At 69.8% G+C, this 41,825-nt stretch carries 31 protein-coding genes; 11 read left to right on the top strand and 20 right to left on the bottom strand.

The features are described from left to right. Positions 1–1,334 precede the first annotated feature (1,334 nt). Positions 1,335–1,538, top strand: a complete 204-nt coding sequence (locus RIV12_RS11545; RefSeq protein ID WP_003781441.1) for a DUF3073 domain-containing protein — start codon at positions 1,335–1,337, stop codon at positions 1,536–1,538. 318 nt (positions 1,539–1,856) lie between these two features. On the opposite strand, the gene purM is transcribed toward RIV12_RS11545, so the two are convergent. From purM to RIV12_RS11530, 3 genes are all read right to left on the bottom strand, one after another. Further along, entirely contained in the window at positions 1,857–3,002 is a 1,146-nt protein-coding gene (gene purM, locus RIV12_RS11540; RefSeq protein ID WP_309324016.1) for a phosphoribosylformylglycinamidine cyclo-ligase, read from the bottom strand. 120 nt (positions 3,003–3,122) lie between these two features. Then, positions 3,123–4,814, bottom strand: a complete 1,692-nt coding sequence (gene purF / locus RIV12_RS11535; RefSeq protein WP_428978938.1) for an amidophosphoribosyltransferase — start codon at positions 4,812–4,814, stop codon at positions 3,123–3,125. A gap of 216 nt (positions 4,815–5,030) precedes the next feature. Next, positions 5,031–5,879, bottom strand: coding sequence for an EamA family transporter (locus tag RIV12_RS11530; RefSeq protein WP_309324012.1), 849 nt, complete (start codon positions 5,877–5,879; stop codon positions 5,031–5,033). Between the two features lie 54 nt (positions 5,880–5,933). Here RIV12_RS11530 and RIV12_RS11525 point away from each other — a divergent pair, with 54 nt between their 5' ends. After that, a complete protein-coding gene (locus tag RIV12_RS11525; protein WP_309324010.1) occupies positions 5,934–6,452 on the top strand; it encodes a TetR/AcrR family transcriptional regulator in 519 nt (172 codons plus the stop codon). Positions 6,453–6,465: 13 nt separating this feature from the next. Here the strand turns inward: RIV12_RS11525 and RIV12_RS11520 are convergent, their stop codons facing one another. The 9 genes from RIV12_RS11520 to gdhA all read right to left on the bottom strand — a co-directional run bounded on the left by RIV12_RS11520 (position 6,466) and on the right by gdhA (position 23,383). Next, on the bottom strand, positions 6,466–8,109 hold the full coding sequence (locus tag RIV12_RS11520) for an RNB domain-containing ribonuclease (RefSeq protein ID WP_309324008.1): 1,644 nt from the start codon (positions 8,107–8,109) through the stop codon (positions 6,466–6,468). A gap of 139 nt (positions 8,110–8,248) precedes the next feature. Then, entirely contained in the window at positions 8,249–8,692 is a 444-nt protein-coding gene (locus RIV12_RS11515) for a sterol carrier family protein (RefSeq protein WP_309324006.1), read from the bottom strand. Positions 8,693–9,366: 674 nt separating this feature from the next. Further along, a complete protein-coding gene (locus RIV12_RS11510; RefSeq protein ID WP_309324004.1) occupies positions 9,367–11,529 on the bottom strand; it encodes a PTS fructose transporter subunit IIABC in 2,163 nt (720 codons plus the stop codon). Positions 11,530–11,764: 235 nt separating this feature from the next. Then, positions 11,765–12,775 carry a 1-phosphofructokinase family hexose kinase gene (locus RIV12_RS11505; RefSeq protein ID WP_309324002.1) on the bottom strand — a complete coding sequence of 337 codons (1,011 nt, stop codon included), beginning with the start codon at positions 12,773–12,775 and terminating at the stop codon, positions 11,765–11,767. Further along, complete coding sequence (locus tag RIV12_RS11500; protein ID WP_075418381.1) at positions 12,772–13,536, bottom strand: DeoR/GlpR family DNA-binding transcription regulator; 765 nt, start codon at positions 13,534–13,536, stop codon at positions 12,772–12,774. The genes RIV12_RS11505 and RIV12_RS11500 overlap by 4 nt, the downstream gene beginning before the upstream one ends. A gap of 357 nt (positions 13,537–13,893) precedes the next feature. Continuing rightward, positions 13,894–16,302 (bottom strand): bifunctional metallophosphatase/5'-nucleotidase, encoded by a 2,409-nt coding sequence (locus tag RIV12_RS11495; RefSeq protein ID WP_309324001.1) that lies wholly within the window; start codon positions 16,300–16,302, stop codon positions 13,894–13,896. 218 nt (positions 16,303–16,520) lie between these two features. Then, on the bottom strand, positions 16,521–18,680 hold the full coding sequence (locus tag RIV12_RS11490; protein WP_309323999.1) for a 5'-nucleotidase C-terminal domain-containing protein: 2,160 nt from the start codon (positions 18,678–18,680) through the stop codon (positions 16,521–16,523). A gap of 501 nt (positions 18,681–19,181) precedes the next feature. Further along, positions 19,182–21,617: a bifunctional metallophosphatase/5'-nucleotidase gene (locus RIV12_RS11485; protein ID WP_309323997.1), complete on the bottom strand. Its 2,436-nt coding sequence runs from the start codon at positions 21,615–21,617 to the stop codon at positions 19,182–19,184. A 428-nt stretch (positions 21,618–22,045) separates the two neighbouring features. After that, positions 22,046–23,383, bottom strand: a complete 1,338-nt coding sequence (gene gdhA / locus RIV12_RS11480; RefSeq protein ID WP_309323995.1) for an NADP-specific glutamate dehydrogenase — start codon at positions 23,381–23,383, stop codon at positions 22,046–22,048. A gap of 185 nt (positions 23,384–23,568) precedes the next feature. Between gdhA and RIV12_RS11475 the strand changes: the two genes are divergently transcribed. Further along, on the top strand, positions 23,569–24,402 hold the full coding sequence (locus RIV12_RS11475; protein WP_309323993.1) for a class I SAM-dependent methyltransferase: 834 nt from the start codon (positions 23,569–23,571) through the stop codon (positions 24,400–24,402). 39 nt (positions 24,403–24,441) lie between these two features. On the opposite strand, the gene RIV12_RS11470 is transcribed toward RIV12_RS11475, so the two are convergent. Then, positions 24,442–25,455, bottom strand: coding sequence for a TIGR01777 family oxidoreductase (locus RIV12_RS11470; protein ID WP_309323991.1), 1,014 nt, complete (start codon positions 25,453–25,455; stop codon positions 24,442–24,444). A gap of 152 nt (positions 25,456–25,607) precedes the next feature. Between RIV12_RS11470 and RIV12_RS11465 the strand changes: the two genes are divergently transcribed. After that, positions 25,608–26,609, top strand: a complete 1,002-nt coding sequence (locus RIV12_RS11465) for a hypothetical protein (RefSeq protein ID WP_309323989.1) — start codon at positions 25,608–25,610, stop codon at positions 26,607–26,609. Here RIV12_RS11465 and RIV12_RS11460 read toward each other — a convergent pair. Beyond that, a complete protein-coding gene (locus tag RIV12_RS11460) occupies positions 26,606–27,343 on the bottom strand; it encodes a CDP-alcohol phosphatidyltransferase family protein (protein ID WP_075418322.1) in 738 nt (245 codons plus the stop codon). The genes RIV12_RS11465 and RIV12_RS11460 overlap by 4 nt on opposite strands. A gap of 196 nt (positions 27,344–27,539) precedes the next feature. After that, positions 27,540–31,439 (bottom strand): WD40 domain-containing protein, encoded by a 3,900-nt coding sequence (locus RIV12_RS11455; RefSeq protein WP_309323987.1) that lies wholly within the window; start codon positions 31,437–31,439, stop codon positions 27,540–27,542. A gap of 642 nt (positions 31,440–32,081) precedes the next feature. Here RIV12_RS11455 and RIV12_RS11450 point away from each other — a divergent pair. Beyond that, positions 32,082–32,276: a hypothetical protein gene (locus RIV12_RS11450; protein WP_075418320.1), complete on the top strand. Its 195-nt coding sequence runs from the start codon at positions 32,082–32,084 to the stop codon at positions 32,274–32,276. Positions 32,277–32,536: 260 nt separating this feature from the next. Here RIV12_RS11450 and RIV12_RS11445 read toward each other — a convergent pair whose 3' ends face one another. Next, on the bottom strand, positions 32,537–32,929 hold the full coding sequence (locus RIV12_RS11445) for a VOC family protein (protein WP_309323985.1): 393 nt from the start codon (positions 32,927–32,929) through the stop codon (positions 32,537–32,539). Positions 32,930–32,984: 55 nt separating this feature from the next. Here RIV12_RS11445 and RIV12_RS11440 point away from each other — a divergent pair, with 55 nt between their 5' ends. Beyond that, positions 32,985–33,509, top strand: a complete 525-nt coding sequence (locus RIV12_RS11440; protein ID WP_309323983.1) for a hypothetical protein — start codon at positions 32,985–32,987, stop codon at positions 33,507–33,509. A 169-nt stretch (positions 33,510–33,678) separates the two neighbouring features. On the opposite strand, the gene purL is transcribed toward RIV12_RS11440, so the two are convergent. After that, positions 33,679–36,039: a phosphoribosylformylglycinamidine synthase subunit PurL gene (gene purL / locus RIV12_RS11435; RefSeq protein ID WP_309323981.1), complete on the bottom strand. Its 2,361-nt coding sequence runs from the start codon at positions 36,037–36,039 to the stop codon at positions 33,679–33,681. Between the two features lie 210 nt (positions 36,040–36,249). On the opposite strand from purL, the gene RIV12_RS11430 reads away from it, so the two are divergent. From RIV12_RS11430 to RIV12_RS11410, 5 genes are all read left to right on the top strand, one after another. Next, positions 36,250–37,662, top strand: a complete 1,413-nt coding sequence (locus RIV12_RS11430) for a glycosyltransferase (RefSeq protein WP_309323979.1) — start codon at positions 36,250–36,252, stop codon at positions 37,660–37,662. Positions 37,663–38,077: 415 nt separating this feature from the next. Then, entirely contained in the window at positions 38,078–38,413 is a 336-nt protein-coding gene (locus RIV12_RS11425) for an ArsR/SmtB family transcription factor (RefSeq protein WP_309323977.1), read from the top strand. Further along, entirely contained in the window at positions 38,406–38,840 is a 435-nt protein-coding gene (locus RIV12_RS11420; protein WP_075418315.1) for an SRPBCC family protein, read from the top strand. Before RIV12_RS11425 ends, RIV12_RS11420 begins: the two co-directional genes overlap by 8 nt. A 26-nt stretch (positions 38,841–38,866) precedes the next feature. Then, entirely contained in the window at positions 38,867–39,238 is a 372-nt protein-coding gene (locus RIV12_RS11415) for a TfoX/Sxy family protein (protein ID WP_309323975.1), read from the top strand. Beyond that, positions 39,235–39,894 (top strand): DUF2461 domain-containing protein, encoded by a 660-nt coding sequence (locus tag RIV12_RS11410; RefSeq protein ID WP_309323973.1) that lies wholly within the window; start codon positions 39,235–39,237, stop codon positions 39,892–39,894. Before RIV12_RS11415 ends, RIV12_RS11410 begins: the two co-directional genes overlap by 4 nt. Before the next feature lie 506 nt (positions 39,895–40,400). Here the strand turns inward: RIV12_RS11410 and purQ are convergent. The 3 genes from purQ to RIV12_RS11395 all read right to left on the bottom strand — a co-directional run. Further along, positions 40,401–41,123, bottom strand: a complete 723-nt coding sequence (purQ, locus tag RIV12_RS11405; RefSeq protein WP_309323972.1) for a phosphoribosylformylglycinamidine synthase subunit PurQ — start codon at positions 41,121–41,123, stop codon at positions 40,401–40,403. A 3-nt stretch (positions 41,124–41,126) separates the two neighbouring features. After that, positions 41,127–41,381 (bottom strand): phosphoribosylformylglycinamidine synthase subunit PurS, encoded by a 255-nt coding sequence (gene purS, locus RIV12_RS11400; protein WP_003787688.1) that lies wholly within the window; start codon positions 41,379–41,381, stop codon positions 41,127–41,129. 90 nt (positions 41,382–41,471) lie between these two features. Further along, positions 41,472–41,825, bottom strand: a 354-nt coding sequence (locus RIV12_RS11395; RefSeq protein ID WP_309323970.1) for a hypothetical protein, incomplete at its 5' end; no start/stop codon positions are given.

Below are 41,825 nucleotides of genomic sequence, written 5' to 3'. Positions count from 1 at the left end.
TCCACGCTCGCCAAGGCGGCCGCCGTCGCCGGCGCCGTGGTGACCGCCGGCGTCGTCCTGACCCGCCTCGCCCGCCGCTGACGCCAGCGCACCGGCGCCTGAGTTCTCCGAGCGGCGCTCCGAGAACCGGGCCTCGCCCGCCGAGGTCGCACGCCTCCCCGGCGACCACACCACCCACCTGTCGAGGACGCTCCCCCTCCCTGCGACCACGCCTCTACTCACCGAGGACGCACCATCGGGCTCGCGGACTGCACCCCCAGGGGACAGTCCTCCGCCCCCATGGTGCGTCCTCGCATCTTGTGCACCCTCACACCCCAGCAGCGCCGCGGCACTGCCCATCCCCTTGGGGATGGTGTTTTCGGCTGCGTGATGGTTGCTGGAATCGTGCGAGGTCAGGTGGCACGAATCCACCTGAGATCAACGATCTGGACCTCTGCCACCGCAACCGAGCCCGCGTTGACCAGGGCTCAATCCGTGCCAGCTCAGATAGCCAGATGCCAGCAACCGTCACGCAGCCACAACGACACATCCGCACCCTGCCCATGAAGACCACGGTGCCCCGCCGTACTCCAGCACCAGGAGCCAATCGCTCCGCATCGAGGACTGCGATTTCCTCCCAGGACTTACTTCTCCCCCAGATGACTGCGCTCAAACCCCAGCGATCTGTAGGAAAACGCAGTCCTCGATCAACAAGTACGTCCCCGTCACCAAGCGCAGTCCCCAGCCCCAGGAACCGGGCCGGCTCACGTCGAGAAACCCCCACTGGGGGCCAGCCACCAAGGAGACAGGCCCTTCGAACACGCCGAGCAACAGGCCCGGCACGTCGAGGACGCACCATCGGGCTCGCGGACTGCACCCCCAGGGGACAGTCCTCCGCCCCCATGGTGCGTCCTCACGGTTCAGTCGGTCTGGGCCACCATCTGCGCACCCGTGCGCCCATCAGGGCCGCCACCTGCGCACACGTCAGGCCCCCCGCGTACGCCCCCGGCGAAGTGCCGACACCTACTCACCAGGCAGTCCCCCCCACCCCCTTGTCAGGAATCCTCGGGACGGCAGCCCCGCCCCCTGAGGCTCCCGGCCTCTCTGGAGGAACTTCGGGTCGACATTGGGCAACATCCGCAGGCTCACTGCGGGTCTACCGAAGGCTTGCTGGGCAATGTCTATGGGACTCTTGAACCCCTCGTCCAACATGTGGGGTGTGCGTCACCACGCCTCTCCCCCGGTGTCCGAATGGTGTTCGTGACCATTGACGTTGTACGGTTGCCCCACGACATATTTGACCAGGAAGAGCGCGCCCACGTGCGCGCCGTGACACGTTGGAGGGGGTCGAGCCTATGGGGCGCGGCCGTCAGAAGGCCAAGGCAACCAAGGTTGCCCGTAAGCTCAAGTACTTCAGCCCGGAGACTGATTACAAGGCTCTGGAGCGGGAGCTCGTCTCAGCATCCTCGGGATCTGAGCCTGACGACGAGATCGACTACGAGGAGCTGGCCGCCAAGTATGCCGTCGACGATGACGACTGGGACGAGGGCGGCAAGTAGCCCACCCAGTTGAGGAGGGCCGGAGGAACGCACCTGCCGGCCCTTCCGCGCGCCTACGAGCGCGTGAGTCGAGGCCATCGGGCAGCCATCCGTGTCACTCCCGGCGACTTTTCACTCCCGACCCGAACCACCTGTGTCGCATCGACCCAGGTCAGGGTGATGCCGCCCTGATCCACTGCTGCAGAACCGGCCCGGTAAGGCTTGACTAGTCGCCACACGTGACACCTCACGGTGCGAGGCCCCGGTTGGATACCGCATCCAATCGGGGCCTCGTCGTTGTCGTCGCCCGCTGTTCGTGCCAGCGGCGGCCTCGGCCGCTCAGGCGGTCCGGTAGGTACCGTGAATGTCGACCGCTCCCCCGTCGACGCCCTTCGTACCGGAGACCACCCGGTCCCGGGCCTCGTACTTCCCGGCCTCATGCACCTCGCCCAGCACCCAGGCGGGGATGTCGGAGCCCTCGGCGACCCGCAGGACGGCGTCGACCACGCCCGGGTCGACAACGGCAACCATCCCCACACCCAGGTTGAGGGTGCCCTCGAGGTCCTCCCACGGCACCGAGCCGAGCTCGCGCACGGTGGAGAAGACCGGCGGCACCGTCCAGGAGGAACGGTCGGCGTCGGCGATGAGCCCGGCCGGCAGGACCCGGGCGACGTTGGCGGCCAGTCCCCCGCCGGTGATGTGGGACAGGGCATGGACCGGCCCCGGGGCGGCCGGCGACGACAGGGTCTCCAGCATGGCCAGGCACACGCGGGTGTACAGGCGCGTGGGCTCGAGCAGCTCCTGGCCCAGGGTGCGGCCGAACTCGGGGACCTCGCGCTCCAGGCCCCAGCCGGCGTGCTCGATGACGCGGCGCACCAGGGAGTAGCCGTTGGAGTGCAGGCCGGAGGAGCCCAGGGCGACCAGGACGTCGCCGGCACGCACCTTCTCGGCACCGAGGACGCGATCGGCCTCGACGACGCCGGTGGCGGCACCGGCGACGTCGTACTCGTCGGGGGCCATGAGGCCGGGGTGCTCGGCGGTCTCACCGCCCAGCAGCGGGGTGCCGATAGCGGCGCAGGCCTGGGCGATGCCGCGCACGATGTCGGCGATCCGCTCAGGGACGACGTGCCCGCAGGCGATGTAGTCGGTCATGAGCAGGGGCCGGGCCCCGACCACGACGATGTCGTCGACGACCATGCCCACCAGGTCCTGGCCGATGGTGTCGTGGATGTCGAGGGCCTGGGCAATGGCGACCTTGGTGCCCACGCCGTCGGTAGAGGTGGCCAGCAGGGGGCGGCGGTAGTCACGCAGGGCGGAGACGTCCACGAGCCCGGCGAAGCCCCCGACGCCGCCGACGACGGCCGGGGTCATGGTGGAGGCCACGGCGTCCTTCATGAGCGCGACGGCCCGGTCCCCGGCGGCGGTGTCCACGCCGGAGCCGGCGTAGGTGATGGCGGAGGTGGGCTGCTCGGGCTGCTGGGTCATGTGGGGGCTCCTTGTGGACTCGGGTCGAAGGTGCGGTGGTGAGCGGAAGGGGCGAGGGCGGAGCAGGTGGCCGGCGACTGACCGGGGTCGGCCAGTCAGCGCACGGCCGGCCGCCCAGGGCTACGACGTCGTCGAGCCCAGGGGGCTGCCGGAGGCCAGGTCCGGGCGGGTGATGCTGCCCGGCGGCACGGTGCGCTCGGCGTCGTCGGCCTCGGCGCGGCGCCGTCCGCGGTAGGCGGTCGGGACGCGGCGCACAGGGATGGCGGCCGACTTCAGGCTGCGCACGGGCGGCGGGATCGGGTAGTCGCCGGTGAAGCAGGCCAGGCACAGGTCGTCGGCCTTCTGGCCGCTGGCGGCCACCATGCCCTCGACGGACAGGAAGCCCAAAGAGTCGGCGCCGATGGACTCGCCGATCTCCTCCACGCTCATGCCGGTGGCGATGAGCTCGGCGCGGGTAGCGAAGTCGATGCCGTAGAAGCAGGGCCACATGACCGGCGGGGAGGAGATGCGCACGTGGACCTCGGCGGCGCCGGCCTCGCGCAGCATCCGCACCAGGGCCCGCTGGGTGTTGCCGCGCACGATGGAGTCGTCGACGACGACGAGGCGCTTGCCCTCGATGACCTCGCGCAGAGGGTTGAGCTTGAGGCGGATGCCGAGCTGACGCAGGGTCTGGGTGGGCTGGATGAAGGTGCGCCCCACGTAGGCGTTCTTCACCAGACCCTGACCGTAGGGGATACCGGAGGCCTGCGCGTAGCCGATGGCGGCCGGGGTGCCCGACTCGGGCGTGGCGATGACGAGGTCGGCCTCCACCGGGTGCTCTCGGGCCAGGGCGGCCCCCATCTCGTTGCGCGAGGTGATGACGCTGCGCCCGGCGATGCGGGTGTCGGGGCGGGCCAGATAGACGTACTCGAAGACGCAGCCGGCCCGGCGGGCGGTGGCGAAGCGCGAGGAGCGCACACCGTCCTCGTCGATCTCGATGAGCTCGCCGGGCTCGATCTCGCGCACGAAGGCGGCACCGACGATGTCCAGGGCGGCGGTCTCGGAGGCCACGGCCCACCCGTTGCCCAGGCGTCCCAGTACCAGGGGGCGCACCCCGTGGGGGTCGCGGGCGGCGTAGAGGGTGCGCTCATCCATGAAGACCAGGGAGAAGGCGCCGCGCAGCATGGGCAGGACCCGGCGGGCGGCCTGGTGGACGCTCAGGGGGGCCGGCGCGGAGTAGGCGGCGTCGAGATCGGCGTCGTCGGTGATGCCGGAGGTGAGGATGTCGGCGGCCGAGTCCCAGCCCTCTAGGGCTCCGTGCTCGGAGACGAGGTTGAGCAGGGCGGCCAGGACGGCGGTGTCGGTGGAGGAGCCGCGGCCGAGCTCACCGCTGAGGTCCTCCCCGGAGGTGACGCGCACAGCGTCCATGAGCTCGCGGGTGTTGGTGAGATTGCCGTTGTGGGCCAGGGCGAGAGTGGAGCCGGCCGCCGGGCCGAGCATCGGCTGGGCGTTCTCCCAGGTGGTGGCCCCCTGGGTGGCGTAGCGGACGTGGCCGACGGCGACGTGGCCGGTGAGGTTGGACAGGGCCTGGTCGTCGAAGACCTGGGAGACCAGGCCGAGGTCCTTGTAGACGAGGATCTGGGAGCCGTTGGAGGTGGCGATGCCGGCCGACTCCTGGCCGCGGTGCTGGAGGGCGTAGAGGCCGAAGTAGGTCAGGCGGGAGACCTCCTCGCCGGGCGCCCACACGCCGAAGACGCCGCACTCCTCTCGCGGAGAGGGCTCGAGCTCGTCGGAGTGGTCGTCGGGCAGGGCGGTCAGGCTGGGCGCGCTCACGGGCGCCGCGGGAGCCGTCGGATCGGTCTGACTCGACTGGCTGGACCGACCGAGAGGCTCCGAGGAGCCAGCCCGCGGGATGCGACGGGCGTCGTCGGGATGGTCGAAGGTGATCTGCGATGGGTTCTCACCGGTGCGCACACACACAGTCTGTCATGACCGGACGTCGCCTGACCATCGGCGGGCGCCGGAGCCGGCCCGCGGGCGGCTCCGGAATCAGCTCGCCCCCACCAGGACCCCGACGACGATCATCGAGACCCCGAGTATTGATCGCCTGGTGAAGGGCTCACGCAGGAGCCACACCCCGGCGATGATGCCGAAGACGACGTTGAGGCCCCGGGAGGTGGCGACGACGGACGGAGGCCCGAAGCGCATGGCGACAAGCACCAGCGCATAGCTCGCCGGCACCAGCACCGCGATGGGGAGGGCCCGGGCCCAGCCGGCAGCCAGCGCAGCGGGCAGCTCGCGACGACGCCGGCCCAGCACGATAGTGAGCAGCACGAGCTGAGCCAGACTGGACAGCGCCATGTAGGGCACAACAGAGACGTACAGGTGCGCGACGGCGAAGGCGTCCCACAGAGTATAGGCGGCGGTGCAGGATGCGACGGCGCTGCCCGCCCGGAGGCCCCGGGCCCGGGTCAGATCCCGCCAGGTGGTCCCCGAGGCGAGGGCGACGCCGATGAGGACCGCCAAAAGCACGAGCGCCTGGATAGCGCTCGGGCCCCCGGCCCACGGCGCCGCCACCGCCGTCACCAGAACCGGCGCCAGTCCGCGTGAGACCGGGTAGACCACTGACAGATCCGCCGCCGAGTAGGCGCGTTGGAGGACCGCGGCGTAGGCCGTGTGCAGCGCCGTGCTGACGAGGGCCGCCCACCAGGCCGGGCCCAGACCTCCCCAGGTCGCCCCCACTGTCAGTACCGCGAGCCACAGCGGCGCGGCGATGGCGCTGTAGACCCACACGAAGGCGACGTCGGAAGTACCGGAGCGCTTCACCAGCACGTTCCACAGGGCGTGCAGGGCGGACCCGACCGAGACCAGGGCGAGGGAGTATCCGAAAGCCATCATGTAGACGGTGTCTACCATGTTGTAGACGCCGTCTACAAGAGGCAGGCTAGGGCCATGAGCCAGACAACGGAGGACCGTCTGATCCAGGCTGGGCGGCAGCTGCTCGAAGAGAACGGCATCAGCGCGGTGACGGTGCGGGAGGTGGCCCGGCGCTGCGGCATCTCCCACGGCGCACCGAGACGCCACTTCCCCACCCTCGCGCTGCTACTGTCCGCCATCGCCGAGGTGTGCCTCGATGAGCTCCGCACTCGCCTCACCGATGCCGAGGCAGGCCTCAAGGAGACCGCGAGGGCCTACGTCGCCTACGCCGTCGAGCACCCCCACGCCTTCGACCTCATCACCCGTCACGACGTGCTGGCCGGCAGCGGACGGGAGCTTCGGGCCAGGTCCCTGCCGCTCCTTCAGCAGTGGCGCTCCTGCTTCGCGGAGCAGCACCCGGACGCTCCCGACGCCGCCGCGACCGCCGCCTGGGCGGCCGTCCACGGCGTTGCCTCGCTCGCCTCACGGGGCGTGCTGGACCTGGTCGGGACCGATGCCCAGGAGCTGCTGGATCAGATTCTCCCGCAGGACTGACGCATCGGGCGCCTCAGGGCTGGTGCGTCAGGAGCTGGAAGCGAATGCCGGAGGCGGGGTCGGCGGACAGGAGGCGGACCCGCACGCGCTCACCCACCGGGAGGCCGCCGTCGGAGGCCTTCTTGCCTGCGCGGATCTCGGTGACGACGGCGGGCTCAGCCAGGACGAGCTCGCCGCGGCCGTCGCGCTCGGAGGTGATGACGCCGTCGAAGACCTCGCCCTCGTGGCCGCGCAGGACCAGGGCCTCCAGTGCGGTCAGGGCTCCGCGGCCGATGGCGCGGGCACGCTTGCCGGTCTGTTCCATGACGTCGGGCAGGTCGGGCAGCGCCTGAAGCACCCACTGGGGCACGGGCGCCTGGGCGCAGGCGGCGATGCAGACCTCCTCGCCGTAGCGGTCCACGAGGCGGCGCAGCGGAGCGGTGACGTGGGCGTAGCGGGCGGCGATCGCGGAGTGGACGGCCTCCTCGGCGTCGGAGGCCTCGTCCTCGGCCGGGACCCCGACGCCGCCCACCCCGAAGGCGAGGTAGCCCGATCCGCGGAAGAGGGACATGGCCTGCTCCATGAAGGCCGCATGGGCGGGCACGGCGTCGTCCAGGCTGCGCACGAGCTCGGGGTAGGGCTGGGCGGCCGGCCAGTCGATGCCCAGGGCCGCGGCGACGCGCCTCAGGCGGGCGTAGTCCTCGGGGCGCGCCGGCGGAAGGGTCCGCAGGATGCCGACGCCACTGTCGACCATGATCCGGGCGGCGCACATGCCGGTAAGCAGGGAGATCTGGGCGTTGTACTGCTCGGCGGGCACGGGCACACGGTAGGCAAGCCGGTAGCCGGCCGGGCCGGTTTCCTCAGCAGCCCCCTCGTCCCCCGCCGGGCCTGCCGACTCTGACGCCTGTTCCGCCCCGGTCGCCTCGACGACCTGCTCGGGCGTGGTCATGCTGATGCCGCCGCGGGCGGCCTCGCGTTCCAGGCGCAGGCGGCCGATCTCGGCCAGGAGCTCGGGCAGTTCGGCCGGCGCCTCCTGAGGCAGGGTGCCCTCCCCGTCGATGGCGGCCTGGACCTGGGCGTAGGTGAGGCGCGCCCGCGAGCGCACAAGGGCCCGTTCGACGTGGGCGGAGACGACCTCGCCACGGTCGTCGAGGTCGATGGTCCACAGGCAGGCCGGACGCTCCACGTCCTCCAGGAGGGAGGCGGCACCGTGGGAGAGGACCTCGGGGTGCAGGGGTGTGGCGGCGTCGGGGGCGTAGATGGTCTCGCCGCGGCGGCGCAGCTCGGCGTCCAGGGCAGCGCCGGGGGTGACGAAGGTGGCCAGGGAAGCGATGGCGTAGTGGACTCGGTAGGCGGCTTCCGACTCCGGAGCGCCCCCAGCGGTCGCACCGGCCTGATCGGCCTGCGCGGGCAGGCGCTCCAGGAGCACCGCCTGGTCGAGGTCCATGGAGCCGGGCGGGTCGATGGTGACCAGGTCCAGGTCGCGGCCATCGCGGGCGCCGTCGGCCAGGAGACGGGCGGGGCCGTCCTGGGCCCAGGCGCTGGCGGCGGACTCCGCCTCGGCGAGGGCCTCAGGCGGGAAGTCGGTGGGAACCTCGTAGTGCGCGCGCAGCGCGTCCAAGGTGCGGGCGACCTCGGCAGGCGGGGCGGTGTAGGTGCTCAGGCGCGTGCGACTCATGGGATGAACCTACCGGTGCGGGCCTTCGGCACAGTGACGAACAGGCGCGCACAGCCCCAGCACGCTTCACACATCGACATCATCAACGGTGCAAACACCACCTGACCCCACCCGTCGTTTTTGAAGAAAATGTCGATGTTTACCCGGGGAGCCGGACGAGGGGCAGGTAGACGGACAGATCGCAGCGCTCGCCGGAGGCGTGCAGGGCGCCACCGGCCAGGGCGTCCTGCCAGCTGAGTCGGCCGGTGGCCAGGGCCAGCCAGGTGGGGGCATCGGTCTCGACGACGCTGGGCGGGGTGCCCCGGCGGTGGACGGTGCCTGCGACGGCCTGGGTGACTCCGAAGGGCGGGACCCGCACCTCGACCGAGCGCCCGGGCGCGCAGGCGGCGAGCTCTTCGAGGGTGTAGCGCACGGCGGTGGCGGTCACCCGGCGTCGGGAGGCCCGGTCGGCGGGACTGGCGGGGTCGGGGCCGGCACCGCTCCCACCTCCGGCCGGTTCGTCGTCGGACGTGTCCTGCTCCTGGGCCCACTGGCGCAGGGCCTGAGCGCCGGCGTCGGGGTCGATGCGTCGTCTTGCAGCCATGGCGCAAAGCCTATGCCGGAGCGCCCTGGAACTGGCAGGCGAGCACAGCCCGACAGCGCCGCACAGCAGGCCCGGCCCGTCAGGAGGCGAGCCCCCGTACCCGCGGCGAAGACCTCCACAAGGTCATGCCGGTCGGCTCTGATCGGTCTCGACGACAGAGCCGCGCAGCCGTCCTGGAACATCGAGGACTGCGTTCTCCGCCCAGGACGTACCTCTCCCCCAAACGACTGCGCCCGGGCCGTCACCTTCTGTGGGAGAACGCAGTCCTCGATCGAAAAGTACGTCCTCGATCTGGGGCGGCTCAGTCCACAGGGACGTTCCGCGCCGTCGGGGACAGTTCCGTACGGCCGGGTGCGTGTCACCCCAAGCGGGGACACTCCTCGCAGCCGGTGGCATCCTGCACGGCGGGGTGCGTCATGCCCCAGGCGGGGACATTCAACGCCGTCGGGGACAGGACTCCTGTCCCCGTGCGCGCGGGATGTCCCCGGTCGGAAGGGAGTGTCCCCGCACGCGCGGATTGCACCCGTGGGCGAGAAAATGTCCCCGGCCGCGTGAAGCGTCCCCAACGAAGGACACCCAATCTCTCGGACTCGGCCTCGCCGTTCCTCACACGCGTCGTGCGGAGCCCCGCACCTGGTGGGACCCCGCACGACACGGTGATGAGGATCGCCGGATCAGGCGGCAGCTGCGGCCTGCGCCTCAGTGCTCTTCTTGCCGTCCGCGTTGCGCCCCAGCCCCTTGAGAACGATGACCAGCGCGGTGGTCACCACCGTCCCGGCCAGGATCGCCAGGAGGAAGCCACCGAAGTTGGTGATGGCGAAGGCGACGAACACGCCTCCGTGGGGCGCGCGGGAGCCGACGTGCATGGCCATGGTCATCGCGCCCGTGACCGCACCACCGGCCATGGTGGCCGGGATGACGCGCAGCGGGTCGGCGGCGGCGAAGGGGATGGCCCCCTCGGAGATGAAGGACAGCCCCAGCAGCCAGGCGCTGCGCCCGTTCTCCACCTCGGCCTTGGTGAACAGCCGCGAGCGCAGGAAGGTCGCGACGGACATCGCCAGCGGCGGCACCATGCCGGCGGCCATGACGGTGGCCATGATCTCGTAGGGGGCGGTGTTGCTGGCGCTGGCCGCGGACAGGCCCGCGGTGCCGAACAGGTAGGCGGCCTTATTGACCGGTCCGCCCAGGTCGAAGCACATCATGAGCCCGAGGATGATGCCGAGCAGCACGGCCGACCCACCCCCGGACATGGAGGTCAGCCCGTCCTGCAGCGCGGTCATGAGGGAGGCCAGCGGCAGCCCGAGGAGCAGGTACATGACGGCGCCGACCACCAGCGTGGTGCCCAGCGGGATGATGACCACGGGCATGAGCCCTCGCAGCCAGGACGGTACGCCCAGCCCGGCGAGCCAGGCCGCGAAGTAGCCCGCGAGGATGCCGCCGACCAGGCCGCCGATAAACCCGGCACCGACCTCGACCGCGACAACCCCCATGACGAACCCGGGCGCGATCCCGGGCCTGCCGGCCAGCCCGAAGGAGATGTAGCCGGCCAGAGCCGGGACGAGGAAGCTCATGGCCGCCTGCCCCAGCAGGAACAGCGTCCACCCGATGTACAGCAGCAGCCCGGACTGGGAGACGGTGATCGTCTCGGTGCCGACGACGTCTCCGGCCGAGTTCTTGATCTCGTGAACGAACTCGTTGCCGGGCAGGTTCCACAGGGAGTAGTCGCTGATGGAGATCTTCTCGTAGAGGTTGGCCACGTCGTACCCGGCCAGGAGGAAGCCCAGGGCGATGAGCAGACCGCCGGCGGCCACGAAGGGGATCATGTAGGACACCCCGGTCATGACCGAGCGCTGGAGGCGCCGGGCCCAGTGCTCGGAGCCCTCCTCGCTCTCCTCGCTGGACTCGCCGCCGGCCGGCACGCGGGTGGCGCTCGGGTCATCGACCGCGGCCAGGGCCTTGTCCACGAGGGAACCGGCATCGTTGACGGCGGCCTTGACACCGACGTCGATGACGGGTTTGCCGGCGAAGCGCTCGCGGCCCTTGACGGGCAGGTCATGGGCGAAGATGACGGCGCTGGCCCGCTTGATGAGGTCGGGGTCAAGGGCATCGATCTTGCCTGAGCCCTGCCCCTCGATGGCCACGGTGATGCCGCGGTCCTTGCCGGCCTGCTCCAGGGCCTCAGCGGCCATGAAGGTGTGGGCGATGCCGGTGGGGCACGAGGAGACGCCCACGATGACGGTCTCGCCCTCCCCCGGGGCCGACGACGTCGCAGCGGCCTTGGGCTCCGCGGCACCGCCCCCTTCGGCCGTTTCCGCGGCGCTTGCGGTCTCACTGGCCGCGCCGTCCTCGACCGGCGCCCCGTCGTCCAGCAGCTCGGGCTGGACCTGACCGGTGACGATGCGGGCGACTTCCTCGGCGTCGGCGGCCTGGCGCAGGGCGTCAGTGAACTCGGACTGCATGAGACCGCGGGCGAGCTTGGCCAGGAGCTGGAGGTGGAAGTCGTCGGCGCCGTCGGGGGCGGCGATCATGAAGATGAGGTCGGCGGCCTGTCCGTCGGCGGCCCCGAAGTCGACCGGCTCGGCCAGACGGGCGAAGCCGAGGCTGGGGGCCAGGACGTGAGAGCTGCGGCAGTGCGGGATGGCGATGCCGCCGGGGATCCCGGTGGGGGCGGTCGACTCGCGCTTCTTGGCGTCGGCGGCCAGGCCGTCGGGACTGGAGGCCCGGCCTGCGCCGGCCACGGTGGTGGCCAGGAACTCGATGACGTCTTCCTTGCCCGGGCCGGCGTCGGCGTCGAGCGCGACCAGCTCGGGGATGATGAGGGGTTTGTTCTCGGTCATGGTCTTCCTTGGTGTCCGAGGTGCCGTCGCCCGGTGGGCTACGGCGTGTCACAGGTGGTCAAGGGTGGTGGGCGGCGGTCATGCGGTCAGTGGTGGTCATGTGGAGGGTCGGTGGACGGGTGGTGAATGGTCGGTGGCGGAGCCGGCTGGGCGGTGGCCGGCCGGCAGCCGCTGACATGAGCGGGGACGCGGGGGCTCGCGGGTCTGCGGCCCCGGCGCCTGTGGACGCCCCGGCTCAGGAGAGCCGGGTGACGACGGCCGGCTGATCGGGCAGGTCGGCGGGCGTGGGCAGCGTGGTTCCGGGCAGGGAGGCGGCGGCCGAGCCGTAGGCCATGGCGGTGCGCAGGCGCTCGGTCTCGTCACCGCCGTTGACGTCGGCCAGGATGTAGCCGGCCACCGAGGAGTCCCCGGCGCCGACGGTGGAGACCACCGGGACCTCGGGGGCGGTGGCGTGCCAGGCGCCGTCGGCGGTCACCAGAACGGCGCCGGCGGGGCCGAGGGTCACCAGGACGGCACCGATGCCCAGGTCCACCAGGAGGCGGGCGGCGTCGACGACGGGGCCGTAGCTCCCCCGGACAGCGCCCTCCTCAAGGGCCATGGCGCGTTCGGCGGGCAGGCCGGCGAGCTGGCCGAGCTCCTCGCCGTTGGGTTTGATGAGGTCGGGGGCCGAACCGGGCAGCTCGGCGGCCAGGGCCGCCAGGGGCTCGTCGGAGGTGTCGACGGCGATGCGCAGCCCCGGGGACGTCTCGCGCAGGAGCCCCACCAGGCGGGCGTACCACCTGGCCGGCGCACCCGGCGGCAGGGAGCCGGACAGGACCGCCCAGTGGTGGGGGTCGGCTCCGGCCGACACTCCCGTGAGCGTCAGGGTCTCCAGGAGGGCGTGCTCGACGGCGTCGACCTCCTCCTCGCTCAGGCCCGCTCCCAGCTCATTGAGCTTGGTGGTGGTGCCGTCGGGCTCGGTGACGGCGGTGTTGATGCGGGCGGGGCCGGCCACGGGCACGGATCGAACGGTGAGTCCGGGCAGCTCGAGGCCGTTCAGGGCGGTGAGGATGGGGTCGTGCTCGGCGGCAGGAAGGACGGCGGTGGCGGCGCGCCCGGAGTTGGACAGGACGCGGGCGACGTTGACGCCCTTGCCTCCCGGTTCCATGACGATGCCGGTCAGGCGCTGAACGGCGCCGCGCTGGAGGGGGCCGGGCAGGGAGACGGTGCGGTCGAGGGACGGGTTGGGCGTGAGGGTCAGGATCATGCGACGAGTACCTCGGTTTCGGTGGTGGCAAGCTGGTCGATGAGTGCGGGCGGGATCTCGACGTCGGTGACCAGGAGGTCGATGTCGTCGAGGGAGGCGAAGGAGACCAGGTGCTCCTGGCCGATCTTGGTGGAGTCGACCAGGGCCACCACCTGGCGGGCGCTGCGCACCATGGCGCGTTTGACGGTGGCCTCGTCGGGGTCGGGCGTGGACAGCCCGTGGGCTGCGCTCAGGCCGTTGGCTCCCAGGACGGCGACGTCGACTCGGAGGGTGGACAGGGCCTCGACGGCCTCGGGGCCGACGGCGGCCTGGGTGAGTCCGCGCAGCTGGCCGCCCAGGATCCGCACCCGCGTGCGTCCGGCGGCGGCCAGGGAGGCGGCGGTCAGGACGGAGTTGGTGATGACGGTCAGGTCGCTCTCGGCGGGCAGGAGGCGGGCGAGCGATCCGGTGGTGGTTCCGGCGTCGATGAGGAGGGTGGTGCCGGGTTCCGGTGCGAGCCGCGCCAGGGCGGCTCGGGCGATGGCCTGCTTGGCGGCGGGGTTGACCTGCTCGCGCTGGGTCACGCCGGTCTCCGGCAGGGCCGGGGCGGGGATGGCGCCGCCGTGGACCTTACGCAGGGCGCCACTGCGGTCCAGGGCGGTCAGGTCTCGACGGATCGTCTCAGGGGTGACGTCGAAGTGCTCGGCGAGCTCGGTGACGAGGACCCGCCCTGCACCGCGCACCTGCTCCACGATCTGGTGGTGCCTGTCCTCGATGCGCATGTTCACCCCCTGAGGTCGGTACCATCGACAGAGACGCCCGCTCGGACATCTCTTCAACTTTTCATGTTTGAACAGACGTAAGGGTATGTCCGTTCAGACATTCGTGTCTACCCCTGAGTGACTCACAATACATTTCATAGGCTGTTCTGAGAACAGGGTCCGTCCTCGACGTGAGCCGCAGCCGCCACTGCTCCCCCGATCACCTGCACCTTCCCCGGTGGCGCCCCACCACCCACGCAGGCATTCGTCACCCAGCACTCGTGCCCGCCACCCCCGGTGGGGCGACGGGCACGAGTGTCGATTCGCGCATCGCTGCATCAGTCGGCATCAAACCGCATCAGCACGCGTCAATCCACGTCAGTCGACCTGCCGTCTGCGGCGCAGGATGAGGTAGCCGCCGACGATGAGGATCAGGGCGACGACACCCGCCCCTAGGGACGCACCTGTGCGGGCCAGCGACCAACCACCCGAGCCACCGACCGGCTGAGCGCCGCTGCCACTGCGGGCCTCAGGAGCGGCGGCTGCGGGCGGCGCGCTACTCCCGGCGGACGGCTCGGTGCCGCCGCCCACGGACGCCCCATCGGCATCACGACCGACCTGCGGGGTGGACGTCGCCTCACCGCCGGCCTCGGCCGCCGTCCCGTCAGCACCGTCTGCCGTGCTGTCACCCGTTTCCGCACCGGGGTCGGCCGCAGCCTCATCCTCGATCTCAACCGAGAAGCGATTGAGAACCGTGCCGGCGGAGTCGAGGGTCTCGACGGAGGCCCAGCGGCAGGTGGCGGCCTGGACCGTGCGGCAGGCGCGCGTGGGGGCGTCGGACGGGAAGGTGAGGTTGAAGTCGACCCGTCCGGTGGTCGGGCCGGTGGGGTCGACGGTGAGGTCGAGGTCCTTGGTCAGGATCTCCTTGCCCCCCGAGCTCACGCGCACGCTCCGGGCGCCGGCGGCCTGCTCGGAGGCGTTGGTGTAGGCCAGGGAGTCCAGGGTCACTGAGACCATGTCGGTGCTGCGCGCACCGCCTGAGCTGACGTACACGGGCCCCACGGTCATCCCGGTCTGCCGCTTGGAGTAGCCGGCCTTGACGGGCTGGTCGCCGAAGGAGGCCAGGTAGGCGGAGGTGACGTCGCGGTCGAGAACACCGGTGTTGGTCACGGGCTTGCCCTTCAGGACGGTGTAGCCGTCGCCGCCGGTCAGCAGGAAGGAGTTGGAGGCGACGACGACACTGTCGCCGTCGGCCAGCGGCTTGCCGTCGACGAGGATCTCACGGATCGCGGGGGCGGCTCCGGCTTCAGTCCCGTGAGCGGCATCGGTGCTGGCCTCGGTGAGGACGTCGACGTTGCTGGACAGCCCCAGGGTGAGGACGGGCCGGCTGGAGCCGGGCTGCCACTGCTGGGACAGCAGAGCCTTCAGCTCGGCGCCGGTGAGGGTCGTGTAGGCCATCTCGTTGCCGAAGGGCTGGACGGTGTAGGCCTCCCCCGAGGTCAGGACGCCATCACCCTCGGAGCCGGAGGCGGCGTAGAGCAGGTCGGCGCGCACGCCGCCGGCGTTCATGATGCCCACGTAGCGGGTGGAGCCGGCCGGCTGGATGTCGGTGGCGAGCCAGCTGCGGAAGGACTCGGCGATGAGGTTGGAGGCGGTGGACTCGGTGCCTCGGTTGGCGCCGGGTCCGGAGCCGTCCGAGCCGCGCAGGAAGTCCGATCCGATCCGGGCCAGCGGCTTGCCGCCCTCGGTGGCGGAGTCCTTCTCCGCCTGGGACACGATCCCGGCGACGCCGTAGGCGTCGGTGGTGCAGTTCGAGCTGCGCAGGTCTTTGTTGTCAGCACTGACCACCGAGGTCTTCCGGCTGGCGGGGTCATAGCTGAGACGGATGCGCCCCAGCGCCCAGCCGTAGTGGTCGGCCTGAACGACGGCGATCTGGTTGCCCTCAGCACCGGTGACGGTCTGGGCGAAGGGCACGTGGGTGTGTCCGGAGAAGACGGCATCGACACTCCCGCCGAAGCTGGTGGCAGTGGTGGCGGCATCCTCGTGACTGAGCACGACCACGACGTCGGCCTCACCATTGGCGGGATCGCCGTCCTTGAGCTCGGCGGCACGGGCATTGGCGGAGGCGACCGCTGGACTCAGGGTGAGAGTGGACAGGGCTGAGGGTGACACGAGGGTGGGAAGCTCATCGGTGACGACGCCGACGAAGCCGACGCGCACACCGCCGACCTCCTTGATGAAGACTCCCTTGCCGACACCCTCGGCGCTCAGGGGAGCCGAGCCGGAGACGTTGGCGGCCAGGATCGGGAAGTTCGAGGCGGGCAGGATGCGCGTCTCCAGGTCGGTCAGGCCCTGGTCGAGCTCGTGGTTGCCCAGGGCGGAGGCATCCAGGGACATCGCGTTGAGCGTCTCCATGGTGGGGCGGTCCTGGAGGATGGAGGAGACGTAGGCCGACCCACCCACGGAGTCTCCGGCGGAGACGAACAGAGTGTTGGGGTTGGTGGCGCGGGCGGCGGAGACCTCGCAGGCCAGAGTGACGGCGCCGGGGTCCTCGACGGAAGTCTGCCCGGTGTTGCGGTCCGTCTGAGTGGTACGGGAGATGTGGCCGTGCAGGTCGGTGATGCCCAGCAGGTCGATGGTGGTGGTGCCGCTGGCCGGAGCGTCAGCCGGCGCGGCCGGTTCGTCGGCACCGGCGGTCGGGGTGAGCGGGGAGGGACTGAGGGCTGTCAGAGTGAGCGCGCACATGACGGCGCCGACCTTGACGGCCCACGTGGGGTGCAGTCGCATGTCGTTCCTTGTCAGGCGGAGGGATGGTGACCCGGGAAAAGATGAGGAGAGGAACATGACTAACCGTATGTGACCGCGCGACACGAGGCATTTTTTCACGGAACTCACTGACATTCATCACCCAGGACTCGTGCCCGCCTCCCCTGGTGGGGTGGCGGGCACGAGTGTCGATTCGCGTATCACTGCGTCAGCCTGTGTCAGACCTGCCGCGATCCACGTCAGTCGATCTGCCGCCTGCGGCGCAGGATGAGGTAGCCACCGACGATGAGGGTCAGGGCGACGACGCCCGCGCTGAGGGAGGTACCGGTGCGGGCCAGCGGCCAGGCTCCCGAGCCGCCGATCGGCTGACCACCACCGGCGCCGCGAGCCTCACGAGCGGCAGCACCCGCCCCACTCGTGGCGGCAGGCAGACCGCCTGCACCGTTGACCGGCACCGTGGCACCGTCAGCGCTCCCGCCTCCGGGTGAGGCAGTCGCCTTCCCATCCGGGACCGCACCGCCACTGGGAGCCGCCGAGGCCGACGGTGCCGCCTTGGCACCGGGCGCAGCCGACGTCGTCGCCGTGGCACCCGCCGACGGCCCGGCACCGGAGGTCGAGGACGGAGTCGGCTGCGCGCCGGGAGTGGACGACGGAGTGCTAGACGCGGCCGATGGCCCGCCACTGGCAGTGGCCGACGGCGTTGCCGTGGGCGCCGCATCGGCCGGCACCTCGACGTAGAAGCTGTTGAGAACCCTGCCGACGCCGTCAACGGACTCCAAGGTGACCCAGCGGCAGGTCGTGGCCTCCGCGCTGCGGCAGGCGCCGGTGGGTGCATCGGCCGGAACCGTGAGGTCAAAGCTCGCCTGACCGGTGGTGGGGCCACTGCGGTCCACGGTCAGGTCGATGTTCTGACTGAAGAACTCCTTGTCCCCGGACACTGCGCGCACACGGCGAGCCCCGAGAACCTGCTCCGTGGGGTGGGTGTATACTAGGGAGTCCATCGTCACTGTCACCGTGCCGGCCTGACCGGGCTTCGGGGTCGCACTCATACCCACCTGACGCTTGGCGTAGCTCGGTTTGAGTATCTGCTGGTTGAAGGAGGCCAGGTAGTTGGTGGTGATGTCACGTCCGAGCGAACCGACGTTCACAACCCCTCTTCCATGGGGGAGTGTGAAGCCGGCGCCGCCGGTGAGCAGCTCCTGGGTGGAGGCCACGACCACCGTGTCCGTGTCCCCCAGGACCTGCCCGTCCACCCGGACCTCGCGAATCGAGGGAGCGGCGCCGTCCTCGGTCTGGGCCGCGGAGTTCACGATGACGTCGACGTTGGCGGACAGTCCCAGCTGGACAGCCGCCGGATCCGCTCCGGGGCGCCACTGCTGGGCGATGAGCCCCTTGAGCTCGGCACCGGTCATGGTGAGGTATCCCATGGCCTTGTCATCCGGCGAGACGTTACGGACCTCGTCGACCGTGAAGAGGCCGTCGACCTGGTCAGCGGGCACTTCTCCGTGATAGTTCCCGGTGCTCTTGTAGCGGAAATCGGCTTTAAGGTCGTCGGCCCGGACTACTCCCACATAGTGTGTGGAAGCCGGCGGCTGCTCCATGGGATCCATGTCGGCGAGCCAGTATCGGTAGGACTCGGCCACCAGGTCGGCCGCCGTGGACTCGGTGCCGGTGTGGGCTCCAGGGGTCACACCGTCCGATCCACGCAAGTAGTCGGTGCCGAGCTGCGCCACCGCCCGGGCAGCCCCCAGATCCATCATCTTGTTGTATCTCTTATATGAGAAGATATTGACGCCGCCGAAATCGTTTTCATGACAGTATTCCTGCCTCAGATCGCGGTTCTCCACGTTGACGACGGAGACCTTCTTGGTGTCCCGGTCGTAGTTGAGCCGAATCATCCCGAGCTTCAGACCGTAGTGGTCAGGCTGGACGACGGCGATCTCATTGCCCTCGACCCCGGTCACCGTCTGCGCGTAGGAGACGTGGCTGCGTCCGGCGACGACGGCGTCGACGTTCTTGGAGAAGCCCGTCGCCGTGGAGGCCGCGTCCTCGTGACTGAGCACGACGACGACGTCGGCCTCACCATTGGCGGGGTCACCGTCTTTGAGCTCGGCTGCGCGGGCGTTGGCCGTGGCCACCGCCGGGGCGACCGTGAGCTGTGCCCGGGTGGAGGAGGAGACCAGTTTGGGCAGCTCATCGGTCACCACACCGATGAAGCCGACCCGCACCCCGTCGACCTCCTTGATGAAGACACCGCGACCGTCCCCCTCGGCACTCAGGGCATCGGAGCCGGACACGTTCGCCGCCAGGATGGGGAATGTCGCATAGGGAAGAACCCGACCCTCGAGGTCACCGAGACCATGGTCGAGCTCGTGCACCCCTAGCGCAGAGACATCCATGCGGAACCGCTCCAGCACATCCAGTGTCCCCTCATCATCCATGTAGGACGACAGGTAGTATGACGACCCGATATTGTCTCCCGACGAGACGAATAGCGCATTGGGATTCGCTCTGTAAGCCCGACTCAAATGGCACGCCAGGGACGTCACACCGGGATTCTCCACATTGTTGAGGTCGACCTCGCCAGTCTCCGGATTCTTATGGAACGTCGTTTCGATGTAGCCGTGCAGATCGGAGATGCCAACGAGGTCGATGGGGACTCCCCCATCTGGGGAGTCCAATGGCACAGCAACGTCGGGCAGTCCGGCGCCCTGAGGTGGAACCGTCCCGGAGGGCGCGGCGGTGGAAAGAGGGCTGAGTGAAGCGAGGGCCAGCGCGCTGAATGCAGCGCAGACTCGTCCCCGCCTTCGCGATATGAGTCTCATGATATGTCCTTAGGTCAGCGTGAAATGAGTGCAGGCATCACGTGAAAGGAGAAGGGCCGCAACATTGCTCGCCTCTCATCCTTCCTGCCGTCTGCGGCGCAGGATGAGGTAGCCGCCGACGATGAGGGTCAGGGCGACGACGCCCGCGCTGAGGGAGGTACCGGTGCGGGCCAGCGGCCAGGTGCCCGAACCACCGGCCGGCTTCGCGCCGGCTCCGCGGACCTCCGGGGCGGTGGTACTCGCCCAGCTCGTGGCGGCAGGCAGACCGCCCGCACCGCCGACCGGCACCGTGGCACCGTCAGCGCTCCCGCCTCCGGGTGAGGCCGTCGCCTTCCCATCCGGGACCGCACCGGCACTGCCGCTGGGGCCCGCCGTCGCCGTGGCACCTGCCGACGGCCCGGCACTGGGCGTCGAGGGCGCAGCCGACGGCGCACTGGGTGGGACCGGCTGTGCACTGGCAGTGGCCGACGGCGTTGCCGTGGGCGCCGCATCGGCCGGCACCTCGACGTAGAAGCTGTTGAGGACCCGGCCGGCGGCGTTCACGGACTCCAGGGTCACCCAGCGGCAGCTGTCCGCGGAGGCTGTGCGGCAGGCGCCGGTGGGCGCATCGGCCGGGACCGTGAGGTCGAAGCTCGCCTTTCCGGTGGTGGGGCCACTGCGGTCCACGGTCAGGTCGATGTTCTGACTGAAGAACTCCTTATCCCCGGAGCGGGCACGGACTCGCTGCGCACCGAGGGTCTGTTCGGAGGCGTTGGTGTAGGCCAAGGAGTCCATCGTCACTGTCACCGTGCCGGCCTGACCGGGCTTCGGGGTCGCACTCATACCCACCTGACGTTTGGAGTAGGACGGCATCAAGGGCTTGTCCCCGAAGGAGTGCAGGTAGGAGATGAAGACGCTGTGGTGGAGTGAGCCGACGTCGACGATGACCTTCTGGTCAGGAATGGTGAAGTCGACGCCGTCGTCGAGCAGCTCGTGGGTGGAGGCCACGACCACTGTGTCCGTGTCCCCCAGGACCTGCCCATCGACCCGGATCTCACGCACTGCGGGAACGGCTCCGCTCTGCGCCGTCGCCCCGGGATCGACAATGACGTCCATGTTGGAGGACAGTCCCAGGTTGAGCACGGCAGGATCGGCGTGGAATCTCCACTGCTGAGCGATGAGCGCCTTGAGCTCTGCACCATTCAGAGTGGTGTAGGAGAGCGCTTTATTGTCGGGCTGGACGCCGAGCGCCTCCCCGTAGGAGACAAGGCCGTCCTGGTCCGGGCGCGGGATGTCGTTGTAGTTACCGGACGCGAGGTAGGTGAGGTCCTTCTTGACGTCACCGGAATTGACGATGCCGACGTAGTGGCTGGTTCCAGGAGGTTTGATGTCGGTGATCCAGCTGCGGTAGGACTCGGCGACCAGGTCGGCTGCCGTGGACTCCGTTGCCGCATTGGTGTCGGGGACGCTTCCATCGGAACCCCGCAGGAAGTCCGCCCCGATATGCGCCAGCGGTTGCTTCTTAACGTCTGTGACGGAGCTGTAGTACTCCCACATCGTATTCAGGACGTCGGGAGAGGAACCTCGGCATTCGAAGCCTTGGATGGGTGTGCTATGCGCGTAGTAGGCGAATGTCTTCCGGGTCGTTCGATCGTACTCGAGGAGAACATCCCCGAAGGTCCGCCCGTAACGGCCGGGCTGGACGACAGGAATCGCATTGCCCTCGAATCCGGTGACGACCTGCCCGTGGCCCTGTCCGCTGCGACCGGCGACGACGGCGTCGACGTTCTTGGAGAAGCCGGTTGCCGTGGAGGTCATGTCCTCATGGCTGAGCACGACGACGATGTCGGCCTCACCATTGGCGGGGTCACCGTCCTTGAGCTCGGCGGCGCGGGCGTTGGCCGTGGCCACCGCGGAGGAGACTGTCAGGGCCGCCCGGTTCGCCGCGGGCGTCCGGGCGGGGAGGTCGTCGGTCACCACGCCGATGAAGCCGACGCGCACCCCGTCGACCTCCTTGATGAAGACCCCCCGACCACTCCCCTCGGCACTCAGGGCATCGGAGCCGGACACGTTCGCCGCCAGGATGGGGAAGTCGGAGGCGGGCAGGATTCTGTCCTCGAGGTCCTTCACTCCGCCGTCGAGCGCGTGAACCCCCAGGGCTGAGGCATCCAGCTCCATCGTATTGAGCCCGCTGATGACGGGCCGGTCCTGCAGGAAGGAGGACGCGTGGGGCGAGGCGCCGACATTGCCGCCGGAGGAGACGACGAGCGTGTTGGGGAAGTCCTCTCGAATCCCACGGACAGCGCACTCGATCCCGACCAGGCCGGGGTCCTTGGGGAGGTCGTACTCCTCGGTATCCGGGTTGAACCCGCTCGTCTCCAGGTAGTGACCGTGAAGGCTGCCCAGGCCCACCAGCTTGATGCTCACCTTGTTGCCCGGATCATCGGCCCCCTGGAGCCCGTCAGCGCCGTCGGGAGGTTTCTCCGCAGCGGCAGCCGGCGGCATGAGGGATGCTGTCGGAACCGAGATCATGGGACTCAGTGCAGCCACAACCAGAGCGCTCAACGCAGCGCAGACTCGTGCTCTGCGAGCTGGAAGTATTCTCATGTCAATCCTCATGGGACGTAGGGATGGAGATCGGGATCACTTGAGGAAGGGAACATCACCAAGGTACGCCTCTCCCGGGATTTTTGCAGTATTTTTTACGATCTCATCCAGTCGGTAGATTGCCCGGTCGCGACTGCCCGTCACGGAACGGCATTGAGACGTACGGGATCGACGTTCGCAGGCGTGGATGGGGCTGGCGGGAGCGCGGCGAGGAGCGAGCCACGCGGTTGGCAGCCAAGGGCATTGATCCCGCACGCCCCGCCCCTTCCCACGGCACAACGACGGCGTCCGTCACCTCGAAGAAGAGGTGACGGACGCCGTCGCTATGGGCGCGAGCCCGGATCAGCCAGGTATCAGACGATGCCGTGGGCGATCATGACGTCGGCAACGCGGGTGAAACCGGCCGCGTTGGCGCCGAGCACGTAGTCGCCGGGGCGGCCGTACTCCTCGGCCGCGGCGACGCAGGAGTCATGGATGTCGGCCATGATGCCGGTCAGCTTGGCCTCGGCTGTGGCGAAGTCCCAGCGGGTGCGACCGGCGTTCTGCTCCATCTCGAGGGCGGAGGTCGCCACACCACCGGCGTTGGCGGCCTTACCGGGGCCGAAGAGGATGCCGGCCTTCTGGAAGGCCTCGACGGCCTCGGGGGTGGAGGGCATGTTGGCACCCTCGGAGACCACGCCGCAGCCACCCCTCAGCAGGGTGTTCGCGGCGTCGCCGTCGAGCTCGTTCTGGGTGGCGCAGGGCAGGGCGACGTCACCGGGGACGTCCCACACGGAGCCGCCGGTCACGAGGCGGGCGCCGGGGCGACGCTCGACGTAGTCGGCCACGCGACCACGCTCGACCTCCTTGACCTGCTTGAGCAGCTCGAGGTCCACCCCGGCCTCGTCGACGACGTAGCCGGAGGAGTCGGAGAAGGTGATGGGGGTGGCGCCGAGCTGCTGGGCCTTCTCGATGGCGTAGATCGCCACGTTCCCGGCACCGGAGACGAGGACCTTCTTGCCCTCGAGGGACTCGCCCTTGGTGGCGAGCATGGACTGGGCGAAGAGCACGGTGCCGTAGCCAGTGGCCTCGGTGCGCACGAGGGAGCCGCCCCAGGCCAGGCCCTTACCGGTGAGGACGCCGGCGTCGTAGGAGTTCCGCAGGCGCTTGTACTGGCCGAACATGTAGCCGATCTCGCGGCCGCCCACGCCGATGTCGCCGGCGGGCACGTCGGTGGAGGGGCCGATGTGGCGGGCCAGCTCGGTCATGAAGGACTGGCAGAAGCGCATGACCTCGGCGTCGGAGCGGCCGTGCGGGTCGAAGTCGGAGCCGCCCTTGCCGCCGCCGATGCCCTGGGCGGTCAGGGCGTTCTTGAAGATCTGCTCAAAACCGAGGAACTTGATGATGCCGGCGTTGACTGAGGGGTGGAAGCGCAGGCCACCCTTGTAGGGGCCCAGCGCGGAGTTGAACTCGATACGGAAGCCACGGTTGACGTGGACCTGGCCGGCGTCGTCGACCCACGGGACCCGGAACATGATCTGGCGCTCGGGCTCGACGATGCGCTCCAGGAGGGCGCCCTCAGCGTAGTGGGGGTGCTTGGCGATGACGGGACCGAGGGACTCGAGCACCTCGTGGACGGCCTGATGAAACTCGACCTCTCCACGGTTACGAGCCACAACCTGCTCATAGACCTTTTCGACAACGTCCTGCATGAGGGACTCCTTCGCCTAGAGGAATAAGCTCAGCACCTGGCTGGTCGCCGCGGCACCGCGAGAAGACTTCCACCGAGACGTTCACTGAGACGAAACATCTCGCGATTCGGAGGAAATATGCCGTAGCGAAGGCCACATTCCGGACGCTCACGCAACACAGATCACATCCCCGGATGATCTGGGGCATGAATGGTGAACAGCTTCCGGAAAGTTCAGTCGGGACGGCGCGCTACACCCACGGGCACAGCGCGGCGGTGCTCAGCGCACACTCGCGACGCGGCGCCACGGATTCGGCCGCCTACCTGCTTCCCCACCTGAGTGCGGGAATGAATCTGCTCGATGTCGGCTGCGGGCCGGCGTCCATCACCGCGGACCTCGCCGAGCACGTCGCCCCGGGGCGGGTCGTCGCCCTGGATGCCGCGGCCGACGCCCTGGAGGCCGCTCGGGCAACGCTGAGCGAACGGGGCCTGTCCGAGCAGGTGGAGCTGGCCGGCGGGGACGTCATGGCCTTGCCCTTCGAAGACGGTTCCTTCGACGTCGTCCACGCCCACCAGGTGCTCCAGCACCTCACGGACCCAGTGGGCGCCCTGGCCGAGATGCGCCGCCTCACCCGCCCCGGCGGGATCGTGGCCGTGCGCGACGCCGTCTACTCCGCCATGACCTGGTTCCCCGAGCCAGCGGGTATGGAGCAGTGGCGCTCGGTCTACATGAACACCGCCCGGGCCAACGGCGGCGAGCCCGACGCCGGGAGCCGGCTGCTGTCCTGGGCCCGGGCGGCGGGCTTCACCGACGTGATGGCCTCGGCCTCCACCTGGTGCTACGCCACGCCCGCCGACCGGGCCTGGCAGTCGGAGACCTGGGCGCAGAGGTGCCTGACCTCCTTCGGGCCGCGGGCCGTCGAGCTGGGGCTGGCGGACAGAGCCGACCTGGAGACGATGGCCGAGGCGTGGCGGCAGTGGGGCACCAGCGAGGACGCCTGGTTCGTCGTCGTGCACGGTGAGGTCATCGCCCGCGCATGACGGCGGGGTGCACAGGATCGACCGGCACCGCGTCGGGCGTCAGGCGCCCAGTCCCCAGATCGAGGCCGCGCCCGGCGCAGTGAAGCGGAAGCCGGAGTCGAGCAGCCTCTGGGGGACCGCACGCTGAGAGGCGCCGAGCAGCTCGGCAAGCATGCTGCCGATGCTTCCGGTACCGCTGGTCGCCCCGACCCTTCCCACCCGGTCCAGCAGGACCTGGGGCACTACCGCCGGCGAGGGCGGGCCGAAGGCGCGGGACAGCAGCCGGTGGAGGTCGCGGTTGCGCAGGGGCTCGGGCGCGGTCAGGTTGACCGGCCCGTGGACGTCGTCGTGCTCAATCGCCCACAGGAGACCGGCCGCGGCATCCTCCAGCCCGATCCACGGCTGCCACTGGTCACCGCGGCCGAGCCGGGCCCCCGCCCCCACCCGGTAGGCGGCGCCGAGGATTCTGCCCAGCCCACCCGAGGAGCTGACCACCAGGCCCGTGCGGGACTGGACCGTGCGCAGCCCTGCTCGCGTCGCCGGGCCCGTAGCGGCCTCCCAACGCCGGCACAGCTCGGACAGGAATCCCTCGCCCGGGCCGCATGCCTCGGTGAGGATCTCATTGCCCCGATCCCCGTAGAAGCCGGTGGCCGATCCGCTCAGCAGGACCCTGGGCCGCCCCGCCGGGGGCAGGCCCGCGGCAACCCGGGCGATGAGAGCGGTGGTGGACAGGCGCGAGGCCACCAGCGCGCGACGACGCGCCGGCGTCCAGGGGCGCGGCGCGATCGGGGCGCCCGACAGGCACACCACAGCTGCGGCCCCCTCCAGGGCACCGGGCGCCAGGAGACGCTCGGCGGGGGCCCACCAGGCGTGCTCCCTACCGGAGGCATCGACCTCGATGCTCTCCCGCGGCGCCTTGCCCGCTCCACTGCGATGGAGGATCCGGATCCTCCAGCCACTGTCCTGGGCCATATCCGCCAGGCGGGATCCGATGAGGCCCGCTCCGGCCACGACGAGCAGCCCCGGGCCGCTGCGGCGGCCGGGCGGTGCTGAGGGGATTCCGTGAGTGCTCATGAACCCACCCTAGGCCTGGGCCCTTGGGCCCACCCTCCCAACTGCGCCCTGGCACCAGGGCAGGTTGAAGGCTCCTCCTCCTGGGTGAGGAGTGAGCCGTATCGACTCACAGGATGCACACAACCGGCACCCACTCCTCTAGGCTCATCCCAATGCCCGAACACACCCCTGCTCCCCGCTCCTCCGTGATGGACGTGATGGCTCTGCGCTCCGTCACCGAGCTGTCCGTCACCCAACGCCATGTCCTGGATCCCGAGGTCCTGCGGACGGTGGCGGCCGTCGACCGGGTCGGCGATCTGACGCGATTCAACGTCGCCGAGGTGCCCGAGCTGGCCCAGATCTCCACCCCCGAGGAGCTTCTCACGCCCGACGAGCGCGGTTGGGCCCTGGGGCATGCGCTGTCCCTGGCCGTTGAGCATGGGCAGCGCCTGTGGCTGAGCGAGGTTCCCCGGGAGCGCCTGGGGCTGCTGCGGACCGTCCTGGGTGAGCACCTCGTCCATATCGCCTCCCTGGAAGCGACTGAGGACATCGGGGCCCCTCGGGCCGACGGGGCCGATGAGGGTGAGAGCACCGTCGTCGTCGCCGTGAGTCCGCGCCATCTCCTGGACGAGTGGGCCACCGGGACGCCTGAGCAGATCAGCTACCTGCGTACCGTCCTGGAGGGGACGGACCCGCTGCGCGTCTCCCGGCACACCCTGGCCGCCTTGCAGGAGGCGAAGGTGGACCTCGTGCCACGCGCCGGCATCGTCCGGCTGCTGCACAACCCCCGCTTCCTCGCCTACGCGACAGTGTTCATCTACTCCTCGCTGCGGGCGCTGCCGGCCATCTACGCCCCCGGCTTCCGCGGCAACCCCTGGGTGCTGTGGACCATCGACATCGTCACCGCCGTGCCCTACACGTGGGGCATCATCGCCATGGTGGCGGGCAAGCGACGTCGCATCCGCTTCGCCGGGTTCCTCGTCACCCTCATCACCTTCATCGCGCCCTACGTGTACTTCTTCCTGGCGGGCAGCCACGGCGACGGCAACCGCTACCCCGGCTGGGTCATCATGGTGGTCATCGGCCTGGTGCTGACCACTGTTCTGCTGGAGGGCGGGCGCTGGCTGCGGGACGTGGCCGTCGCCCGGGGACTGCGGGCCCCCGGGGACGCTTAGGCAGTCGGCGCAGCCGATTCCGCCCCGCGGATCGAGCGCAGCACTCCGGCGAGCAGGAACCACCCGCCGGAGACAATGGCGATGGCGACCAGGCTGAGGGGACGGTGGGGGTAGATCGCGACCAGCCAGCAGGTGGCCAGGAACCACACCGCCACCGCACCGATGTTGAGGGCGCGGAAGCGCTTGACGCGGGCCGGGTGCGCGTAGTGCGTGGGCACCAGGGTCAGCACCACGAAGACGAGGGTGACGATGATGTTGAAGACCGCCGGGGTCTGGAGCACGTAGAACATGAGGGCCACGATGTTCCAGGCGGCCGGGAAGCCCACGAAGTAGTAGTCGGTGGACTTCCACTGCTTGTTGGCGTAGCAGAACATCGACGAGCTCAGGATGAGGGCCATGAGCAGGCCCGCCACCGGATTGCCCCCCATCGGCAGGGCCACGTACATGAAGACCGCGGGGATGAAGGTCCAGGTGAGGTAGTCAACGACGATGTCCACGATGCCGCCGTCGAACCAGGGGATGATCTCGGAGACCCTGGCCCGCCGGGCCAGGGTGCCGTCAACGCCGTCGACGACGAGGGCGACGAGCAGCCAGACCCACATCCATGTGAACTCGCGGTGGGGGTTGATGGTAGCGAGCATGGCCAGGCTTGCCCACACCAGTCCCGACATGGTCAAGATGTGCACTGCCCAGGCGGCGACACGGGCCCGTGCCGGGTACTGCGCCGTCGACACAGATGTCCCCTCTCGGTGGATAACACTGACGGCGGGCAGTCTATGCGGTTCACAGCCCCGGCACATATCCTCCGGCGCAGCTCCTGAGCGATCCCCGTCTCCCCTCGGCCCGCCCGAGAATCGAGTGCGTCCCCGTACCTGCTGGTCGGGGACGCACTCGAGCTGCCGGGCGCCGGGGAGGCGCGCAGGAGATGACTCACATACTCAGGTTGCGGAAGTCGAAGGGGTAGATCCCCATGGGGTTCCAGTGGGCGATGAGGCGCGCACCGGAGGCTGCTTCATGGGCCCACAGCTCGCTGCTGATGACGACGCCACCACCCTCCAGCTCGCTGAGGTCCAGGCGGTGGTGGCCGTCGACGTACTCATCGGCCTGCTCCACGGGGTAGAGGGTCAGGTCCGAAGCGGGAGACGACAGGCCCTCCAGCTGCTCATCGAGGTCGGCCAGGTCGTTGCCGGCGATGCCGTAGCGGCTCGCCAGCTCGTTGACGTCACGGCGTGCGATGGCGGCGACGAACTCCTGGACCTCGGTGTAGATCCGCTGGCGCAGATCCTTACTCCCCCAGGGTGCCGGGGTCGGCTCGGCCTGCTCAGTGGACTCGGCCGACTCAGGGGCCTCCTCCTCGGCGGCCTCCTCAGCCTCCACGGGCGTCTGAGACCTCACCGGGTTCTCCTGGCTGTCTGGGTGCTCCTCGTCGGCCTGGTCGGTCGGAGCCTCCGGCACCGCGTGATCCTCGGAATCGCCCTCGGGCGTTGAGGCGGTCGGAGCGGAGGCGGCCTCAGCGCTGAAGGCCACCGGCGTCTCAGGTACGGCAGCGTCGGTGGCATCGCCCGGGCCTGCGGCATCCACTGCATCGGCGGTGTCCGCGACGGGCGGCACCGTCGCCTCGACGGAGGCCTCGACCTCAGGGGCCTCCTTCTGCGTCTGCACCCCGGTCTCCTTGGAGAGGTCGAGAGTGATCTCATCGCCCTGGCGGTCGGTGGCGTCAGCCGGGGGCAGGGCGAGCTCGGCCGGATCGGGGGCGACGGTCTCACCGGTGGGCGCGGCCACGGGCTCACCGCCGGCATGCTCGACGGCGGGGATCGCCACCGGCTCGTAGGCGGACTCGGCCGTCCCGGAGGACTGCACCACCTGGGTCGGCGAGGCCAGCTCCGACTCGCCGTGGACGGCCGCTTCGGCGCCGGCCTCGGCGACCTCCTCCGGGGCCGAGTCGGCCGGGGTCTGTGCAGTGGTGGCGGCGTGTCGGGCCCGGCGCGCGTTGTCGGCCGAGCTCGTCTCGTACACCGGGATGGCAGGCGTGTGGGCGCCAGTCTCGGCGTCGGCCTCCTCCTTGGTCTCGGCAGGGATCGGCACGGGCTGCCCCTCGGTCTGCTCCTGCTGGTCCCCCTCGGGAAGGACCGGGGCCTGAGGCATCTCAACCAACGGAGGCGGCGTCACGGCCGGTGCACTCACCTCACCGTCCACGAGGCCCTGGTCCACGGGGAAGGGATGGACGAGGAGGGTCTCCCCCGTCGGCGCGGCGACCGGCTCGGTCTCGGCCTGCGTGACCGGCTGCCCGACGGCGTCGGGGGCCGCAGCGGCCTCGGTCGGAGTGTGGGCGGTCTGCGCCGCGTGCCGGGCCTGGTGATCAGTGGCCGGGTCCTCCACCTCAGGGGCGGAGACCGGCGCGGGACTCTCGGTCCCCTCGGTCTCGACGGAGGTGGAATCCTCGACCTGCGGGGCCTGCGTCTCAGCGGAAGCGTCCTCGACGAGAGGCTCGCCGGCAGGGGCCGACGGCTCCTCCGCCTCAGCCGGGGCGTCCTCAGCGGACTGGGGACCGACGGGCTGCTCCGTGGCGACACCGGGCGCGGTCGGGGCCGGCTCAGTGTGCTGCTCCGTGGTCTGGGAGGAGACAGAGGAGACAGAGGGGGCGTCAGTGGAATCGCCGAGCGCGTCGGCCATCGGCGCCTCGGTGGCCTCGGGAACCTGAAGCGCCTCGGCCGGCTCCTGCGTCGTCGGCTCCTCGCCGGCAGCCTCAGCCGGAGCCGGCTCCGCGACGGCCTCGGGCAGCGGGTCGGAGTTGAGGTACTGGCGGCGCTCCACGCCCACGCGGGTGAGCTGGCCGGCGAGAATCTCGGGACGGCCGAGGTAGTCCCAGACCTCCCCGGGGCCCGAGCGCAGGCTCAGTGAGGGGGCGTCGAGGATGGCTACCCCGCCGTCAGGCAGGAAGCACAGGAACAGCCCGGTCATCTCACCGGTGGTGGCGTCCCACAGGCGCACGGTGCCGTCCTCGGAACCGGTGAGGATCCGGGTGCCGTCGGGGCTCCACTGCGCGTCGGTGACGCCGAAGCGGTGGCCGGCCAGGGACAGGACGATCTTGCCGGAGACCTCGTCCCACACGCGCACGACGCCGTCGTCGAAGCCGGCCAGCACCCTGGCGCCGTCGGGGCTCCAGGCGTAGGAGCGGACCATGGCGGCATCGTCGCGCAGCGTCACGAGCTCGCCGGAGGTGATGACGTCCCAGACGTGGGCGGCGCCGTCGGCGCTACCAGTGACGACGCGAGGGCCTCCTTGCGTCCACACGACGTCGCGCACCCAGTTACCGGTGTAGGTGTGGATGACCTCGCCGGTGGTGGCGTCCCAGATGCGGGCCGTCCCGTCCTGGGAGCCGGTCAGGGCGCGCTGACCGTTGGGGCTCCAGGCGACCGAGGTGATCATGTCGCCGTGCCCCTCAAGGGTGAGGAGGCGCTCGCCGCGGACGGCGTCCCAGATCGCGGCACGGTCGTCCCCCAGGCCGGTGAGGATGCGCTCGCTGTCCGGGCTCCAGGCGATGTCGTTGACGTCGTCCTCGCCGGCGGTCAGGGCCTGGACCACGTCACCGGTGGAGGCGTCGAGGATGAGGACTCGCGGCGAGAGGTAGGAGGAGGTGGCCAGACGGGTGCCGTCCGGGCTCCAGACGACCTCGCTCAGCTCCCGGGCGCCGTTGTCCACCGTGAGCCGCGGCTCGCCGGTGGTGGCATCCCAGACGCGGTTGCCACCGATCTTGGCGCCGATAGTGAGCTTGGTGCCGTCGGGGCTCCAGGAGACGGTCTCGACGGAGTTGCCTGCCCCCAGGACGAACTGGGTCTGGCCGGTGGCGGCGTCCCAGATGCGCACGGTGTCGTCGTGCGAGCCGGTGGCCACGCGACTCGAGTCCGGGCTCCAGGCCAGGGCGCAGGCCCACTGGTGGTGGCCGCGCAGGCTGAGCACCTCCTCGCCGGTGGAGGCGTCCCAGATGTGGGCGGTGGTGCCGGAGATGTCGTCAGTGATGATGCGACTGCCGTCAGGGCTCCACGAGACGACGCTGACCCAGCGGCGTTCGCGACCGTGGAGGCTGAGGACCTCCTCGCCGGTGGCGGCGTCCCAGACCCGGGGCTCGGCCGAGTCGAAGGCGGTGATGATGCGGCGCGAGTCCGGGCTCCATGACAGGCCGGTCATCGGCTCGATCGGGCCGACGTGGGTCGGCCTGCCGTCGGGCCCCATGGTGGCGCCGCGCCCCACGAAGGCCATGGGGCCCACGCGCAGCAGCTCAGTGCCGGTGGTGACGTCCCAGACCCGGGCGGTGCCGTCGTCGGAGGCGGTGGCCACGCGAGTCCCGTCCGGGCTCCACGACACCGCGGTGAGGTGCTCCGTGTGCCCCGACAGCGTACGCACCACCTGACCACTGGAGGCGTCCCAGATGCGGGCCGAGGCATCGTCGAAGCTGGTGAGGATGCGGGTGGAGTCGGGGCTCCAGGCCACCGCCCCACCGACACCGGAGCCGCCGACCCCCAGGGTCAGCAGGTCGGCACCGGTGGTCGCGTCCCAGACGCGGACGCTGTGATCCTCCGCCGCAGTGAGGAGCCGCGTGCCATCGGGGCTCCAGGCCACTGCGCTGATGGACAGGCTGGGGCCGGCCAGTGCGAACAGCTCGGTACCGCGATTCGCGTCCCAGACGCGAGCCGTGCCGTCGTGTGATCCGGACAGGAGCCGCGTGCCATCCGGGCTCCAGGCCACACCCCACAGCGCGTCGAAGTGGCCGGCATACAGTGACACCTCGCGAGGGTCGATCGTCGTCGAGGTCTCTGAAGGCACAGTCATGGTTGAAGTCTAGAGATCTCTGCGAGGTATCTGCGGCATCTTGAGCCGATTGCGAGCAGTTACCTGAGTGATATCTGGCAAATCCGCGGCTGAGAGGGCGCCACGCCGAGTGCACGACACGCTGAGGCGCCTCCTTCCGCGCCACCACGGTCCGTTCGGGAGGGCGCAGGAGGGCGTTACACCATCGGCCGCGAACGGCTCGCACGCCACATCGATATCTTCCTGAGACGCCCGGGGAATTGTCGGGCGCTGTCGCAGAGGCGGCGTCGATATCGGTACAGACACTGTCCGAGCCCACCACCGCCCCCACCGCACTCCGGGCCACCACCAACGCTGACGGGGACATTCCGCGCAGCCGGGTGCATTCGCCTCCCGACGGGGACGTTCTGCGCGTTCGGGGACAGGATTCCCGTCCCCACAGGCGTCAGACGTCCCCGGCCGCGAGGAAATGTCCCCGACGACGGTGGGCTCGAGACACCAGGACAGACGCAGTTTCCAGCAGGGACCGCCACCAGCGGGCACATCCTCCAGCTCAGGTAGGAAGCGTGCCGCGCTCCGCCCTCCTTCGGAGGGATAGAGGACGGTGCAGAATCATTCGTCGGCCCGATGCGCCCTGGGCCACCGCTCACGCAGGCTGGAGTCATGACCGCGATCACGACCTCCCGCCCCACGCGTCAGGCCCTCGCCTCCGACGGTGAGAGTCTCGGACGTCGTTGGCTCAAGAACGTCCTGACCACCGCCCTCGCCGGCATTCTCTGCCTGGTGCTCATCGGCGTCACGCGCACCGTCTCCGCGCTGATCACCGGCGGGAGCACCCGTACCGGGGCCGGACGGTAGACGAGTCTGCTCGATTCGCCTCGCCACGGCGCCCCTGGCCCCAGCCCCGCCGCGACATCCACGGCGAGTACCGACCGGGGGCATTCCACGCGGCCGGGTGCGTGTCGTTCCGGCCGGGGGCATGCGACGCCGTCGGGGACAGCAATCCCGTCCCCGAACGGGCAGAACGTCCCCGGCGGTACAGAAATGTCCCCGACGAGGTGGACTCAGGCAGCGGAACTGAGGTGCACAGTCCGCAGTCAGGGTCACACAGTCGGCGGTCAGTTGCCGGCGCCGTGGAAGACGGCCTCGAGGTTGTTGCCGTCGGGGTCGAGGACGAAGGCCCCGTAGTAGCCGGGATGGTAGTGCGGGCGCTCGCCGGGGCCGCCGTTGTCGGTGCCGCCCGCTGCCAGGGCCGCCTCATGGAAGGCGTCCACCTGCGCCGTCGACGACGCCGCCACAGCGATATGGCAGGGCGTCGGGCTCTCCGCCGGGGCCAGCCACAGGTCCGCGTGGACCGGGGCGTCCTCCGGCGCGCCGGGAACTGGCCCACCCAGTCCGGTGACGGGCCCGAACTCCATGACCACGCGGTAGCCCAGCGGCGCGAGCGCCGCCTCGTAGAAGGCCTTCGAGGCCGCCGGATCACTGACACTCACAGAGGCATGATCGATCATGCCTCCAGGCTAACCACTGGTTGATGCACGGTGGGCACATTGACAGGATCCAGCCATGACATCTTCTGCAGTCCCCTCCTCCGAGGATTCGGCAACCTCCTCGCCCTCCGGCGACTCAGCCGACCCCATCTTCTCGCGACGCAGCCGTTCGACCACTGCGTGGGCCTCGATCCCATTGATTGCCTGGGGAGCTCAGGTGGCGGGCGCCACGATGTCCTATGCCTTCGTCAATGGCTCCAACGAGTCTGCACAGGACTACGAACACCGACTGGCGAGCTCCGTCGATCTTGGCCTCCCGGCGACGATGAATGGCGTGATCCTGATCCTGGCCGGCATCGGCACGCTTACAGCGATATATCTCGCCGTAGCCGACCGCGCAGTGGGCGCGGCAGCCCTCAGCATGGTTCTGGCCGGCATCTCCCTGTCAGTCTCACTGACTTACCTCGCCATGACGGGGGCACCCGGCCCCGTCATCTGGTACGACGGGCTCCACCTGGTGAACGTCCCCCCTGCAGTGGTGCTCCTCGCCTCCGCGGTGGCACTCAACCGTCACATGTCGACACTTGAGGTGGCGCGGTAGGTGAGGCGCGACGCCTACTCAGCAGGGCGGACCGAGGGGGACATTCCACGCGGCCGGGTGTGTGTCGTTCCGACCGGGGCCATCCTGCGCGTTCGGGAACAGGATTCCTGTCCCCGACGGCGTCGAATGCCCCCAGTCGTGAAGAAACATCCCCGTCGGCGAACGCGTCTCAGAACAGCGCCGGCAGGACGCCCTCGACGTCACCCCCCAGCTCGGCCAGGTCCAGGACGAGGGGACGCCCGGCACCGCCGTCGGAGAGCAGGTCGCTGCCGGCCACGACGAGCAGGTCGCCGCCGGTGGTCCCTAGGCGCGCCACGGCGACGTCCTCGGCCTCGGCGGCCGCGGTGACGGCGGGCACGAGCTCCTCACGCACGGCGACGATCGCACGGGCCCCGGACTCGGAGAACAGGGCGGTGAAGTCGTCCACGCCCTCCTCCTGGATGGCGGTCAGGTCCACGCTGGCGCCGACGCCGCAGCGCAGGCAGGAGTCCACGAGGGTCTGGATGAGACCGCCGGCGGAGCAGTCATGGGCGGCGCGCACCAGCGACTCACCGCCAGGCCCCTCCGCGTCGCTGAGGGCCAGCAGGACCCGCCCGAGCGCCATCTCCGCCTCGAGGTCGACGCGCGGGGGCAGTCCGCCGAGGTGGTCGTGGACCACGCGCGACCAGGCCGAGCCGTCGAGCTCGTCGGCGGTGGCCCCCAGGGCCATGATGGCCAGGCCCTCCTCGTGCCAGCCCGAGGGGTTGGCCCGGCGCACGTCGTCCATGACGCCCAGGACGCCGACGACGGGCGTGGGGTTGATCGAGGAGTCGATCTGCCCCTTGACCTTGCCGTGGGAGTTGTAGAGGGAGACGTTGCCGCCGGTGACCGGCACCCCCATGACGGCGCAGGCGTCGGCCAGGCCGGTGATGGCCTCGACGAGCTGCCACATGGCGTCGGGGTCCTCCGGCGAGCCGAAGTTGAGGCAGTCGGTGACGGCCAGGGGCCGGGCGCCCACGGTGCACACGTTGCGGTAGGACTCGGCCAGGGCCTGGGTGGCGCCGGTGGCGGGGTCGAGCTTGGTGAAGCGGCCGTTGGCGTCGGTGGAGATGGCCACGCCGCGGCCGGTGGCCTCGTCGACGCGGATGACGCCGGCGTCATCGGGCTGGCACAGGGCGGTGTCGCCACGCACGAAGCGGTCGTACTGGTCGGTCACCCAGGCGACGGAGGCCTGGTTGGGGCTGGTGACGACGGCGCGCACCTGCTCGGCGAGCTCGGTAGCGGACTCGGGGCGGGTCAGGCGCTCAGTGGTGTCGGCGTTGAGCGCGTCCTGCCAGGCGGGGCGGGCGTAGGGGCGCTCGTAGGTGGGGCCCTCGTGGGCCACGGTGCGCGGGTCGACGTCGACGATGCGCTCCCCGAAGTGATCGATGGTCAGACGGCCCGAGCCGTTGACCTCCCCGATGACGGCGGCCTCGACGTCCCACTTGTCGATGACGGCCATGAACTCCTCGAGCTTGTCGGGGGCGACGACGGCCATCATGCGCTCCTGGGACTCGCTCATGAGGATCTCGCCGGCGGTCAGGGTGGGGTCGCGCAGGAGCACCTTCTCCAGGTCGACGTGCATGCCGCCGTCTCCGTTGGAGGCCAGCTCGGAGGTGGCGCAGGAGATGCCGGCGGCACCCAGGTCCTGGATGCCGAGCACGAGCCCGGCGCCGAACAGGTCCAGGCAGCACTCGATGAGGACCTTCTCCATGAAGGGGTCGCCCACCTGGACGCTGGGGCGCTTGGCGGGCATGCCGTCCTCGAAGGACTCCGACGCCAGGATGGAGGCCCCGCCGATGCCGTCCCCGCCGGTGCGAGCCCCGAAGAGCACCACCTTGTTGCCGGCACCGGTGGCGTTGGCCAGGTGGATGTCCTCGTGGCGCAGCACGCCCACACACAGGGCGTTGACCAGCGGGTTCTCCTGGTAGGAGGAGTCGAACTCGGTCTCACCGCCGATATTGGGCAGGCCCAGGGAGTTGCCGTAGGTGCCCACGCCGGCCACCACGCCGTGGACGACGCGCGCGGTGTCGGGGTGGTCGACGGCGCCGAAGCGCAGCTGGTCCATGACGGCCACGGGCCGCGCCCCCATGGAGATGATGTCGCGCACGATGCCGCCCACGCCAGTGGCGGCCCCCTGGTAGGGCTCGACGTAGCTGGGGTGGTTGTGCGACTCGACCTTGTAGGTCACCGCCCAGCCGTCACCGATGTCGACGACACCGGCGTTCTCCCCCATCCCGACCAGGAGGTGCTCGCGCATCTCGGGGGTGGTCTTGGCGCCGAACTGGCGCAGGTGGATCTTGGAGGACTTGTAGGAGCAGTGCTCGGACCACATGACCGAGTACATGGCCAGCTCGGCGTTGGTGGGACGGCGCCCCAGCAGCTCGCGAATGGACTCGTACTCGTCGGCCTTGAGGCCCAGCTCCTTCCAGGGCATCTCCCTCTCGGGCGTCGCGGCGGCGTCGGCAACGGTGTCGGGGTGATGGGCTGGGATCGCGGACTCGGGCGCCATGGGTGCTCCTGGTCGAAGAGGGAGTGCGGCCGAGCCAAGCCTACCCACCCCCAGCGGCACCTCACACCACGACCCTCGCAGGGTCGCACTCCACGCGCACCCGATCGGAGCGCCGCGGAATCCCGCCAGAAGAATGCCGAAACGGCAACAAGACGCCACGCCCATACCCAAAGTGCTGCGCCTCACACGATTTCGGGGGAAGATCATGGCATGAGAGACATCGACGTCGCCCCGCTGCCCCTGTCGCACCTGGAGAGCCACTTGGACGAGGTGGCCATCAAACGACTGCACACGAGCCTGACGGGGGCCGAGGCCCTGCTGGAGGGACGCACCGTGTGGACGGTCACGCCGTCGGCGGCCGCCGGCTCAGGGCCGGCAGAAACGGTCGCACCCCTCGTGGGCTACTCCCTGGGCGCCGGCCTCAATGTGCGCTGGTTGACCCTGGACGCCCCCGAGGAGTTCACCCAGATCGCGACCCGCCTGCATGCCGGCATCCACGGGGACCACGGCGACGGCGGCAAGCTCGGGGACAAGCAGCGCGACATCTACGAGCACGTCCTGGCCTCCAACGCGGAGAACATCGTCGAGGAGGTCCGCCCCGACGACATCATCATCCTTCATGACCCGCCCACGGCAGGCCTGGCCAAGGCCCTCAAAGCCGTGGGCGCCACCGTTATCTGGCGCTGCCACGCCGGGGCCGAGGGCGCGGGCGAGGCCGCCGACTACGCCTGGGCCTTCCTGGACCGCTACCTGGAGGACGTGGACCTCGTCATCGTCTCCCGCCCCGAGTACCGGCCGCCCTACATCGAGGCCGAGCGCTGCGCGGTCCTGGCCCCCTCCATCGACGCCGACTCCCCCAAGAACCGGGTCCTGGATCTGGACGAGGCCTGGTCGGTGGCGCGACTGTCCGGCATCTTCGCCGGCGAACCGCCCTTCGAGGCTGTGCCCTTCCTGCGTCACGACGGGCGCGCCGACGCCTTCCGCGGTCTGACCGACGACCCGGTCTTGGCCGGCGGACCGGTGCCACTGGGCGCCCGAGTCATTACCCAGGTCAACCGCTGGGACCGCCTTAAGGGCGGCCTGGAGCTGGTGGAGGCCTTCGCCGAGAACATCGCCCTGCTGCCCGAGGACGCCCACCTGCTGCTGGTCGGCCCGACCCCGGACGGGTCCGAGTCGCAGGCGACCCTGACGCAGATCGTGGAGCGCTGCTCGGTGCTGCCGGACTCTGTCGCCTCACGGATCCACGTGGCAGCGGTGAGCATGGAGGACCGAGAGGTCAACGCCACCGTCGTCAACGCCGTCCAGCGGGTCAGCTCGGTGGTCACCCAGCGCTCCCTCATCGAGGCCTTCGGTCTGACGGTTGCCGAGGCGATGTGGAAGAAGGCTCCGGTGGTCGCCTCCGCGGTGGGCGGCATCCGCGATCAGATCGACGACGGCGTCGACGGCGTGCTGGTCGACCCGACCGATGGCGTCGCCTGGGCCGAGGCCGTGCGCGACCTACTGCTCTTCCCCGAGCGGGCTCAGGAGATGGGACTGGCCGCCCACGAGGCCGTGCGCCGGGAGTTCCTGTCCAACCGCCACCTCCAGGACCTCCTGCAGATCGTGGCCGACCTGGTGGGCTGACGAGCCGACGAAGGACAACTGGCGGGGGTGTCAGTGTCCATGACGCTGACATCAACTCCGCACCGGCACCACACGCCACGGAACAACCGCAGAATTCCAACGATCCCCACTGGCCGCTTCGACTGCGAAGCCGCTGATGTCAGCGCTGTGGACACCGAGCCGCTGCTCTGGTCGGCTCCGCATGATCTGGTGGCGGCACCAGCCGCCCTTGGCCCTGTCCCCTGTCCGGCTCCTGCCCTGGAGCCCGGTGGCTCTGACTCAACGCCGGCCCCAGACAGGCCTCGCCCCAGCGGACCGGGAGGAGTCACCCCAACACGCTTCACCGGACGCAGGCTTCACACACCGACACACAAACACCCATGAGTACAAACATTCATTTGTGTTAGGGTGGGGACGTCAACCCGAGGAGGAGCGCGTGGGAGCACCAGAGATGATTGACGTCGATATGACGCTACGGGCACTGGCCGACGGGAACCGTCGGGCGATCCTGCGCGTCATCCGCTCAGGACCACAGCCCGTCGGCGCCGTCGCACAAGCCGTCGGCTTGTCGCAGCAGACCGCCTCGCATCATCTCCGGACTCTTCAGAAGGCGGGACTGGCAACCGTCACCACCGATCACACACGCCGCCTGTACGCACTCAACACGGACGGACTCGCGGCGGTGCGCTCCTACCTCGACGACTTCTGGCCAGAGAGGCTGGCGGCCCTCAAGTCCGCCGTCGAGCAGCGAGAGGAGAAACAGCATGGCTGAGTTCCGGGACTTCATCGAGATCGAGGCACCCCCGCAGGCGGTGTTCGAGTACCTCACCACCAACGAGGGCATGACGGCGTGGATGGGGCAGTACGCCGATCTCGACCCGACACCGGGCGGCCGGTTCGCGGTCGACATCGCCGGCTACCCCGTACGGGGTGAGTACCTCGTGGTCGAGCCCTTCCAGCGCGTGGTGGTCTCGTGGGGGTTCGCCGGCAATGACGAGCTGCCCGCCGGCACATCCAAGGTCGAGTTCATCCTGACGCCGATCACTGGCGGCACACGTGTGGACCTGCGCCACCTCGACCTGCCGGAGTCCGAGGTCCGCGGGCACGCACACGGCTGGGCCCACTTCATGCCCCGCCTCAAGGTCGCCGGTGCGGGAGGGGACGCCGGCCCGGACCACTGGCAGCCCCTGACCGACTGACCTGACCGCCGACGGGAGACGAAGCGATGACATCCATGACACCCGAGCAGCACCACCTCGTTCAACGCGTCCGCGAGCTGGTCGATGACGAACCGGATGTGCGCGAGGTCTCCATGTTCGGAGGGCGCGCGATCATGGTCAACGACAAGATGATCGTCAGCGCCGGGAAGACCGGGGACCTCCTGGTGCGCGTCGCCGCGGACCGCCACGAAACGCTCCTGGGCGAACCGGGCGCCGAGCAGGCCCAAATGGGCGCCGGGCGAGAGATGGGAGCCGGATGGATCACCGTCGCACCCGAGGCCATCGCCGACGACGGCCGCCTCACCTTCTGGGTTGACGTCGCGATGCACCACAACCGTGCGGTCACTGGCGGGCAATCGGGAAGCGACGAATCATGAGCACCTTCCAAGGACTACCGACAGCCCTTTTCGAGTTCTTCGCCGACCTGGCGCAGGACAACTCGAAGGACTTCTGGAGCGCCAACCAGCAGCGTTGGCAGCGGGACGTGAAAGCCCCTATGAGCGCACTGATTGACGAGCTCTCCGGCGAGTTCGGCCCTTTGCGCATGTTCCGCCCCAACCGCGACCTGCGTTTCACCCAGGACAAGGCCCCTTACAAGCTCTGGACAGGCGCTACCAGCACCCCTCAGGCCACTGGCGGAATCGGCTACTACCTCAGTGTGTCGACCACCGGTATCACCACCGGCTACGGAGCCATGCGGATGACCGCCGACCAACTCCGCCACTTCCGGGGCGCCATCGATGCCGACATCAGCGGAATCCGCTTCGAGGAGCTCACCCAAGAGCTCGCCGCACAGGGGCTGCCCGTCTCACCCGGCGCCGACCAGCCATTGAAAAACGCACCGCGAGGCTGGTCGACCGACCACCCCCGCATCAACTTCCTCAGATGGAAAGGGGCCGCAGTCGTTCAGGACTGGCCCACCGACACCTGGATGCACACTCCCCAGGTGCACGAGAGGATTCGAGACACCTGGGCCGCCGTCGAGCCTCTCAGGGCATGGCTCGACGAGCACGTCTCGCAGCACAACCACTGACCAGTGAGCGGCCGACGATCAAGTGCCGGAGAACCGGCCCAGGGAGGCTTCATACATCATGAGCGAAGTTATCCACAGGCTGTGTCCACAGGCTTGTGCAGGGGTGTGTGGGTTCGTGGAATGTCGCCGCTCCCCCTGTGCACAAGACCCGTTCGAGACCTTCAACCCGAGTGAGCGATCACGCTGGAGGCTTCCCACAAACACTCCCGCGCACCTTGGGGCATCATCGCTATAGACAGAGTTTTGGCTGAAAAGCCGGGAAAATCATCCGGTCAGTCGTGCCCGCCCCTCGGGACTCCCGAGGCAGAGCCCCTGACGACTGGGCAGCACATTCTTCATCGTCATGCAACTTGAACGCGGTCACTGCCAGGTTGTCCGAGCGAGGAATCGCCCCTTCCTCTCCACAGTTCTGCACAGGCCCGAGACGAATCTGTGGATAACGTGGCAGGGACGATTCGGCTCTTACCCCTGACGACCGTCAGATGGTGGTGCCGCCCGTGGTGCTCTCAGACGGACAGCAGTGAGTCGATGGCGGAGCGGAAGACTCCCAGGCCGTCGGTACCGGTGCGCGGGCCCGCCTGCGAGCCGGGACCAAAACCAGGCTCCACGGCGTGCTCAGGATGGGGCATGAGTCCGACGACGTTGCCACGCTCATTGCGCACGCCGGCGATGTCGCGGGCCGAGCCGTTGGGGTTGCCCACGTAGCGGAAGACGACGAGTCCCTCCCCCTCGAGGCGGTCGAGCTCCTCGGGCGAGGCGATGAAGTTGCCTTCGCCGTTCTTCATGGGGACGACGATCTCCTCCCCGTCCGTGAACCGGTTGGTCCAGGCGGTCTGCGTGTTCTCAACGCGCAGGCGCTGCTCAACGCAGATGAAGCGCTGGTTCGCGTTGCGCAGGAGGGCACCGGGCAGGAGGTGGGCCTCAGCCAGAATCTGGAAGCCGTTGCAGATGCCGAGCACCGGCATGCCGCGCTCGGCAGCGGTCACAACCTCCTCCATGACGGGGGCGAAGCGGGCGATGGCGCCGCAGCGCAGGTAGTCGCCGTAGGAGAAGCCGCCGGGCACGACGACCGCATCGACGCCGCGTAAGTCGGCGTCCTTGTGCCACAGGCTCACCGGCTCGGCCCCGGCCAGGCGCACGGCGCGGGCGGCATCGACGTCGTCGAGGGTCCCGGGGAAGGTGATGACGCCGATGCGGGCAGCGTGGGAGCTGCTGGGAGACTCACTCACGGCTCAGGCCTCCTCGTCGGCGGCGACGGAGACGACGTCCTCGATGATCGGGTTGGACAGGAGGGTGTCGGCGGCCTCGCGGGCGGCGGCCAGATGCTCCTCGGTGACGGGACCATCCACGGTCAGCTCGAAGCGGCGGCCCTGTCGCACACCGGTGAACTGCTCGAACCCGAGGCGGGGAAGGCTTCCGACGACCGCCTTGCCCTGGGGGTCAAGGATCTCGGGCTTGGGCATGACCTCGACGACGATGCGTCCCATGGGTGCTCCTCGGATAAGGCGGGATTGAGTGCGCAGCCCAAGACTACCCGCATGCGGCCCAGGGCATTGACCTGACAGGCTCGAGCCGGCTCAGACCTGGCCGAGCCACTCGCCGGCCAGCCGGATCGCGACGACTCCGCCCAGAGTCAGGGCGGCAGTGGCGATGAGCCAGCTGGAGCCCAGGACGAGGGCGACGACGGCGCAGACCACGGCGCTGGCGAGCATGAACCCGCCCACGGCGCCGGCAACACCTGCGGGGGCGTGGATGGACTGGTCGACGGTGGAGGTACCCATCACCGGTGTGGGGCCGGAGTCCACGGTGGGGGCCGTCTCGTCGCCGCGCTCGGCGGTGCCCAGGAGAAGCGGTCCGCGAGCGCGGGCCACCAGCCGGGCGGGGTCGTGGACCTTGACGGACCCGGTGGTCAGGCCGGCGGCGGCGTCGAG

It is taken from the genome of Actinomyces stomatis, assembly GCF_031292835.1.
Classification (GTDB): Bacteria; Actinomycetota; Actinomycetes; order Actinomycetales; family Actinomycetaceae; genus Actinomyces; species Actinomyces stomatis.
This window is presented reverse-complemented; position numbering and strand designations above follow the sequence as displayed.

Bases quoted from the DNA above. Each gene is read 5' to 3' on its own strand.
- RIV12_RS11545 (WP_003781441.1), top strand. From the start codon at position 1,335: ATGGGGCGCGGCCGTCAGAAGGCCAAGGCAACCAAGGTTGCCCGTAAG.
- purM (WP_309324016.1), bottom strand. From the start codon at position 3,002: ATGACCCAGCAGCCCGAGCAGCCCACCTCCGCCATCACCTACGCCGGC.
- RIV12_RS11530 (WP_309324012.1), bottom strand. From the start codon at position 5,879: ATGATGGCTTTCGGATACTCCCTCGCCCTGGTCTCGGTCGGGTCCGCC.
- RIV12_RS11525 (WP_309324010.1), top strand. From the start codon at position 5,934: ATGAGCCAGACAACGGAGGACCGTCTGATCCAGGCTGGGCGGCAGCTG.
- RIV12_RS11520 (WP_309324008.1), bottom strand. From the start codon at position 8,109: ATGAGTCGCACGCGCCTGAGCACCTACACCGCCCCGCCTGCCGAGGTC.
- RIV12_RS11515 (WP_309324006.1), bottom strand. From the start codon at position 8,692: ATGGCTGCAAGACGACGCATCGACCCCGACGCCGGCGCTCAGGCCCTG.
- RIV12_RS11510 (WP_309324004.1), bottom strand. From the start codon at position 11,529: ATGACCGAGAACAAACCCCTCATCATCCCCGAGCTGGTCGCGCTCGAC.
- RIV12_RS11505 (WP_309324002.1), bottom strand. From the start codon at position 12,775: ATGATCCTGACCCTCACGCCCAACCCGTCCCTCGACCGCACCGTCTCC.
- RIV12_RS11500 (WP_075418381.1), bottom strand. From the start codon at position 13,536: ATGCGCATCGAGGACAGGCACCACCAGATCGTGGAGCAGGTGCGCGGT.
- RIV12_RS11495 (WP_309324001.1), bottom strand. From the start codon at position 16,302: ATGCGACTGCACCCCACGTGGGCCGTCAAGGTCGGCGCCGTCATGTGC.
- RIV12_RS11490 (WP_309323999.1), bottom strand. From the start codon at position 18,680: ATGGATGTCTCTGCGCTAGGGGTGCACGAGCTCGACCATGGTCTCGGT.
- RIV12_RS11485 (WP_309323997.1), bottom strand. From the start codon at position 21,617: ATGATCTCGGTTCCGACAGCATCCCTCATGCCGCCGGCTGCCGCTGCG.
- gdhA (WP_309323995.1), bottom strand. From the start codon at position 23,383: ATGCAGGACGTTGTCGAAAAGGTCTATGAGCAGGTTGTGGCTCGTAAC.
- RIV12_RS11475 (WP_309323993.1), top strand. From the start codon at position 23,569: ATGAATGGTGAACAGCTTCCGGAAAGTTCAGTCGGGACGGCGCGCTAC.
- RIV12_RS11470 (WP_309323991.1), bottom strand. From the start codon at position 25,455: ATGAGCACTCACGGAATCCCCTCAGCACCGCCCGGCCGCCGCAGCGGC.
- RIV12_RS11465 (WP_309323989.1), top strand. From the start codon at position 25,608: ATGCCCGAACACACCCCTGCTCCCCGCTCCTCCGTGATGGACGTGATG.
- RIV12_RS11455 (WP_309323987.1), bottom strand. From the start codon at position 31,439: ATGACTGTGCCTTCAGAGACCTCGACGACGATCGACCCTCGCGAGGTG.
- RIV12_RS11450 (WP_075418320.1), top strand. From the start codon at position 32,082: ATGACCGCGATCACGACCTCCCGCCCCACGCGTCAGGCCCTCGCCTCC.
- RIV12_RS11445 (WP_309323985.1), bottom strand. From the start codon at position 32,929: ATGATCGATCATGCCTCTGTGAGTGTCAGTGATCCGGCGGCCTCGAAG.
- RIV12_RS11440 (WP_309323983.1), top strand. From the start codon at position 32,985: ATGACATCTTCTGCAGTCCCCTCCTCCGAGGATTCGGCAACCTCCTCG.
- purL (WP_309323981.1), bottom strand. From the start codon at position 36,039: ATGGCGCCCGAGTCCGCGATCCCAGCCCATCACCCCGACACCGTTGCC.
- RIV12_RS11430 (WP_309323979.1), top strand. From the start codon at position 36,250: ATGAGAGACATCGACGTCGCCCCGCTGCCCCTGTCGCACCTGGAGAGC.
- RIV12_RS11420 (WP_075418315.1), top strand. From the start codon at position 38,406: ATGGCTGAGTTCCGGGACTTCATCGAGATCGAGGCACCCCCGCAGGCG.
- RIV12_RS11415 (WP_309323975.1), top strand. From the start codon at position 38,867: ATGACATCCATGACACCCGAGCAGCACCACCTCGTTCAACGCGTCCGC.
- RIV12_RS11410 (WP_309323973.1), top strand. From the start codon at position 39,235: ATGAGCACCTTCCAAGGACTACCGACAGCCCTTTTCGAGTTCTTCGCC.
- purS (WP_003787688.1), bottom strand. From the start codon at position 41,381: ATGGGACGCATCGTCGTCGAGGTCATGCCCAAGCCCGAGATCCTTGAC.